The organism is Priestia endophytica (genome assembly GCF_026790145.1).
Taxonomy (GTDB): domain Bacteria; phylum Bacillota; class Bacilli; order Bacillales; family Bacillaceae_H; genus Bacillus_I; species Bacillus_I endophytica_A.
In genome coordinates, this window is sequence record NZ_JALAMS010000039.1 from 35,916 (window position 1) to 85,920 (window position 50,005).

Consider the following 50,005-nt stretch of genomic DNA (forward strand, 5'->3'; position numbering starts at 1 on the left):
CAAGCTCAGCAACAAGCTCAGCAACAAGCCCAAGCTCAACAAGAGGCTCAAGCTCAGCAACAAGCTCAGCAACAAGCCCAAGCTCAACAACAAGCTCAACAACAAGCTCAACAACAAGCTCAGCAACAAGCTCAAGCTCAACAAGAAGCCCAAGCTCAACAGCAACAACAGCAACAACAGCAACAACAGCAACAACAGCAACAACAACAACAACAACAACAGCAACAACAGCAACAACAGCAACAACAGCAACAACAGCAACAACAGCAAGCAACTGCATCTAAAACAATTACAGCTACAGCTACAGCATATACAGCTGACTGTTCTGGATGTTCAGGTGTAACAGCTACGGGAATTGATCTAAAAAGCAATCCTAATCAAAAAGTAATTGCTGTTGACCCAAGCGTTATTCCATTAGGTTCTAGAGTATGGGTTCAAGGCTATGGTGAAGCAATCGCTGGAGATACAGGTGGCGCTATTAAAGGTAACCGTATTGATATCTTTATGGCTGATCACCATCAAGCTAAAAACTGGGGTTCAAGAACTGTTCAAGTTAAAGTTTTAAACTAATAGAATAATAGAAAAAGAGAATATGATATTCATATTCTCTTTTTCATGCTTTATTTCCTTTGCATTCCAAAAATTCTCTTGAAAAATCCTTCTTTTCGGTTATCTTCTTGCACGTTTTTTATTACACTCTTTTTTTTGGCTGCTTTTAGCCACAAAGGAAACTCATTTAATAATTGATCATAAAGTTCACGGTCTGAGGTGTTTTCAATATCTTCAATGTGTATGAAATCTGCATTATCTACAATGCGATCCTCTAGCTCATCTAGTTTTTTTAAGAAGTCAAAGTTTCCATTACCAATACCAACAAATTGCCAAAAAATTGGCTTTACTGCGCTTTTTTCAATAAGAGATTTAATATTTTTCTTACACCCTCCATCATTAATAAAGACAAGAAAAGTTGGATAATCACTTTTTTCCTCTTCTATGTATTTTTTAATAACGTCTTCCATAACAGGTAATTCGTTGTTTCGGCCAAATTTATGAATGAGGTCGTCTCCTAAAATCACTCGATTTACGTAATCTTCAAAGTCTAGTTCAGTGACAGATTTGAGCCTTGAGAATTCATTATCATACACCCATACATCTAAAACCCCATCATCATCAAACTCGTGTGCTACAGCTAAGATACGTTCTACAACTTTCTGCACTGTTCCATTTTTATAAAGTGCTCTCATTGATCCTGTAATGTCTAAAACAAGACCTACACGAGCTTTGACGCCTCTTATATTCTTTTTCTCTAAAACCTGTTTTACATTTTCTTTCTGTAAATCAATTGTTATCATTTATACTCCCCTCTCCCTTTCCTTTTTTTTCATTATATCAAAACTCTATTTTTATTCATGTAAAAAAGCTGTCCTCTTAAGAGAACAGCTTTTGATAAATAATTTATTTACTTAAAGCACTTTTTCTTGAGCCTTTTACAAAGATAGACATTAATAATGCTACGAAAGCAAGAACTGCGGTAACCAGGAATGCCATGTTGACTCCATGAATTTGAGCCACCAACTGATCAGCTGTCTCCGCATTTTTAGTTGCACTACTCATCACTGTAATTAAGACCGCTGTTCCAATTGCTCCTGCAACTTGACGCATTGTGTTATTCATAGCTGTACCATGTGTGATAAGCTCTCTTGGCAGTTGATTTAAACCAGCCGTTGTTAAAGGCATCATAACCATTGCCATCCCAAGCATTCTGACTGCATACATAATTGTAATAAGTGTAATTGATGTATGATCATCTAATATTACAAATGGGATTGTACCAATCGTTAGAAGCGCTGTTCCCACAAGAGACAATCCTCTCGCTCCTACTTTATCAAAGATTCGTCCTGTAATTGGTGACATAACACCCATTAGAATGGCACCTGGAAGAAGGATAAGCCCTGATCTTAAAGCGCTATAGTGCAGCATTCCTTGGATGTAAAGCGGTAAAATTGTTGCACCACCAATCATTGCTGTGAAAACAATCATTGCAATAATTGTTGTAAGTGTGAAAATCGGATTCTTGAACACTCTAAATTCTAAAATTGGTTCTTTTAATTTAAACTGACGAACAATAAATAAAACAAGTGTTACGATTCCAACAATAAGCGGGGCTAAAACAGATAAACTTCCCCATCCATTTGATCCTGCATTACTAAAGCCAAACAGCAAGCCTCCGAAACCAAGCGTAGATAAAATAATGGACAGAACATCAAGCGTTGGATTTTTACGCTCTGTCACATTTTTAAGCGCAAAGTACGCGAAAATAATATCTATAACTGCAATTGGGAAAATGAGATAAAATAAATAGCGCCATGAGTAGCTGTCAACAATCCATCCAGATAGTGTTGGTCCGATAGCTGGCGCAAAGGCAATAACAAGTCCAACCATTCCCATTGCACTTCCGCGTTTTTCAATTGGGAACATTAAAAGTAAAATGGTTTGCATGAGTGGTAACATAATACCAGCTCCTGCGGCTTGTAATACACGTCCTACAAGCAATACGGAAAATGTCGGGGAAATAGCAGCAACTCCTGTACCTATAGCAAATAGGCCCATTGCTGTTAAGAATAATCCTCTTGTTGAAAATTTCCCGATTAAAAATGCTGTAACAGGAATCATAATTCCGTTAACTAACATAAAAACCGTTGTTAGCCATTGTGCTTTTGTTGCATCAATTTTCAAATCAGCCATAATATGCGGCAATGCTGTTGCCAATAGCGTTTGATTCAAAATAGCGACAAAGGCGCCCGCAAGCAATACGGTCATAATCACTTTTACACTATACTCGTGATGTTTGTGTGTTGAAGTTTGCTCCATGAATGTCTCCCTTTCTTTTTAAATTGTTAACATATTAGTTTTGCAAAGCTCTTTACCATTTATAAACTTTTCTATTTACTAAAATTTCACAAAGTGAAATTATGTACGTAGGTGTACACTTATCCTCTTCCCGTTCCTTAACTTATTTATGCTAGGGAAAAATTTTCTATTTGTAATAGATAAATGTATGGTGCACTAATATATTCCGTCTTTTATCATAACATATATCGCTATGGATTTTATCATAATACGCTTAGAACTATGTATTTCATTTCTAAAATCTTTCTTATCATATGTGGTTAGAATCTTCCCTATGCAAGGAAGAAAACTTACATAAAAGAAGCCGGGGATTTAATTCCCCAGCTTCTTTTATTCACCCTTCAAATTTTCATAATGTTGTACAATTTCTTTCATAATAGGACCATCTTCATCAAGTTCACTAATCTGTTCTAGTACTGCTACAATCCCTTGTTCCTTAAGCAGATTTTGCAACTTCATTGCTTCTTCATCTTCTTTTGGAGCAAAGAGTAATGCAGCTGCAATAGCCTTAGCAAGATGGGTATAAGAAAGACCCGCTTTCTTCGCTTCAACTGCAGGACGCACTAATCGATCTTGAGGACCTAATTTACGAATTGGAGAACGCCCTACTCTTGTTACACTATCATTAAGATATGGATTTTCAAATCGGCCAATAATCTTCTCGATGTATGCACTATGTTCTTCTTCATCTAATCCATATGCTTTTACTAGATAAGCCCCTGTTTCTTGTAACGTTGCTTTTACTTCTTCATGTATAGTGCTATCTTGTAATGTTTCGTGAATCGTTTCTTTTCCTTTTAGATATCCTAGATAGGCAATGACAGCATGTCCTGTATTAACAGTAAACAGCTTTCTTTCAATGAAAGGAGCAAGCTCTGGGACAATTTTCATTCCTTCTACAGGAGGGATTTCTTCGCTTGTTTCTACAACCCACTCATAGTACGGTTCAACTAAAACATCTAAAGAACCTTGCTCTGTTTGGATAGGTACAATACGATCAACAGCTGAATTAAAGAAACTTACTTTTTGAATAACAGCTTCTTTTTCTTCATTTTCTAGCGCATTTAAAATATGCTCCTTTAGAATATCTGTTGCTGAAATTTGATTTTCACATGCAATAACATACACTTTTTCATCATTAGACTTTACTCGCTCAGCAAGAGCTTTTGCAATAAGTGGAGCAATTCGTGGCAAGATATTTGGCCCTATCGCTGTTGTAATATATGTTGCTTCTTTAATTTCTTCTATAACTTCCTGTTCTTGCTGAAGATTATTTAAACCTGAAACATTCTCTACTGTGATAACTTCCTGCGGTTGTGCAGCCGTTTTTACTTGATAACTTTTATCCCTGTTAAGTTGTTCAATAATTTGCTCAGCAATATCAACAAACGTAACATGGTATCCTGATTGAGCAAATAAAGCACCTATAAACCCTCTTCCAATATTTCCTGCACCAAAGTGAACTGCCTTTTTCATCTTTATCATTCCTTTATTAAATTATTTTGGAGATATTCATAAAATGTTTCTTCTAACTTTTGACGAATAATGGTTTCATTCGATGAAGAAAAAATCATCATTGCCTCTTTATCCTCAATAAGTGTTGTGCTAATAAGACTTAAGATTTCTTGCTGACGCGTACTTAAATTCTCTGGAGCTAACATGAATAACATGTTCCATACCTCCATGTATTTACCATCCATCCCTTTAACAGTACATGCCTCTTCAAGATGAGCAATTTGAAAACTTAGAGTAGCAATAGAAGAATGTTTAGTATGGAAAAGAGCCATTCCTGTTTCAGGAATACCAAGCCCACCTTTTTTTTCTCTCTCTTCTAGCTTTTTTACAACTTCATTTTTCTGAGATAGCAGACCTTTATCTTCTTGCTGTTGAACAACCTTTTTTATGATTTCCTTATGATTAGAGAGGGGTGATTTAAAATGGAGTACTGTAAAATGATTAAGAATAGCTTCCATACTCCTATAAACATCTTCTAACTCTTTTAATACGTTACGAAAAGGTTTTTTCAAACGAGATGAAAAGGTTGCTTCATCATAATGAATAGTGGCATAGCTTTTATTTTTCGTTAAGTCCCCGATATGATTTTGCAGAAATTGATGAATGGATGAAACATCATCATCATTTAGAAGAGGGGTCACTAAAATATAATCAAGATGTGTGAACGGAAGTCGTACAGTTGAAATAATCACATCATATTGAGATAAATCTCGATTCTGAATCTCCATTAAAGATGAGATTTCAACAGACTGAATTTCAATGACTTCTTTCTTCACTCGACTTGCAAGCATTTTAGATGTGCCTATCCCTGTTGGGCAAACAATTAAAGCTTTCAACGCTATTGCTTCTTCACGCAGAACAAGTGCTGATCCAAAATGGAGTACTAAGTACGCTACTTCATCATCAGGAAATAATACTTCTTTAAAATGTTTCTCAAGGCTATTCCTTACAGCCATAAATAAAACAGGATATTTCCTGCGAATATCTTCTGTAAGAGGATTAAACAAAGCCATTTTTTGTTGAATTCTGAAGAGTGATGGTTCCATATGAGCAAGCAAACCTTGAAAAAGTGAAAAATCATCTTCAAGATTTACATGAAGTTGAGCCGAAACCTCTTCAATCATTTTTTTAATTAAGCTACTAAGGATAATACTGTCATTATAAATATAATAGCCTTCTTGAAGTTTGGAGCCTTTAAAAATAATCGTTAAAAAGCAAAGATCCTTTTCAGTTAATGCTTCTTGATCATTATGAATGAAATCTGAGCAAATCTCCTCAATCAGTTTATATTCATGTGAAAATCGGATTGAATTGTCATATTCCTCTTCTAATAAAAAACCGTCACTTGTCCTTTGTATCGCAATACAAATATGAACGATTAATCCAATATAATCACTATCTGCAAGTTTTGAAATGCTAAGCTGCATTGTTCTATTAACAGCTTCTTTTATTTTTATCAGATGTGGAACCTTAAGGTAGTTCAATACTTCTTTTTTATCATTTCCAAGGTTCTCAGTATGAAATAAATCTTGAATCAATTCTTCAGCAAAGTGTATAAGCAAATAAGCAGCTAACATTTTACGCTTACTTTCTTCACTTCCATGGAGACTAACTCCTACACCTCGTTTTCTTAATAATGTAACTTTAAAATCTTTAAGCCACTCTGCTAATTCATCTAGATAGGAAGATAACGTTGTCGTACTTACCCCTAGCTCTCGCGAAAGCACTTGAAGCTTAAAAGATTCTTCACCTCTTATTAAGGATAAAAGCAAAATTAACTTGCGCTGTTGTGGTGATTGATCAACAGGTTCAGTGTTCATTAACGCTTGAACTAATTTAAAAACACGTTCATTCTTCCCAATAATCATTAGTCCATTATCGCTTGTTCGTTCAAGTGTTAAGTCAAAGTTTTTCAGAACTCTCTCAATAGCTCTCAAATCTCTATGAACTGTTCTTACACTAACATTTAGAAACGTTGCAATTGAAAATGGCGTATGTTTACCTGATGTTTTAATAATCAGCTCAATAATTTCCTTTTCTCTTGAGGTTATAAACAAAATATCAGCTCATTTCTTATAACGTGAAATGGAGTACAGAAATGCATAAATAGAAAGGCACCTAGATGCCTTTCTATTTTATACATTAGCTTGAAGTCCCTTCACCGTTTAAAAGCTCCATTAGTTCTTCAGCTGTTTCAGCTTTTACCATTTTTTCGATGTTTGCCATATCAGAGCAAGTAACTGCTATCCCTGATAAAATTTCAAGATGAGTTCCATCTTTCCCAGCAATACCAAAGATTAAGCGAACCTTTTCACCATCAAAGTCCACTCCTTGTGGAACTTGAAGAACAGTGAAACCAGATTTTAATACTGCTTTCTTTGCTTCTTCTGTACCGTGTGGAATAGCAACATCATTACCCATAAAAGTAGATGTCATATTGTCACGCTCAATCATAGCTTCAATGTAACTTTCTTCAACATATCCGCTATCAACTAAAACACGTCCTGCAAATCGAATAGCCTCTTCCTTATTAGCAAATTCCTGATTCAAGAACACATTTTCTTTTCTTAATAAGCTATCATCCTGCTCAACTGGAGCAGCTTCTTCTTCCACTTCTTCAACTAACTCTTCAGTTGGTGTATCATGATCATTTTTCAACTTATCAATGAGCTTATCATATTCTGGACTTGATAAGAAATTATCAACAGAGATGTGATAAGCATCTGGTAGTTTATTTTGAGCACGCGGTGTTAGCTCCTCTTGTGTAATAACAATTTGAGCATCACTCGGCAGATTGCTAATAGCTGTGTTTGTAACTGAAATAGACAATCCTGCTTCTTTTACTTTCTTGCGAAGTAGTGAAGCACCCATCGCACTAGAACCCATACCAGCATCACATGCGAAAACAATTTTCTGAACGTTGTTTGGCATAGCTCCTTGGTTGGTTGTAAGTGTACTTGCTACAGAGCTCTTTTTCCCTTTCATCTCCTGCATTTTTTTAGATGCTTCTTCAATGTTTTCTGCTTTTTCTTTTCCAGTCTTTAAAATGAGTGATGCAACTGCAAATGAAACAATAGTAGCAACAAGGACACCCGCAATGTTTGCCATATAGGCGCCACCTGGTGTTGCTGCAAGAATTGCTAAAATGCTTCCTGGAGATGCAATAGCTTGTAACCCTCCACCAAGTAATACAAAGGTGAATACTCCACTCATACCTCCTAAAATAGCTGCAACGATTAATAATGGACGCATTAAGATGTAAGGAAAATAGATTTCATGAATCCCACCAAAGAAATGAATAATAGCTGCCCCTGGTGCAGATTGTTTTGCTGATCCTCTGCTAAAGAAGGCATAAGCAAGGAGAATTCCTAAACCAGGTCCTGGATTTGCTTCGAGAAGCAGTAGAATAGACTGGCCATCTGTACGAATTTGCTCAGCTCCAATTGGAGAGAGAATTCCGTGGTTAATTGCATTATTTAAGAACAATACTTTTGCAGGTTCAATAAGAATACTTGTTAATGGTAAAAGACCATGAGCAACCATCCAGTCTACACCAGCCATTAACCAGCCTGTAAAAGCATCAACAGCAGGTCCAACTCCTAGAAATGCTAAGATAGCTAAGATACCACCAAGAATCCCCGCCGAAAAGTTATTAACAAGCATTTCAAAACCAGTTTTAACTTTCCCTTCAATTGCACGGTCAAACTTTTTAATAACATAACCGCCAAGCGGCCCCATAATCATAGCACCGAGAAACATCGGGATATCAGAACCAACAATAACCCCCATTGTTGCAATAGCTCCCACAACTCCTCCACGCTGCTCGTGAACGAGCTTACCTCCTGTGTATCCAATTAACAAAGGAAGTAAATACGTGACCATCGGATCAACTAACTTGGCAAGGCTTTCATTCGGAAAGAAACCCTTTTCAATAAATAGTGCTGTAATAAGCCCCCAAGCAATAAATGCCCCAATATTCGGCATTACCATTGAGCTTAGAAAGTTACCGAACTTCTGTACAGCAACTTTTATATTTGATTGAGCCATGTGCTCTCTTCCTTTCTATGTGTATTAAGACTTATAATAACTACAGCTATAATGTTAGGATATGAATTGCTTTCATTCAACAAAGAAGAAAACTAACTTTGTCGCAGAGAAGAAGACAAAGCTTTTGTAATGGCTCTCAACTACATAATCTTCTTCACAGTCTTCCAATTCTATCTTTAGGAGGAAAAGTATGTTGAACTTATCAAAGTCAGATTTTGTAAAAATAATTCCCCTTTTGAATAATAATCCTCTCCCACCAACATTTGCTTATGCTGTTGCACACGGTGTCATAGAAGGAGATATTTTTGTTAGTAGTTGTTCCACAATTGATACGTTCTTACTCAAAACTCGTTCAGGGCTTTATTTTGCAGATGGGGATTTAAATAATCCATGTTTTTGTTCGTGGTTTAAAGATTATCTCTCTCAAAAAGCCAAGAATAAAGCAAATCGGCTTACTTTATTTTCCCCCAACAAAATTTTAGATCAAAAAATACGCGATACAATCGGAGGTCATTGTAAAGAAATGCAGCGATGCTCTTTTGACTTTGACCCTTGTGTATATAGTTCAGATTTTCCTTCTTGCCCTTCCTCTTCTTCCATCAAAGAAATGAATTACTACTACATCAAAAAGCACAAGGAGTTCCATGAAGCCTACTATAAGGAGTATTGGGGATCTGTTCATAATTTCTTGCATAACGGTTTTGGATATTGTATCGTTGATCATCATCAAAATATTTTAAGCACTTGTACGACTATCTTTCGTGGAGGGAAGTTTGCTGAAATAGATATTTCAACATCTCCGCAACATCAAGGAAAAGGGCTAGCAACTAAAGTGGCTCATGTCTTCATTAAGCACTGTTTAAAGCAGAAACTCACGCCTCGTTGGGATTGTGATTTTAACAATGAAAGCTCTAAACACCTCGCTAAAAAGCTTGGTTTTCACACACCGAAAACTTATACTGTTTTTGTGAGAAAATAAAAACATGCTCAAATGTTTGAGCATGTTTCTATTTCTATGCTTGAACTTCAAACGGTAGTTTCTCCCCTTTTATTCCAGCAACTAAATTTTCTGCAGCCATCATAGCCATTTTCTTGCGAGTTGCAATACTTGCACTGCCAATGTGAGGCACTGCTGTTACGTTAGGAAGAGAAAGAAGTGGATGAGAAGCAGAAATAGGTTCTTCCTCAAATACGTCGAGGCCAGCTGCCCAGATCTCCCCTTCTTTTAATGCCTTGTACAATGCTTGTTCATCTACGTTTGTTCCACGCGAAACATTAATAAACACAGCACTTTCTTTCATTAACTGAAACTGTTCTGTTCCTATCATATGTCTTGTTTCTTCAGAACCTGGAGCTAGCAATACAATGAAGGCGGACGTTTGAAGAAGCTCTGTAAGCTCACAATATGTAACGCCTATTTCCTCTTCAATATGAGGCTTTTGATTTCGATTATAATATACAACATCCATATTAAATCCAAGAGCTCGCCGGGCAACTCCTTCACCAATTCTTCCCATACCAATGATGCCAAGTCTCGCTCCGTAAATGTCTTGTCCTGTTAACAACATAGGCCCCCAGCTTTTCCACTTTTCTTCTTTTATATAATATGCTCCCTCAACAATGCGCCGACCTGCTGCCATAAGTAATGTAAAGGCTAAGTCTGCGGTTGTTTCATTCAAAACAGAAGGCGTATGACCAACAGCAATCCCTCGTTCTCTAGCATACTCCATCTCAATGTTATCAAAACCAACAGCCATTGTGCTTATCACTTTCAAATGCGGCGCACTTTCTATAAGTTCACGATCAATCTTATCTCCTACATTTGTATAAAGAGCATGAGCATTATGGACTTCTTCTTTTAATCGTTCATAAGGCATTGCTATTTCTTCTTCAGGCCATATATATAATTCTCCATACTTTTTCATAATGTCTAACGATTCATCAGGAATTTTTCGTGTAACAACAATTTTATACTCCCCCATACTTTTTCCTCCTCTATTCCCATTATTGTTTCTTCTTTTACTATACAGTGCCCTTTAAAAGGGATTCAACAAAATAGTATCTTGAACCTCCCCTTACGTCACCCTTTACACTCAATAATAAAAGAGAAGAAAGGATGAAAAACAATGCACGTAAGAAGAAAAGAAAAAGTCATGGTACAATTAATGCTTGGAACCTCCCTTATTTTGGGGTTTATTCCACCGCTTATTATGTTTCTTGCTTCTAGAAAAAAGAAGATTTTTTATAGAGAAACAAGTCGTAAAGCTTTAAACTTCCACCTAACCATTTTTCCATTATTTTTAGTTAGCTATATTCTCCCCTCTTCATTTAAGTCATTTTCATATATCATTCTCATAATTGAATCATTTTTTATTTTAAATGCCATGATTTCCATATTAATTCATAAACCTTACAAGTATTGGGCTCTTCCATATTTAAAGTAACGAAGGTGATAAAGATGGAACGAAATATGTTAACAATTGGGGAACTTGCAACTAAAACAGAGGTAACTATTCGAACGTTACGCTACTATGATAAGATTGGCCTTCTTAGTCCACGTCATTATAAGGAAGGCGGACATCGGCTCTATCAAGAAGAAGACGTCATGCGTTTACAGCAGATTCAATCTTTAAAGTTAATAGGCTTTTCCTTAAAAGAAATAAAAAACCTATTAGATAAGAGCTCTGTTGAACAAGAAACCTTGCATATAGCAATTGATTCTAAACTAGCTCACCTTAAAGAGGAACGAGATTCAATTGAGAAAACAATTTCTGCCTTATATCATATTAAAACAGTAACATCCAATCATCAGAATATTGACCTTCGCTTATTTTGTTTTGTTCTGTATTCTTTACTTTGGGATGAGAGAGAGAAACATAGTAAGAGTGAGCTTTCCATCCAAAACTTTACAGAAGAAGAAAGAACAAAGCTTGATCAGCAGTACTTTACTCTTTATACAGAACTAAAATATCTAGCAGAAGAAGATATTTCTCCTTCTTCCTCACAAGCCAGACATCTGTATTCTAATATGCAAGACCTTGTAAAGAGAACAATTATAGGAGATAAATTCTCTTCAACTTCTCTTGTCATTTCTAATGAAATTTTCAACCCTTTTACTGAAAAGGAGCTGAGGTTTTTAAAGTCTTTGACAAAACATCAAAAAGACCAGTCTTAAAAGACTGGTCTTTTAAGCTTTCTTTATTAATAAATAAAGAAAGTATGGTGCCCCAATTACCGCTACAACGAGGCCAACAGGGATTTCCGAAGGTGCTAAAATATTTCTTGCTAATGTATCTGAAACAAGAAGAAGTAATGCTCCTATTAAGGCTGTAACTGGCAAAAAACGCTCATGACGTGGACCTACTAATCTTCTTCCTAAATGAGGAGCTACAAGCCCAAGAAAAGCAATTCCTCCCCCAACCGAAACGGAACTTCCTGCTAGGGCAACCACAACAATAAGCAAAGTTCTACGCTCTTTTTCAACTTTTGTACCAAGTCCTGTAGCTACTTGATCCCCTAAATTCAACACATCTTTCTATTTTTAACACTAAAGTATCTCACCCTCTCTTTTACACCTAATATCCTAGCCAATGTGAAAACCTATCAACAAATACAGAAAATAAAAAAAGATGATATAATAGTGAAAACCTAGCGAAAAGGTCGTGATATCACACATCTATGATTTTCTACTCACCAAGATTTAGCTTTTTTTGCATTTAATTTTCAAATGATATTGAAAGGTGCTAATTTTATGAACAATTTAAATCGCAATATGGGTACTTTTTCGCTTATCATGGTTGGGCTTGGCTCAATCATTGGTTCAGGCTGGCTTTTCGGAGCTTGGAGAGCTGCTCAAATAGCTGGTCCAGCCGCTATTTTCTCATGGATTATTGGTATGATTGTTATTGGTATGATTGCTCTTTCTTATAGTGAACTTGGTGCAATGTTTCCAGAAGCTGGCGGGATGGTCAAATATACGCAATACTCACATGGCTCTTTCCTAGGATTTATCGCTGCTTGGGCAAACTGGATTGCTATTGTTTCTGTTATTCCTGTTGAAGCAGTTGCTTCAGTTCAATATATGAGTTCATGGCCTTGGGAATGGGCGCAGTGGACAAGCACTCTAGTAAAAGAGGGAACACTTACAGGTAAAGGATTACTTGTTGCCACAGCCCTTTTACTTGTTTACTTCTTCCTAAACTATTGGACAGTGAGTTTGTTCTCGAAAGCAAACTCGCTTATTACCGTTTTCAAAATTATAATCCCGGGATTAACAATTGGCGCTCTGTTGTTTGTTGGCTTTAATAGTGGAAATTTCACAGCAGGAGACAGCATTGCACCTAGTGGATGGGCTAGTGTTCTAACGGCTGTTGCAACATCTGGAATTGTATTTGCTTTTAATGGTTTCCAAAGCCCTATTAATATGGCTGGCGAAGCTAAAAATCCAGGTAGATCTATTCCGATTGCTGTTATTAGCTCTATCTTAATTGCTACTGTAATTTATGTACTTCTTCAAGTAGCCTTTATCGGCGCTGTTGATCCTGCAGCAATTGTAAACGGCTGGAGTCACTTGAACTTCAATTCACCGTTTGCCGATTTAGCAATTGCGTTGGGAATTAACTGGCTTGTTATTGTACTGTATGCCGATGCTTTTGTGTCTCCTTCAGGTACAGGAATTACGTATACAGCAACAACAGCTCGTATGCTTTATGGAATGGAAAAGAACAAATACTTACCAAGCTTCATCGGTAGGCTACATCCCCTTTATGGGATTCCTCGTCAAGCAATGTTTGTAAACTTAGGCGTATCTTTAATTTTCTTATTCTTATTCAGAGGATGGGGAGTGTTAGCTGAAATTATCTCAGTTGCAACCCTTATTTCATATTTGACAGGTCCAATTACTGTTATGACGTTGCGAAAAATCGGTAAAGATTTATACCGTCCACTTCGTTTAAAAGGATTAAGCATTATTGCACCACTTGGTTTCATTTTTGCTTCCTTAACTCTTTATTGGGCGCGTTGGCCGTTAACAGGACAAGTTTTGTTTATTATCTTAATCGGATTTCCAATTTATTTTTATTATCAAGCCAAAAATAACTGGAAAGATTTTAAGAAGAATTTCAAAGCTGGAGCTTGGATGGTTGTTTATCTTCTCTCAATGGTAGTCATCTCTTGGCTGGGAAGCGAGAAGTTTGGAGGACTAAATATTATTAAGTACGGATGGGACATGCTTCTAATTACTGTACTTTCTCTTTTCTTCTATGTTTGGGCACTTAAGAGCGGAATTGAAAGTGAATCTTTAGATGAAGGGCGCAAAGTGAATGACGCCTTACGTGCAGCTCAAAAAGAGCGGGTAAATGAAAAATAAACAGATAGTTCATCTTATTGATTATTATACTATTGAACTTTCAGGAGATTCATTTTCTTCTTACCTTCTTTTCTCTCTTAGAGAAAAGAAGGTTTTTTATTAGGTTAAGACTATTCTTCTCCTCTATATTTGTTATCACCAGGAAGACTTTTAATATGCTTCCAAGCTAAGATAGCGTCTTCTCTGCCCTTACCCTTATTTTTTGGATCGGCAAAATAATCTCGAATAAACTGATTGTACTGAAACTGAGATTCAATCTTTGATCGATAAGTTGGATCTTTTTTACGCTTTTCCTCTTTCACCCAAGCTTCTATTACATCTTGATATGTCTTTCCTACATTATTTTTAAAGTAATTTTGTATGTAAGTAGAAAAGTGAAAATTCGGAATGTGAAGCTTAAAAAAGGCCCTCACTTTCTGACTACACCTGTGACGTTCAGTAATAACCGTTTCAAGACATAACTCTTCATCTAATGAATGTACTGTTCTTCTCTTTGCTGGCTTTACGATTCTCCCTTCCCTCAGAAATATGCCTATACGCTCTGCTATCTCGTCTTTCGATCCTGATGTACTTAATCCATTATTATGGTAAAATGACTGCAGTTCTTTTTTAAGCCAGTAAAAATCTCTAAATTTATGCTCTGATAAATCTTTTGTTAAGGGCGGCCTTTCCATGCTATCTCTCCTCTCTATCTACCATTATAGAACAAACGTTCCCTCTCGTCAGTTTAAATATGGAAAATTCATCTTTTCAAATCTATAATTTGTCTTATACGCTACACTTTTTTAAAAGGAGGGAAAACATGAAAATCACAAAAGAGAAACAAAAGCTTTGGGAGCTTCTTGGTGACCTGCCCGAGAGAAGTAAAATCTCTGTTACAACCCTTTTTGAGCGAGAGATGGAAACCTACATTGTAGAGGAACTTTTACTATACCTAAATGGCAAAGAAAACGTTCCTGCTTATTTCGTTAAACCAAAAAACAAAGCTAAGAAAAGACCCACTGTGCTTTTTAATCATTCACATGGCGGCCTGTACGACATGGGAAAGAAAGAACTCCTGAAAAGTAGTCCATATTTATATGAAGAAGCATTTGCCAAAACATTAACAAACCTAGGCTACAATGTGCTTTGCCTTGATATGTGGGGATTTGGAGAAAGAGCAGGAAAAGCTCAAACAGAGATTTTTAAGGAGATGCTTTGGAATGGTGAAGTCTTATGGGGAATGATGATCTACGACAGCATAAGAGGAATTGACTACTTATTCGAACGAGAGGATGTTGATTCTACGCGCATTGCAACAATGGGGATGTCAATGGGTGGATTAATGGCATGGTGGATTGCTGCCTTAGATAAGCGTATTTCAGTTTGTATAGATATTACAGCACAAGTTGAAGCTAGAGCACTGATAAAACAGAGACGGCTTGATTCCCATGGCTTCTACTCCTATGTCCCTAGCCTTCTTAAACATTTTGAAACAGCTGAGATTCAATCTTTCATTGCACCTCGACCACACTTAAGTCTTGTAGGAGAACATGATCTGTTAACTCCTTATGATGGACTTTCTATTATTGACGAAGAATTAAAAAGAATTTATGAAGAGATGGGGCTAGCTCATCATTGGAAAATGAGTCGTTATCCCTGTGGTCACATTGAGACAGCTGGAATGCGTGCTGAAGCTTGCGACTTTTTAAAGAAGTATTTGTAACAAAACAAAAGCAGCCTTATATAAGGCTGCTTTTGTTAAGCAAAGTCTTTATAAAGAGCAATAAAGGCCTCTCTCGAACGTTCAATCTGATCAAGAGACACACTAAAAGATAGTCGAAAATACCCTTTTACTCCAAATCCGCTGCTTGGGACAACTAAGATTTTGTATTTTTCAGCTGCGTGTTGACAAAATGCTACTTCATCTTCAATTGGTGATTTTGGAAAAACGAAGAAACCACCTTTTGGCATCATAAAGTCAAATCCTGCTTCTTGCAGAATATCTACAATTAAATCACGACGTTTCTTATATTCGCTTGCATCTACTTTTAAGTTATCCATGCTTGCAATTGCCCGCTGCATTAAGACCGGCGCATTTACAAACCCAAGTGTACGATTGCAGTATACAAATGCAGCAGTAAGAAGGTCCACATCAGGTGTATCGTTATCTAGAACAAGATAACCTAAACGTTCACCAGCAATTCCTAAATCTTTACTGAAAGAGCTGGCTAAAATGATATTATGATATGCTTTAAATGGATCTGCAAGCTCTTCGTCATAAATAAGCTGGCTATAAGGTTCGTCAAATAAAACGTAAATACTTTGACTGTTTTCTTTTTCACACGACTTTAAAAGCTCGCCTAGCTCATTAACATTTTCTTGTGTAAGAGCCGTTCCTGTTGGGTTATGCGGAGTATTTAAAATAAGCCCTTTTGTTTTTGGAGTAATGGCTTTTTTAACAGCTTCAATATCAATCTCAAATTTCTCTGTTAATGGACAGCTAACTACCTTTCCACCGTTGTTTTCAATGTATGCTTTGTACTCAGCAAAATAAGGAGCAAGAACAATGACTTCTTCACCTTCATTTAAAATACTTCGTAAGGCCACATTTAAAGCTCCCCCTGCCCCCACGGTCATCACAACGTGCTTCGAGGAGAAGTTACCAGAGAAACGTGAACTGATAAACTCAGCTACTTTTTCCCTTGCTTCTACAAGTCCTTGGTTTGGTATGTATCCGTGCCCTCCTTTTTTCACTTCTTCACGTAGCGCTTCTGTGAATGATTTTGGTGGTTCAACAACTGGATTACCTAATGAGAAATCAAAAACTTGATCTTCTCCAAACTCTTTCTTTAAACGGTTTCCTTCATCAAAAAGCTTACGAATCCATGAGGAGTTTTCTAGATTTGCCACAATTCGTTTTGATAAATCTGCCACTCTAATCTTTCCCTTCTGCTTAAAATCGTTCTTACTTAAAAATATCTTAAATTTCCTTTTTCCACAACAGACCCTGTATCTTTTTTGTAAAACTAAACTCCCTTTATATTTCATTACATTGAAAGTAAATAAACCTACTTTATCGATTAATAGCAAGACAGAGTGGGTACGTTAATAAATATTAGATAGGAAAGGAGCTGTCTACTTTGTTTACTCTTATTTTAAAGTTAACCATTTCCTTTTTTGCAGTTATGAATCCATTAGGAAACATGCCTATCTTTATCTCACTTACAAATGGCTATTCTCTTGAAGAAAAGCATCGCAATGCACGAAAAGCTGCTATTATTTCTTTCATCATTCTCACTGTATTTTTACTTCTTGGAAACTTCATTTTTTCAATGTTCGGCATCACAATCCATGCATTCCGTATTGCTGGAGGCATTTTGATTTTTGGAATTGCTTACAACCTTCTTCATGCTAAAACTTCTAATGCTCAAAGCCCTCACCAAACAGAGCAAAGGGAAGCTGAAGCTAAAAATGATATCTCAGTAACCCCTCTCGCTCTGCCAATCATGGCTGGTCCAGGGACAATCGCAACTGTCATGTCACAGAATTCACATTCACTCAAACAAGTAGTGAGCGTCTTTATTAGCTACACATTAATTCTAGCTGTTACATTCTTTTTATTTTATTATTCTTCATCCATCATTAAGAAACTTGGACAAAATGGCGTCAATGTGATTTCAAGACTTATGGGGCTTATTCTAGCTGTAATGGCTATTCAAATGATTGCAGAAGGAATCAAAGGACTTTTTCCTTCTCTTTAAAAATAGAACATTTATGATCTACTTCTTAAATTTCAAGTAAAATAAAGTTTTCTTCAACACAACTTTTTAAAACAAAGCAAGCATATTTTCTATTGTCAAAGTAATATATTATCTATTCCCCCATAGCAATAAAAAAGGAGAAACAGCCGGGAACTGCTTCTCCTTTTTTATTATTTCACTTGAACTTGAAGCTCAGCTATCATATCTTCCAACCGTTCTTTCTGAGCCTGAAGCTCTTCTACTGATGGCTCAGAAGAGAGCTTTTGAGTGCCACCAAGTGAATTCTTCGGCTAGACAAAACGCTGTAATTACCCGCCATTTTGCTCATAAAGACGGTATCCTACAGTTCCAATAACAGTTCCTGATACAAAGCTCATTAGAAAATCAAAGGTAATCATATGTTTATTCCCCATTAATTTATATATAGGAATGGCCATCCAAATTATACCTTATATTATCTGTTTTTTCTTTTAATATTTTCTCATGTTTTACATTACTTCCAGCATACTATGAATAAGGAATTTTTTTACGGGAATAATTGAGAATGTATTGAGAAAGTGGACAAATTAGCACAATTTCATAGAAAACGCTTTTATAAGCTATATAAGCGCTTTTTTTGCCCTTTTTTTCAACTCCTTTTCTTGACAATACTTGAATATAACATTAATATACCCGAGTAGTCTATAAAATTTTTTCAGCAAAAAACAGGGATGTTTTTTTAGCTATTAGAACAATACAAGCACTATTTTTAGGTTACTTACTATTATAAAAAGGAGCGAGGAAATATGATAGCAAGGGAAGAAAATCTCGTTACAACAGAACAACGAACTTCTTGGACGATCCTAAAGCAGACAGTGAAAACTGGAATTATTAAATCAAATTTAATTACAATGCTTGCTGGACTTACATTAGCTCTCTCTACGTATAATCTCACGCTAATTGATAAGTTACCAGAGCTTTTGTTTGCTTTGGTAGGATCCATCTTTGTTATGGGTGCGGCAGGAGCTTTAAACAACCTCTATGACCGCGATATTGACTCTTTAATGAAACGTACTCAAGATAGACCAACTGTAACGGGTGAAATTAAGACAGGCACAGTATTATGGCTCGGCATTTCTTTAGCTGTACTTGGCTTAATAGCTTTAGCTTTAGCAACACCAATGGCCGCTCTTTTTGGCTTTCTTGGACTGTTTTTCTATCTTGTGCCTTATACAATGTGGAGCAAGCGCAGAACAATTTACAACACAGAGATCGGTAGTATTTCAGGTGCAACTCCTCCATTAATTGGTTGGGCTGCAATTAGTCAGGACGTAACAAATCCAGCTATTATTGGACTTTTTGTGATTACACTGATTTGGCAAATGCCTCACTTCTATGCAATTGCGATACGTAAACATGATGACTATAAAGCAGCAAATGTTCCAATGCTTCCAGTTGTAAAAGGATTTAAAAGAACATATGTGCAAACAAACGTATATCTTGTTGTTCTTATAGCTACAAGCTTTCTCTTCCTTCCATTAAGCTTAGGGCTTACAATTGTCTCTCTCATTTTAGGTCTTTTATGGCTAGGACTAAGCTTGTTTGGTTATAAGAAAATGAACGGAGAAAAATGGGCAACATCAATGTTTATTTTCTCTCTTGTTCACATGACATTGTTGTTCTCAACAGTTATTGTTTACTCACTAATTGGGATGTTTGTCTAATACATCTTCCTACATGTATATATTATTTTCTAACAAGTAAGCATTTCTTGATCTTCCTAGGAATAGGTTACATAAGTGACTATTCAATTTCTAGGGGATAAGGAGGATCTTACTTGTTTTTTTATACATATGTGGGCAAACCAAAACTTAAATCGGCTCCTTCTTATATTCATAACACTCCTCCTAAAGATTTACGGCCACATACTATATAAATATAAAAAGCGTGGAAAACTTTCTTGTTCTCCACGCTTTTTTACTTTCCTATTATGTCTAATGAAACTTCTTTACTAACATTAATAACCGAGTAATGGGTTTGAAACTTGTTAATTGTAACTGGATATAATGAATTTCCTTTTTGAACGAGAAGTGATTTGCCTTTAATGATAGAATAGCCATGCTCTTCTAAGAGAGTAAAGAAAGGAGTAGGATCATCTCCTTCTACAAGAAATTCTGTATCGTTATTAATATTTTTCATAGCACTAATTTCATCCCCCTTTAATTCTAGTTCATACAGGGAATGCAGAGCTTCAAGTGGCCTTTTATTGCCAAAAAGCTCATTCCAGTTGAACCAAACTAGAAGAGTAAACACAGGGGTAAGGATGATAAGTAATGTCGTTGCTAAAATGCTTAGCTTAGCTATTCTTTTCACTTATATTCTCCTTTAACATTTCTTTGAATTCAATAATATTGTCTACTTTAATAGCTACTCTTTTATAGTTTTTCTTTATTCCTAAAAATAATGTTGCTTAAACTGGCACATCTAACCCTAGCACAAGGTTCGAATAAACTTTTTCAAAATCATGAGCAATAAATTCAATGGTTTCTTTCGTCACTTTCTTCTCTAACTGTTCTTTTTCTTCTATTACACGAACAATAGTGTGAAGAGGAACCTTCATTCTTCTTATAAGACCAAGTGAAAGGTAGATGTTATCTTTTCCAATATGTGCAGGGTTAAATCTTACGGCTTGCAAATCACCTATAAAAAAGAATAGAGAGTAAATATTTAAAAGCAGAAGAATAACAGATAGCATAACGGACTTTTCATGAAGCCACCAATGAATACCAAGTGTCTCAATTACAATTGCATGAATCATCATAATTCGAAAAGGAACCAAACTGGACTTTCTATAGATCGTAAATTGATTTTCTATATATGTGGGTGTTTTTCTCCAAAAGAAAAATGCATAATAAAACATAAGTAATTCAGAGAAAAGAATGTGCAGAATTGGGTTTCTTCCTCCATTTCTCTTTATTTCATAATCAAAGGAAGCAAGAAGTGGAAGTTCACTTTTAGACGCTGATGAGAAAATTCTAGGAGTGTTTTTTAAAAATTTGGCAATCAAAAAGAGTTCAAAAAGAATCAAAAGAATTTCTATCCCTAAACCTATTTCAGTTACTCACTCGAAAGAACCTAAGTACTGAACTGGAATCAGGAGACGAGCTACAATTAATCCTAGTGGAATAACAATTAAAAGATGTTTAATATGCCTTTTCTCAATTAGGAAGAAAACTAACAATGGAGAATTAATATTGTCCTGTAATACGGACAAACCGAATTGGGACTGATATAACAAAAGATTTGATGTGATAACAAGCAGTAATAAACTAAGTAAAGCTTTATGCTTCAATTGCGATTGAATAACCATAAAGCATGCCTCTTTTCTACAGGTGAAGTAGGAAGTTAACGGTTTCTTACTACTATGCCATACGTCATTTGAACAGCAATAAGTAAAATGGTCATTAAGACGATAGAAAAAATTTGCGAATGACCTGAGACAGCTGTATAAAACACAGAAGCCATAATGCACATATACAGAAAAGGAATAAGCAGTTGATATGCCTTATGTAACCCTTCCAACACAACAAATTTTTCTCCATCATCCATCACATCCAACATATCTTCAGAATTGCTTGGAAACTCTCGTTCGGGATATACTTTCTTTCCGCTCGAAAAGGCCAAGCCAGCTGCAGTGACACTACCAATAATTAAGAAAAAAGCGTTCAAGGCTAACCAAGGATTTGAATCTCTAAACCATATAAATCCTAATCCAAGAGCAAGAATAGATAAAGTAATTGAAACATTTGAGCATACCGTCATATCAGCAAAAAGGCGATATTTCTTCACTTCTATTTCATCCTCTTGTTCCTCATCTAATGAGACTACAAGCAAGTTCTTCATCTTTATAAATTGAAAAATAACTACAACAATAAAAATGACATTTAATGCTAGAAGAGCATACATTACATTTTCCTCAGAGCTCCAAATCCTTTCTACAATATGTTCATTATCTGTAAAGTATAGAACAAAAAAAGCAACAAGCCCAATAGGAAAAAGACTAGATGCAATCATACTGATTCCTTTCACAACTCATCCTCCTCAAATATAAAAATATTTTCAATTGGCTCTCTAAAAAGACGAGATAATCGAACGGCAATAAGCAAAGACGGCATATATTCTTCACGTTCAATAAGACTTACAGTTTGGCGTGAAATTTTAGCTCTCTTTGCAAGCTCCGTTTGATTCCACCCTTCTCGTGCCCGAAGTTCCTTTAAACGACTTTTCACTTGTATCTTCCTCCTCAAACCCAATATATAACATATTTTTCCTTTTGACAACTATAATAGTCAAAATTATAAATATCATAGTCAAAATTCACAATAAAAAATCCTGTATAAAACTTTATACAGGATTGACTATGGTATTAATTTTTCCAATATCCCTGAACTCTTCTTTATTTTCAATCACATGTGTTAGCTCATGACACTTTATAATCTTTCCATTAATTAGTGTGAAAATAGCAATAACTTCTACCTTTCCTTTTTCACCCGTTTTCTTCTCTACATTAACGTCGTATCTTAATGTTGCAGCTCCTTCTTTCTCATCATATAAAAAGTGATAAAAAGGTGATTGAGAAAGAGATTTTACAATGCTTTTTAACGTAAGTAAGTGGTTTAAAAACCCATTTAAGTTGGACTGTACTCCGTCTGTTACTTGGATATAATCTGGTGAGAAATACTGAGAAACTTTATTAACATTTAAATCTAATAAGACGTCTTTATACATGTTCGACAAAAACGTATATACTTCATTTTTATTCATTTTCTATTCTCCTCACTAATTGTTTCTGTCCACCTTTTTAAGAACTTTGTAATCACAGTAAGCTCTTCTTTATTGAATTCCTCAAACAAATCATAATATCTTTGTTCTGCTTTCATATGTAGCTCTTCATGTAAAAGAGCTAGCTTTTTTCCTTCATCTGTTAAACAATAATAAATAGATTTCCGATCGCCTTCTTTATACTTTCGAACAATCATCTCTTTCTCTAATAAAAGTTTTACCGCTTTTGTAACTGCAGGCTTTGTAATATGTAGATTTCTAGAGAGAAAGGTGTTGTTTGCTTCTGTTGGATAATCTGAAATAAGCGCTAAAATATGCAGCTGAGTGAGCGTCCATTTCCCTTTTAATTCATCTATTACAGTTGAAGACTTCGCTACTTTCTCTTTCTGGATAATAAACTGTTCAATGGCTTTTAATGCTTCTTGTTTTTGTGTAGAATTCATTTCTCTCCCCCTAAAATTATTAACTGGTTAATAATTTTAGTTTACTGGTTAACTTTAATGAAGTCAATTTTAATATAAAAAACCAACTCCTTATTGGAGGTTTTATTAACTGGGATTATATTATTGGTATTCCTTCTAATAAAAAAGGACGTCCACTTTAAAAGTAGACGTCTTTTCTTTCTAGTTATGAAGCAAATGCAGGCAAAAATCTAAGTCTTTTTGCAAGTGACTCCTCATCAGTTCTGCTGCTTTATCCATTTCTCGATCCCTAATTGCTTGATAAATCTCTTCATGTTCCTCAATAAGGAACGGTCTGTTATAAGAAACAACCGTTCGGCGGAAAAGATAGATGATAGACTGCATCCGATCAATTGTATCAATTAGTACCTCATTTCCACTTTTTTGAACGATAATTTGATGAAAACGTTCATTTGCTTCCATAATTTCTTCATATGAACCATTCTTTCCTGTTTCTACGCATTGAAGCAAAGCATCTAGGTCCTCTTGTGAGGCATATGTTGCTGCACTTTTAGCTGCATGACCCTCTAGGAGCATGCGTACCTGGAAAATATCGCGTAAGTTCTTTTCCGTTGGTTTTAGAACTTTCTTCTTCACAATAAGCCCTTCATATTCTAATCTTCTAATGGATTCTCGAATAGGGGTGCGGCTAAATCCTAAATCATTAGCCAATTTTTCTTCGGTGATCTTTGTACCGCTCGCTAATTCACCACTCAATATCTTATCTCGAATAAGTTCATATGATTGATGATTTGCTTTCTTCTTTTCATTCATCAATGTTAATCCACCTTTTGTTTATAAAAAATTCCCTTCACTCATGGAATGGCTAGTTTCCTTAATCATACCAAAAATAAAGTAAAAGACAATCATATCCCTCCCTTTAGCACCAACAAAAAGAATACAAAACGAAAATAAATGTATACATTTTTAATAAAATTGTATACAAAAATGAAGATTTATGTTTAAATAATTATTGAAAACGGATACAACAAAATGAACTAAGTTCGGAGGTTGTTAAAATGAAAAAGCAAATTGGATTTATCGGTTTAGGGATTATGGGAAAACCGATGGCACTTAACTTATTAAAAGCAGGGCAAACAGTTATTGCCTACGATATAAATAAAGAAGCAGTACAAGAGGTTGTTAGCTTAGGCGGAGTAGACGCTACATCTCTTGAGGAAGTAGCAAAGCAAAGTGATGTCATTATTACAATGCTTCCAAGTGCCAAACATGTTAAAGAAGTTGTGCTTAGGGAAGATGGACTTATTCATTACGCAAAAGCAGGAACAATTATAATTGATATGAGCTCTCTATCTCCCGTAGACAGTCTTGAAATTGCGACAGCTCTTGAGCAGAAAGAGATGGCTATGCTTGATGCCCCTGTTAGTGGTGGAGAACCAAAAGCAATTGATGGAACACTTTCTATTATGGTCGGTGGAAAGCCAGAGCATTTTGAAAGCGTTAAACCTATTTTTGATACGCTAGGTGAAAATACGATCCTGGTTGGAGACAATGGAAGCGGTGCTACAGCAAAGCTTGCAAATCAGGTTATCGTAAACTTGAACATTGCTGCTATGTCTGAAGCACTTGTGCTAGCTACAAAAGCAGGAATTGACGTAAAAAAAATGTATGAAGCCATCCGTGGAGGGCTTGCAGGAAGCGCTGTTCTGGACGCTAAAGTTCCGCTCATTTTAGAACGAAATTTCGTACCAGGTGGACGAATTGATATTAACATGAAAGACATTACAAATGTAATGGATACTGCTCATAGTATTGGTGTCCCCCTCCCGCTTACAAGTCAGCTTCTTGAGATTTTCCACGCCTTAACAGTAGATGGAAAATCAAGGGATGATCATGGAGGCATTGTTCAATATTATGAAAAGCTAGCAAATGTAGAAGTTGGAGGGAAGAACGTTGAAAGTACAAAACTCTAAACAATTAAGAGAAGTAAAATCTACTTTAAACAACATCCCATCTCTCGAAACATCCAAAGTGCAAAAACAGCTTCAAGGCGAGCTTTCAACATTAAACAAGAAAATCATTGTCCTTGATGATGATCCAACAGGTGTTCAAACAGTAAACAATATTTCTGTTTACACAGATTGGTCAGTAGAAAGCATTAAAAAAGGGTTTTTAGAAAAAAACAGCATGTTTTTTATCCTTACAAATTCACGAGCTTTTTCCGCTTCTAAAACAGAAGAAGAACACCAAAAGATTGCTGAACATATCGCAATAGTTGCGAAGGAGTTAAATAAGGAGTTCATCATTATAAGCCGTGGTGATTCAACCCTTCGAGGTCATTACCCACTTGAAACTGAAGTATTAAAAGAAACAGTGGAAAACAAAACAAACCTGACGTTTGATGGTGAAGTTATTTTCCCTTTCTTTAAAGAAGGCGGCCGCTACACTATCGATAATATTCACTATGTTCAAGATGGAGAAACTCTTGTACCTGCTGGTGAAACTGAATTTGCTAAAGACCGCACATTCGGTTATAAAAGCTCTCATCTAGGAGAGTGGATTGAAGAAAAAACGGAGGGCAGGTTTACAGCAGAAAACGCAACATATTTAACATTAGAACATATTCGAGCATTGGACATTGACTATCTTACAGAACAGCTCCTCAAAGTAAAAGACTTCAATAAAGTTATTGTAAATGCTGTAGAGTATGTTGATGTAATGGTCGTAACAATTGCCCTTATTAGAGCTATGAAAAACGGCAAAAATTATATGTTCCGCACTGCTGCTGCCATTACAAAAATTATTGGTGGAGTAGCTGACCGTGGTTTACTAACGAAAAGTGAACTTGTTGAATCATCTGAACATGGTGGCCTTATTTTAATCGGTTCTCATGTACAAAAAACAACTCAGCAACTTGAGCAGTTAAAACAATGTGAGTTCATCAACTTCATCCAATTTGATACACATCTTGTCTTACATGCTGAAGAATTTGAAAAAGAACGAGACCGTGTTTTACATCAATGTGAACAGCTCATTGCTGATGGAAAGACAGTAGCTGTTTATACACGAAGAGAACGACTTGATCTTGGAGAAAACAAAAAAGAAGAGGAGCTTGAGCTTTCTGTTAAGATTTCAGAAGCTGTTACAAGCATTGTCAAACTCTTAAAAGTGAAGCCTCGATTTATCATTGCTAAAGGTGGAATAACATCTAGTGACATTGGAGTTAATGGTCTTTCTGTACAGCGTGCTACTGTTGCAGGTCAAATTAAACCAGGTATCCCCGTTTGGTTAACAGGTGAAGAAAGTAAATTCCCGCACATGGCTTATATTATCTTCCCTGGAAATGTTGGAGAAGTTTCTACATTAAGAGAAGTTGTCGAAATGCTTTCATAATGATAAAAGGCATCTATTAGGCTGCTAGTTTAATAGATGCTATATCTTACAACTTAGGAGGTACAACATGCCTATTGTTATCATCTGTATTGGAGTAGCCTTACTTCTACTTCTTATCACAGTTTTCAGATTGAATGCGTTTATCTCTCTTATCATTGTTTCCATTCTAGTTGGAATTATGGAGGGAATGGCTCCTCTTGAAGCACTAGAATCTGTAAAAGATGGATTAGGGGCAACGCTTGGGGATTTAGCTCTTGTTCTTGGCTTTGGAACAATGCTTGGGAAGTTAATGGCTGATTCTGGTGGAGCTCAGCGTATTGCAGATACGTTAATCGCTAAGTTTGGAGAAAATAGAGTTCAGCTTGCGACCGTTATTACTGCTTTTGTTGTTGGGATTGCTTTGTTTTATGAAACCGGATTCATCGTACTCATTCCACTTGTTTTTACAGTTGCTATTAGCGCTGGATTACCTGTTTTATATATTGGAATGCCCGTTGTAGCCGCTCTCATTACGGTGCATGGATTCGTTCCTCCGCACCCAGGACCGACAGCTATTGCAGTCATTTTCCATGCAAACATTGGCAAAATGTTGCTCGTTGGCATCCTGACAGCTATTCCTGCTGTGTTAATCGGTGGCGTTTTATATACAAAAATGTTCAAAAAGGAAAATCTACACTGTAATATTCCAAAAGAGCTTTTCAATCCAAAAAAGCTTACTGATAAAGAAATGCCTGGATTTGGAGTTAGCGTTTTCACTTCTCTAATTCCTGTTATTTTAATGTTTATCCATGCATTTGTTGAGATCTTTTTCCCAAAATCTCCTTTATTACACTATGTCGGTTTTATCGGCGACCCAGCAATTGCTTTATTAATTGCCGTTCTTCTTGGAATCTTTACCTTTGGACTTCATAAAGGGAAAACAATGGACTCTGTCATGAAAACGATAACAGAATCTATCACATCCATTGCGATGATTCTGCTTATTATCGGTGGAGGCGGAGCATTTAAACAAATTTTAATTGATAGTAAAGTTGATCAATACATTGCTCATCTTATGGAAGGAACGAATCTTTCTCCCCTCCTGCTCACATGGTTAATTGCAGCCATTCTTCGTGTTTCTCTTGGTTCTGCGACAGTAGCAGGCCTAACTGCAGCAGGAATTGCGGCCCCGCTTGTAAATGTTTCAGGAGTTAGCCCTGAGCTTATGGCATTAGCTGCTGGGGCTGGTAGTATTACGTTTTCACATGTAAATGATGCAGGATTTTGGATTTATAAAGAGTACTTTAATTTATCCATTGGACAAACGATTAAAACATGGTCTGTTATGGTTACGATCATTTCACTCGTTGGATTAGGGTGTGTGCTCCTGCTAAATATATTTATGTAATTTCCTCATAAAAAGGCAGCTATCAAGCTGCCTTTTTATTTTATCCAATAAACTATACTCCCCCTGCTCCTGATACAAGGAGCAGGCCAAATAGAAAGGCCACTGACCTAAAAACCATTTGGTAGCTTCTTGGTTTAACGATTTTTTTACAACACCAGAGGAGAGCAACGGATGGTAAAGTTACAAGAGTTAATGTGCCACTCTCCCATAATAGAGTATTGAAAAACTTATCATCAAATTGTTTTGAAAGAGCATCTGAAAAAGCTGGGTAACTTAAAGCAAGCAGTAAAAGGCACATGATTAATTTTACAAACATCAACAAATCTTTCCGTTCTAAATTAACGTTCTATTTGTGAATCAAAAGGCACTTCCGCTGCTTCTTTTGGAGTACGAAAAGCAATGAAAAACCACATAAAGTTAACCATAAAAGATAAGATACATGTTGCAATAATTTCAATTAAATATGGAAAAGGAGAAGTTCCTAAACTCATCAAGAGTACAGATGCAATAACGACAATATGAGTAAGAATTCCCATGCTACAGAGAATAGCCATAACAATGGTCATTCCTTTAACATTTATAATATATAACAAAAGGGGAACAAGATAGAAAGCAAGAATCATCCCAATAGCTGACCATATTCCTGCTGTTCCAAATTCATTAGCATGCTCTCCTCCAGTATCAGATAAAGGTGAGAGTGAAGTAAAAACGATGAGGAGACAATACAAAACAGCAGAAAGGATTGTTGTAATAATAACTCCATTTTTTGAGGACTTTTCGATCATTAAAAGCTACTCCTTTTCTATTATTAATTTTAAATATCGACTTATTTTTCTTCTTACTATTACTTACGAATGAAAGGTAAAGTTGTTTCAATAAATATCCTTTTTATCCAAACAACTGTAAATAAGTTGAATTTTTAAAAGAAGATAGAAAAAGAGCTGTCTTTTTACAAAAAGACAGCTTAACTTACGACAGCACTACAATGACCTGCAACAACTTGAAGTGTCCCATTTTGTTCTTTCCATACTCTTGAATAACTCATCTCGTGATTGATTTCTTGCTCTCCGACTGTTCCTTGAAGGAATGCTTTGGTAGAGGTAACAGCGACATCTCCTAAAAGCTTTATCACTTGCTCTCCAATCTCAATATTTGAGAATTTTAGGATTTCAGAACGGTGAGCAGCAAGATCATCTTGTTTTGTTAAAAATTGTCCAAAATGATTTACAAATACTAATTCGTCAGCAAGAAGAGCCTCAAGACTTTCTACATCCCCTTCAACCATAGCTACTCGTAGTTTTTCTTCATACTGCTCAACTCTAGCCTTATTCATTATTTCTTTCGTCATAAACATACTATAGGGATCTTCTGTATACTGTGCAAAAGGGGCACAGTAACGAAATCCAAAGTTTTCATAAAGCTTTCTTGCTGGGATAAAAGCCTCCATTGCTCCTGTTTCCAAACTGACTCTACTATAGCCTCTTTTGCTTGCTTCCTCTAGAATATGTTGAAGCATTCTCTTTCCTGCACCTTTTCTTCGATGAACAGCTGCCGTTCGCATTGATTTAATCTCTCCGTGATTTTCATCAAGCTCTTTTAATGCTCCACACCCAAGCAACTCTCCATTTTCCCAGATGCTCCAGAATGTAATATCGTTTGTTTTTAACTTCGCGACATCTAAAGCATGGATACTTTCTGGTGGAGAATGCTCTGTCATATTGTTCAGATGTTCTGAAATAAGCTCTTTGACCCTAACATCTTCTAAATCATCTTTCTTGATATTCAATTCCTCACTCCTTACCGCACAGAAGTACTCGTTAAAAGTAGATCATATAACTCATCAAGTTTTGCGATTTCGTATGTTGGAACAATTCCTTTATTGCTTTTTCCTTCCTGATTAAACCAACATGTATCAATCCCGGCAGCAAGCCCGCCTTTAATATCTGCACTCAGTGAATCACCAATAATTAACATCTGCGCTAAATTATGTCCTTGTATTCTTTTAAATACATAATTAAAGTATTCTTTCATTGGCTTCTGAAATCCTGTATCTTCAGAAACAAAAATATCTTTAAAAAATGGATAAAGCTTCGAGTCCTTGAGGCGTTTGTATTGGGTTGAAGAAATGCCATTCGTAACAACGTATAAGTCGTAGTACTTGGAGAGTTTTTCAATTAAAGAAAAGGCTCCATCAATCAGGTCATGTCCCTGTTCTAAATAACTTTTGTAACTCTCTTGTAGACGTGTTCCATCTGCTTCTTTTCCGTACTCCTTTAACAAAAGTGAGAACCTTGTATTAACAACTTCATCACGCGCTAATTCTCCGTTCTCATACGCTTGCCAAAGACGGTCATTAATCTCCTTATAGCGAACTTTTACGTCTTCTGTTAAAGGAAAGCCTTGTTCTTTGAAAAGAAGCGATAATGCCTGTTTCTCAGCTGCTTTAAAGTCTAATAATGTTTCATCTACATCAAATAAAAGTGTTTTATATACCTTCATGTTCCCATCTCCAGTTTGTTTATTATTTACTCTTTTATTAGAACAGAAGATGAAAGTTTTGAAAACTATAATAACCCTCCCTTTAGAAAAAGAAGGGTTATTATAGTTTCTTATAATCAGGCAAATAAGCTGGAATAGGTGTATTTAACATGGAAACTAGATTTTAATGTGGATTATTTTGAGAGAAAACTTGCAAAAAAACAGACTAGACGCTTTTGTCTAGTCTGTTTTTCCCCTTATTCAAACCCCTTTGTTAATGTATCTGGATGTGATCCAGCACGGCTATCTTGGTTTAAGCTATCAATCTTCTCGACTTCCTCTTGGGAAAGCTCAAAATCGAAAACATCAGCGTTTTCAATAATTCGGTGCTCTTTTGTGGATTTTGGAATAGTAATCACTCCATGTTGAAGGTCCCAGCGCAAAATAACTTGGGCAACAGACTTGTTGTATTTCTCTGCAATTTTTTTTAATAAAGGCTCATCAAGAAGCTGTCCTTGTTTTAAAGGTGACCATGCTTCAAGGGCAATTCCTTGCTCTTTACAAAAAGCTAGAAGCTCTTTTTGAGTCAAATGTGGATGGAATTCAACTTGATTAACCATCGGTTTCACTTCTGCCTCACTCATTAAATCTTCTAAATGGTGAACTTGAAAGTTACTTACACCAATAGCGCGAATTTTTCCGTCTTTATAAAGTTTCTCAAAAGCTTTCCACGTGTCTTTATATTTATCTTTTCCAGGCCAGTGAATCAAATAAAGATCAAGATAATCAAGACCGAGTTTTTCCATACTTGTCTCAAAAGCTTTTAATGTCTTCTCATACCCTTGCTCACTGTTCCAGAGCTTTGTTGTTATAAAAAGATCTTCACGAGGAATTCCAGATTCCTTAATGGCTTTTCCGACTCCTTCTTCGTTTCCATAGATAGCTGCTGTATCAATGCTAATATATCCATTCCTTAGCGCTGCTTTTACAGATTCTACAACTTCTTCTCCTTCTTCTACTTTGAAAACTCCAAGTCCCATCCACGGCATTTTCACACCGTTATGTAGCGTTGTTGTGTCTTTTAAGCTATTTGGCATCTCTTATTCCTCCTAGATTTTAATATTTTTCTTTACCCCAAATTATTACAAGTTAACATATTCAACACTTCTGAGTCTCCTCACCTCCTATAATAAAATTTACAAAGTTATTTCCATACTTTATCATAAAGGAAAGAATAACTTAAAACATCATAAGACTAGAACTAGCAAGTACTATACCAACTATAAAAGAGGTAGAATACAATGCCAAATGTTCAATCCGTTGAACGAGCTCTGACTATTTTAAATAAACTTTCAGAGTATCCAGAAGGAATTCAAATCACTCGCCTAGCTGAGCAAGTTGGATTAACTAAAAGTACGCTTCATCGCCTTCTAGCAACCTTATCTAACTTGAACTACGTTGTGAAAGATGAAGAAACAGACAAATATAAGCTTGGACTTCAAGTGCTCTTTCTTTCTCGAAATTTACTCAATGATTCAAGCATTGTGAGCATTGCAAGACCTTATCTAAGAAAACTAGGTCAAGAAGTAAATGAGACTATTCATTTATGTATTGAAGATAATGGAGAAGTTCTTTATATTGATAAAATTGAAAGCAACCAGGCTGTACAAATGTATTCTCGTATTGGCAGTAGAGCGCCTGTTTACTGCACAGGTGTTGGAAAAGTACTTTTATCTGATATGAATGAAAAGCGGGTAAATGAGATTCTTGCTCATACCGAATTCATCTCCAAAACACCTACAACTATCACTTCAAAAGAAGCTTTGCTAGCTGAAATTAAACAAGTGAACAAGCAAGGTTATGCGTTAGACAATGCTGAAAATGAAGCTGTTATAAGGTGTATTGCAGCTCCTATTTATGATCATACAGGACATATTGTTGCAAGTTTCAGCATCTCAGGTCCAAGCAATAGAGTGACGGAGGAAGCTATCCAAACCAACCTTATTGATAAAGTGAAACAATATACAAAGGAAATCTCAAAAAATTTAGGTTATCAAGGCACTTATAAATAAAAAGGCATCCTCAAAAGGCGAGAATGCCTTTTTATCCAGGAAACTATGACTGAGCTAGCGAATCTTTCATAATTTTATCAAGCTCTTGCCTATGAGGAAGCCCTTCATTATCTCCCGGTGACATAACAGCAAGCGCTCCTGTTACGGTTCCTCGCTTTACAGCTTCATCTAAAGGTTGCCCTTCTAACAAAGCACTTACAACTCCTACAGCAAAAGCATCTCCTGCTCCTACTGTATCTACAACTTCTTTAACAGAAAAACCATCTGTATAAAAAGATTTACCTTGAGAACTTGTAAAAGCTCCCTTCGGTCCAAGCTTAATAACAACTGTTTGTACTCCTTCCTCGTGATAGAAGTTAGCAATATCTTGTTCATTTTCTTTTCCTGTTAAAAGTCTTCCTTCCTCAATTCCCGGGAAGATGATATCAGCCTGAAAAGCAAGCTCGTTAATAATTTTAATCATTTCATCCTTACTGTCCCAAAGACCATAACGCAAATTTGTGTCATACGAAATTTGAACTCCTTTTGCTTTAGCTAATTTAATAAGCTCAAAAATCATCTCTCGACATCCTAAAGATAAAGCAGGAGGAATCCCTGTTAAATGAAGGTGATCAAAACTTGCTAAGTCTAAATTTTTAAGAGTATCAGTATCCATATGAGAAGCAGCAGAATTTTTTCGAGCTGAGAAAACATCAGGATCGCCACTTTTTACTTTCTGTTTCCACTGCATGCCTGTTGAATACTGTTGTTCATATTGAATAAGTGATGTATTAATTCCATTATGTTTAAGAAACTTCTCGATATATGTTCCAAATGGATCTTTCCCTAGCTTCGTAATATATGTCACACTATGATCTAAACGAGCCATCCCAATTGAGAAGTTTACTTCAGCACCTGCTACATAGCGACTGAAATACTCAACATCTTCTAGTGGCCCTTCCTGCTCTGCGACAAATAAAGCCATTGGCTCTCCTACTGTTAAGATTCTACTCATCTTCCTTAAACCCTCCCTTTAGCTGAATTGCTTATAGTGCGCTTGTGTTATTTGTTTGCTCTCCAACAGATACTCCTTTTTTCTTATTCATATATTTCGCCCAATATGCGGTGATAATAGGAACCAGAATAGATGTAACAATAACGGAAGCAGCAACAAGAGCTGTAGCAGATTGAGCTACGGACATAAATTCTGGCTTAATACTTGCGATAATCATCGGATTTGCAACAGCTGCTCCTGCTGTACTTGATGCCGCAATTCCTGCTGTACCGTTTCCTCCTCCGATAAACTTGTCTGCTAGCATAAGTGGAACTCCTGTCACAACAATAACAAGCAGTCCCATCACAACCCCAAGAAGTCCTGTTTCTACAATTACGCCAAGATCTATCGTATTTCCTAGGGCAAAACCGAAGAATGGAATCATTGTATGTGTTGCTTTACTAAAAAAGGTTCGAAAATCATTATCTATATTTCCAAGCACAAAACCAATTAAGAAAGGTAAAACAGCTCCAACAAATGTCTGTGGTTCAAATGCAGCCAGCCCTGTTGTACCAAGGATCAGCATTGTAACAAGAGGACCGGACTCAAGCGACATTAGTACAAATGCACCTGCTTCTTCTTTCGTCCCGTATTGTTGCATAATTGATGCATAAAGTCCCCCATTTGTCATATCCATCATTGAAACTAAAGCAAGCACAGAAAGCCCTGTAAAGAAGCCTGATTGAACTCCTCCATCTGGAATAAGCAAAGCGGCAATCACTGCTACAACCCAAGCAACAGCAATTTTTGTGACAACGAGTGTACCAGATTTTCTAAGAACTATCCCTGTAGCCTTTATATTGATTCCTGCTCCCATACAGAAGAACCAAACAGCTAGGATTGGAACAGTACCTGTCATTAATCCATTTGTAAAGGACCCAAAATATTCACCAGATTTCGGGGCAAATGTGTGGATAACAGCTCCAAGAAAAAGCGGCACAAGCATAAGACCACCAGGAATCTTTTCAATCGTCTTCATAATTTTCATCATCATTTACCTCACTCTTCTTTTTAATAGGGGTAAACATTAGGAAATTAAGATTTTAGATGTGATGCTTTTCTAGGGGGCATGTTCGTATAAGATTTCTTTTAGATAAATGACGGTTTCTACAACTTCAGATGAACGAATCTTTAATTTCCTTGTTACAACAACATAGGATTATGATTGCTCGTAACAAATGTAGGGTCATCACTCTTTTCTACTAGCCAAACATCTATTAAGGCTCTATCATTTTTCTTCTCTCCTTGCTTCTAATGGTTTCTTGAATATAGAAATGAATTGCAAAAGACATTTTATAAAGCGCTTTCAAAAAAGTATCCAAACGCACTTTTGTTCCGCATTATGATACGTCGTTCCATAATATAATTATAGCGCTTCCATATCTAAATATCCAGCTTATAGTTTAAATTATTAGAAAATTCAATATAAAAAAAGCCAGCGCAACAAGCACTGACTTTTTTTATATTGAATGTTTACCAAGATGAATTTTCTTCAATCCATGTTTCATAATCATATGCATCATCTTGATTTAGTTTCTTCCCATCAATATAAATATCCTTCCATTCATAGAGTTGTTTATCTAAGTAAACGTTGAATGTAATAAGGACATTTTCTTTTTCAGCATAATCATATCCTGAGAATTCAACAACATAATGACGTCCTCTTTTTTCTACATATGTCCACTTTGAATCATCATTGTAGGCTTCAAGCGTTACCCCTTCGTCACTAGAGCTAACAATTGATTTTACATTAGCTTTTGTTGGTATATAAGACAGACAAGTACCTGCCCCTAGAAACACAGCAAGAGCAAGAGCTGTTAGTCCAAGTGCAACGCCAATATGTGTACCACCTTTTGTTTGAAAATAAGCTTCTCTTCTTATTTCAGGAAGCTCTTCTGCTTTTGATAAAATGTTCATCACTTGTTTGTAATACCAACCATTAGCACACATGCCAATAACAAGTGAGCAAATCAGATAAAACACAACATCTGACCACAGTGGGATTTCAACTAAAAAAGATAAAGAAAACCAAATAAGTTCAAGGCCACAAAAGATGTAGAATTGTTTGTACATTTTTCGATATGCAAACCATAATGTATTTAGAAAAAAAGCCGCCCAGTTCCATGAAAAACCGCTTGCTGGGTCAAACTTTTTGGCCCATTTCAAGTCGTAGAATCTTGTGTTTCTACGAACAACTTGATGCTGCTCTTCAAATGACACAGGCTCTTTTATGATATCTTCGTCCAACATTATTTCCATTTCTCCTCTTCCATCTAATAGAAAATCATAGCCCTATCATTATACATGAATATTACCGTTTTGATAGCATTTCACACTAAAGAAACCTTCCTTATTTCTAGGAGGAATAACAGGGTCAAATGTCTGGACTAAAGAATAACTTATAAAGTTTTTTCCCTATGTCTGGGTTTTTTGTTATCAAAGACGTTTCTCTTTGAAGATGAAAATCCTCAATTGGAAGAGCCTTAATATTTGAACGTCCAATATCTTTCGTAAAAATTTCCGGAAGGATAGAAATGCCTAAGTTTGCAGAAATAAAACCGATAATGCTCTGAGCAAACTCGATTTCACTGCTAACTCTAAGATTGATACCATGATGCTCATATTCTTTCTCCACAAGCGTTCTTACATCACATCCTGAAGGGAGAACAACAATCTTCTCTTGCTGAAACTCTGAAAAAGACACGCTCTTTTTCCCAGCAAGCGGATGTTGTTCATTTACAAAAAGATAAAAGGGCTCCTTTAGTAATCCCTTACTCCAATGCGAATGTTGAACTGCTCGGTCATCAAAAAGAGCAGCATCAATTTCATTATTGTCTAGCTGTGTTAGCAAATCTTTATAGTGATGCCCAATCTTAATATCAATGTGAGACTTTTCATCGTTAGCTAGTGCTAGCTTGTATGGTAAATAAAAAGCCGCCATGCTTTGCCATGTTCCAATAGTAATGTTCCCTTGCTCTTCAGAAGCTCTAATACTCCTTTCAACGGCATGTACTTTAGACAAGATGTCCTCACTTTCTCGAAACAATATTTCTCCTGCTTTCGTGAGCTCAACTCCTGAAGCTGAGCGAATAAATAAGGTTGCACCTAAATCCTTTTCTAGTTTTTTCATTTGCTTACTAAGTGCAGGCTGTGTCATATGCAAAGCCTCACTTGCTTTGCTTAAGCTTCTTTTTTTAGCTGTTTCTATAAAAGATTGAAGCCATTCTGTTCTCATTTTTATCACCTATAACATTTGGTTATACCCTTAGTATATAAGGGAAGTTCCCCCAAAGCAAAAATAGTGCTAGTGTAGATAATGTAGATAACAACAAGACTTATTCATACTTAGGAGGATGTACAATGTATCCAAATAAATTATATATTGATGGAAAATGGTCAACAGTAGAAAAAACAATAGATGTTATTAACCCTGCCACAAATGAAGTTATTGGAAATATTCCAAATGCAGGAGCGCAAGAGGCAAAAGCTGCTGCTGATGCCGCTCATAAAGCTTTTAAAACATGGTCTAAGAAAACAGCAAAAGAACGTAGTGCAATTTTAATGAAATGGCATGAATTAATTGAGAAAGACACAGACAACCTTGCTAAAATTATGACAACAGAACAAGGGAAACCATTAGCTCAAGCAAAAGGTGAAATTGCCTATGGAAATGATTATATCACTTGGTTTGCTGCTGAAGGTCAGCGTCTTTACGGTGAAACAATTCCAGCAAGTCATCCTAATAAACGTATTACGGTAAAAAGACAACCTGTTGGTGTTGTTGCAGCAATTACTCCTTGGAACTTCCCAGCCGCTATGATCACACGCAAAATTGCTCCAGCTCTTGCAGCAGGATGCACTATTGTTGTAAAACCATCTGAAGAAACACCATTCACAGCGTTCCGTCTTGCAGAGCTTGCAGAAGAAGCTGGTGTTCCAAACGGCGTTATTAACGTTGTAACAGGTGATGCAGCTGCAATCGGTGATACGTGGCAAAAAGATGGCCGTATTCGTAAGTTAACATTTACAGGTTCAACAGCTGTTGGTAAGCATTTAATGCGTGGTGCTGCTGATACAGTGAAAAAACTTTCTCTTGAACTTGGTGGACATGCTCCATTTATCGTAACGGAGAATGCTGATATTGATGCTGCTGTACAAGGATTAGCTGCTGCTAAATTCTCTAATGCCGGGCAAATTTGTATTTGTCCAAACCGTATTTTTGTTCACGAAAATATTGCCGAAGAATTCACAGAGAAATTTGTTGCAAAAGTGAAAGAAATTAAAGTTGGAAACGGCCTTGAAAAAGATACAAATGTTGGACCACTTATTAATCAAAAAGCTGTTGATAAAGTAGTTGCTCAAATTAAAGACGCAACTGAAAAAGGAGCTAAGGTGCTTGTAGGTGGAAATGCTATTACAGACAAAGGCGGCTCCTTTATGGAACCAACTGTTATCACAAACGTAACAGAAGATATGAAATGTATGTTTGAAGAAACATTTGGGCCACTTGCACCAATCGTAACGTTTAAAACAGCAGAAGAAGCTGTTGAACGTGCAAATAACAGTCCATATGGATTAGCAGGCTATGTGTTTACTCAAGATTTAAAAGAAGCAACATATATATCTGAAGAACTTGAATATGGAATTGTTGGTGTAAATGATGGTTCACCATCTACTGCACAAGCTCCATTTGGAGGCTTTAAAGAAAGTGGACTTGGACGTGAAGGAAGTCATTACGGCATTGAAGACTATCTTGAAGTAAAATATATTTCAACAGGGCTTTAATTCATATAAAAGGGTAAGAAGCATCTAGCTTCTTACCCTTTTTCTTATTCTTTGATTATATTATATTTCTTCAATACTTCTTCTGTAATCTGCTTAGCTTCTGCAGATGTACCATCAAGGTTAACGGCAAATGCATAATCATGTCCTTCTCTTTCAACGTACCCAACATACCATCCTTGTTCGTTCCCTTGACCTGTTTTCGCATGGATGGTGTAAGTTCTTCCTTCTTTTTGAACCATCATTCGTTTTACAGTTCTTATTACGTCTAAATCAAATGGAAGCTCTTCTTTGTACAGTTTTTCTATAAAATTCACTTGCTCTAGTGGTGAGATTTTAAGAGAGCTACTTAACCAAAACTGATCAATTCCACCGCTAATATCCTTATTCCCATAAGATATTTTCTCTATCCACTCTTTCATTCGGTCGTTTCCAATATCACGAGCCATCTCTTGATAGTACCAAACAACTGAATAACGCAAAGCAGATCCAAGCGTATGGTCTCGATTCCACTCTTCAATCTCACGCTTTTCTCCATCCCAATATTTAATATCATATTCATCCCTTACAGCTCCAACTTGCAGGCCGATAAGTGAATTTGGAATTTTGAATGTAGATTGCGGGGCAAATCTTGTTTGAGCTCTCTCTTTGTTATAAAAGAGTGTTTTTCCAGTCTTCATATCTCGGAGTACAAATGTACCGTTTTTATCATAAAAAAACTCTTCTACATTAAGCTCTTTTACATTTGAATTTTTCGCCGCATACACCCTTTGAGAAGGTTGTCCAAGAAAAACGGTCACAGTACTACAAACAAGCAAGAAAACAGTGACATAACTAATTAGTTTCTTCATCTCCACTCCACCTCACTAAAATTAATTCCACACTTATCTTACCAATTTTTCTCTATTATGAAGATGACAAATTCCTATTAAGTTCATAACATTACCATAATAAGCCTTTAAAATTGTTTCAATTGTCCAAAAGGTGGTAAAGTAAATGTAAAAGGAGTGATTCATAATGAGTAGGTCAATTCCAGAAGTTACGCTTAATGATGGTACAACAATCCCTGCTATCGGTTTTGGTACATACGCTCTTAATGGAAATGTGGGATCTAATGCGATTAAGAGTGCTATTGACATTGGATACCGCCTAATTGATACTGCTTATAACTATGAGAATGAAGGAACTGTTGGGGAAGCAATTCGCCGTAGCTCCATTCCAAGAGAACAGTTAAGAATTACATCCAAACTTCCTGGTCGTTATCATGAATATGATAAAGCTGTTACAACAATTCAAGAGTCTCTATACAGAGCTAACTTAGATTACTATGATTTATATCTTATTCACTGGCCAAACCCAAAACAAGATCACTATGTAGAAGCATGGCAAGCCCTAATTGAAGCTAAAAAATGGGGCCTTATCCGCTCAATCGGTGTTTGCAATTTCTTACCTGAACATATTGAACGACTTGAACGTGAAACAGGTGTGAAGCCAAGTATAAATCAAATTGAACTTCATCCTGCTTTTAATCAGGAATACCAACATAAATGGCATGTAGAACAGAATATAAAAACAGAATCATGGAGTCCTTTATCTCGTGCTAGCGATGTACTTCATAACGATCAACTTGCTCACATTGCCGAAAAACACAACAAAACGATCTCTCAAGTTATTTTGCGCTGGCACTATCAGCTAGGAGCAATTCCTATTCCGAAGTCAGCCTCTCCCGAACGCCAGCTTGAGAATATTTCTATCTTTGACTTTTCTCTTGATGAGAAAGATCTGAAAGAAATTGCTTCCCTTTCTCGTCCAGATGGAAGAATTAATGATCAAGATCCTGCTGTATATGAGGAATTTTAATATAGAAAAACCTTGCTTTATAAGAAGCAAGGTTTTTTAATGATGGATATGAATAGTACCTTCTTTACTCTTGATATCGGCCTTATGAGCAGCTTCACCAATGATTCCTGTTCTTACTGTTTGAGTGTGCTTTTTTTCCTGAAATCCATTCAATGCAATTGTTATACCTAAAGAAAGACTCGTAGCTTTAAGTGCTAATGAAGAGGGAGATCTCTTATAATCAACAGTAATATCACCCGATTTTGTCTGAACGATGAGTGACTTGCTTTTTCTCATTACTATTTTCTAATGTAAAATTGTATTATTTCCACTGTGTAATTTTATCAATAGGGAAACGATATGAAGCATATCCTTCATCAACTGACTTTCCAATTGATAAAAGCATAACAGGTACATAACGCTCTTTTTCTATTCCAAAAACTTCAGCAATACGTTCTTTTTCATATCCTCCAATTGGATTTGTATCATATCCATGAGCACGAGCTGTTAGCATTAACTGCATTGAAACAAGTCCTGCATCAATTAGAATCGTTTCACGGTTGTCTTGTGCTGGCAGCTTCGCAAAATGCGCAGTTAAAGCTTGTACTTGTCTTTCTTTAACTTCTTGTGGCATATATCCAAGCTCAACGGCTTTTGAGTAAATCTCTTCGATATAGTCGTCATTTTGCATGTCTGCAAATACTGCGATAACTGCAGAGGAAGTCGTAACTTGTGATTGATTAAATTTGGCTAACTTCGCAAGTTTTTCTTTTCCTTCTTCACTTTCAATAACAAGAAAACGCCATGGCTGCGCATTGACTGAAGATGGTGCTGTAGTTGCTTCTTCTAATATTTCAGTCATTTCTTCTTTGCTGATTTTAACTGTTGGATCATAGTTACGTATAGATCGACGTTCTTTCATGATTTTCATAAAATCATTTGTTTTTACTGTAGTTGCCATCTGTAAAACTCCTCTATGCTTTAATATTTTCTATATTTTTTTTCATTTGTGATAGTAAATGAAGAAGCACATTACGTTCTTCTGTGCTAATATTAACAAGCATTTCCTCCATGAAACGCTCTTTCTCTTTCTTGTAAGACTCGATTCGTTCTCGTCCTTGGTTAGATAACTTAACAAGCGTTATTCGGTTATCTTCAGGTTTCCTTCTTCTTGATACCATTCCTTTGGTCTCAAGCTGTTTGACGTGTCTTGTAATAGCAGCCCCATCAATATTCACCTTTTTTTGAAGGTCACTTTGACTGATTTCATCCACTTGATAAAGCAATGTGAGCAATTCTAATCGAGATTGGCTAACACCAGTACATTCTTCAAATTTCAAGCCAATCACTTTGCTCAAGTAGTGTAGTTGATACAAAATTTCCCCTTCTTGTGAACACCTTGTTGTCAAAAATTATCCCTTCTTTCTTCCAAGTAAATCAATTGATGTATCAATAATTGATGTATCAATAATATACACCTTACTTTTCTTTTTGGCAAGTGTTTTGTTTATGGTAGTTTTTATTTTGTTCTATCTCCTTTATCTCAATTCGTAAAAAACTGTATTATGAGGTCAGAGACCGCAGATATAGTGGGCTTAGTTGATAATAGTATAATTTTAAATATCTTCGGCAATAAAAAAAGCCAAGACTGAATTCAGCCTCGGCTTTTATGTTTTTATTTATAAAACTGTCTTACTCAACTGTAACAGATTTTGCTAAGTTACGTGGCTTATCAACATCACAATCGCGGTGTAATGCTGCATAGTACGCAATAAGCTGAAGAGGAATAACTGCTACAAGCGGTGCAAGTGTTTCATGTACAGCAGGAAGAACATAACGGTCTTCTTCTGTTTGTAAGCCTTCCATAGAAATGATACAAGGATTAGCACCACGAGCTGCTACTTCTTGCACGTTACCACGGATACTTAAATTTACATGTGCTTGCGTTGCTAGAGCAATAACAGGGGTACCGTTCTCAATAAGAGCGATTGTACCGTGTTTAAGTTCTCCACCAGCAAAACCTTCTGCTTGAATATAAGAAATTTCTTTAAGTTTTAGTGATCCTTCAAGACCTACATAGTAGTCAACTGCACGGCCGATAAAGAAAGCATTACGAGTTGTTGATAGGAATTCACGTGCGATTTTTTCCATTTCTTCTTTATCATCGCAAAGTGTTTCGATTGCGTTTGCTGCAATAGCAAGTTCTTGTAAGAAATCAAAACCAAGCTCAATTCCTTTTGATTTAGCTGTAACAGCTGAAAGAATAGATAGAACAGCTAGTTGTGCTGTGTATGCTTTTGTAGAAGCTACAGCAATCTCAGGCCCTGCATGAAGAAGAAGTGTGTAATCTGCCTCACGAGAAAGTGTTGAACCTTGTACGTTTGTAATTGTAAGAGCTTTATGACCCATTTCTTTTACTTGAACAAGTACTGAACGGCTATCTGCTGTTTCTCCACTTTGAGAGATAAAGACAAATAGCGGCTTTTCAGAAAGAAGCGGCATGTTGTATGAGAATTCACTTGCCACGTGAACTTCTACAGGAACTTTTGCCCATTGCTCAATGAACTGCTTACCAACAAGACCTGCATGGTAGCTTGTTCCGCATGCAACGATGTAAAGACGATCAGCATCGTTCATTGCTTTTAAGATATCTTCATCAATTTTAAGCTCGTTGTTAGCATCTTGGTATTCGCTAATAATTTTACGAATAACACCAGGCTGCTCATCAACTTCTTTTAGCATATAGTGAGGATATGTTCCTTTTTCAATGTCACTTGCGTCAATTAGAGCTGTGTAAGGCTCACGTGCCATGATTTCGCCTTCTAACGTTTCAATTGTTACATTATCACGACGAACAATAACAACTTCCTTATCCATAAGCTCTAAATATTGATCTGTTACTTGTAACATTGCCATTGCATCACTTGCTACAACGTTAAATCCATCACCAAGACCAACAAGAAGTGGGCTTTTGTTTTTTGCTACAAAAATAGTATCAGGATCTTTTTCATCGATAAGAGCTAAACCGTATGAACCATGTAAAAGACCTACTGTCTTACGGAAAGCTGCATCAACATCCAATCCTTCGTTTGCAAATTTTTCAACAAGTTGCACAATAACTTCTGTATCTGTATCACTTACAAATGTTACATCTTGTAAGTATTCATTTTTTAATAGTGAATAGTTCTCGATAACGCCGTTATGCACTAATGTAAAACGACCTGAAGTACTTTTATGAGGATGAGCATTTAATTTACTTGGCTCTCCGTGTGTTGCCCAACGTGTATGACCAATTCCAGCTGGTGCTACTACGTCATAATCAACTGCGTCACGTAATTTCGCAATACGTCCTTTTTCTTTAAAAAGTTGAACACCGTTGTCTCCGATTACAGCAATACCTGCTGAATCATAGCCACGATATTCAAGTTTTTCTAATCCACGTAATAAAATTTCTTTTGAATCTTGAGTTCCAATATAGCCGACAATTCCACACATAAACTTTTTCCTCCTTAAGTTAAACCGAACAAGTTTAAATACAAAAGAAACCACTTTTCTGTCGTTGTCCAACGAGTCACCTCGCTGATTTAGACAAGAAAATTACGGCTGTGGTCACATTCAGCCGGGAGGCATCCGCCGAAATATCGATAAACCTCCTCCTCGTCAACTAAGCAACAGTTCCGTCTCTTTGCTTAGTTCAGGCGCTTTTATAAATACGTTAAATGTAGCGTTGCCTCTTTTTCCATATTTAAGAGACGAACAGCTTTATATTACAATAGTCCAAAAAAACCGTCAATTAAAATTTTGTGAACTCTTTTACAAAATTGTTTTTTTACAGCTTAAAATCCTTTATCCATCCCTCCTGTTAAGCATTTTATGACGATATTTACAACTGTATAACAGGCTTGTCATCTACCATAAAGTATCAGACATTAATAAAAATATGCATAAGAAGTGAAAATGTTCCACTTCCTATGCATAAAGGATTAAGCGTCTAGACCCATTTCGTCTACAACGACTTTTACAATGCGATCTACGTATTCTTTACATTCTTTATCTGTAGGAGCTTCTACCATCACGCGCACTAATGGTTCTGTACCAGAAGGTCTTACAAGTACACGGCCATTGTCTCCCATTTCTTTCTCTACTTCTTCAATAATATTTTTTACTTTCTCATTAGATGTTACATTATGCTTATCTGTTACACGAACATTTTGTAGAATTTGTGGAAATTTCTTCATTTCGCTAGCAAGCTCTGAAAGCGACTTTTTCGTTACCTTCATAATATTCACAAGCTGGATAGCAGAAAGCATTCCATCCCCTGTTGAAATGTAGTCAAGGAAAATAATATGTCCTGACTGCTCTCCTCCTAAGTTGTATCCATTCTTCTTCATCTCTTCGACAACATAGCGATCTCCTACCGCAGTTTTTACACTTTTTACGCTGTGCTCTTCAAGTGCTTTATAGAAGCCTAGGTTACTCATTACTGTTGACACAACAGTACCTTCGTTCAGCATGCCTTGCTCATTTAAGTATTTTGCACAGATATACATGATTTGGTCTCCATCAACAATTTGCCCTTTTTCGTCAACAGCAATCAAACGATCTCCGTCTCCATCAAAAGCAAGTCCAACGTCAGCGCCTTTTTCTTTTACGAATTCAGCAAGCACTTCAGGATGTGTAGATCCAACTCCGTCATTAATGTTCGTACCGTTCGGAGAAGCTCCCATTGTTGAAATCTCTGCTTCTAGGTCTGCGAAAAGATGCGCAGCTAGAGAAGACGTTGCTCCATGTGCACAGTCAAGTGCAACATGAATATCAGAGAAGTCCTCATCAACACTCTGCTTCAAGTATTGAAGATACTTTTGACCACCTTCAAAGTAATCATTTACTTGACCAAGGTCCGCTCCTGTTGGACGTGGTAATGTATCTTCAGTACTATTTAAAAGAGCTTCAATTTCTTCTTCCTGCTCATCTGAGAGTTTAAAACCATCAGAACCAAAGAACTTGATTCCATTATCCTGAACAGGGTTATGTGAAGCAGAAATCATCACTCCTGCTTGTGCACCTGTTGCTTTTGTTAAATATGCTACTCCTGGTGTTGAGATAACGCCTAAACGCATAACCTCAGCTCCAATTGAAAGAAGACCTGCTACAAGGGCCCCTTCTAACATATGGCCAGAAACACGTGTATCACGGCCAATTAGGACTTTCGGTCGCTCCATATCTTTTGTTAGGACATATCCTCCAAAGCGTCCTACCCGAAAGGCTAATTCAGGTGTTAATTCACTGTTCGCTACCCCACGAACTCCATCTGTACCAAAATATTTACCCATTTCATATTCTCTCCTTTATTCACTGTTTGCTGGATTTTGTTCTTGTTGCTGTTCGTAATTTGTTGTTTGTTCACCTTGCTGCTCTTCTTCTTCCTCTTCTGGTGGTGGCTCTTCTTCTTGTTCTTTAGCTGTTATCTCTACTTTGGCAGTGCTCGTGTTCGGGCTGATTTGCACTCCACTTGGCCCGCTTACGCTAATAGGCAATGTATATGTACCTGCTTCGTACCCGCTTGCACTCACACTTGCACTAATATCTCCTGCACTTAGAGATTGAACTGTATTTTTAGGTCCTGTTGCACTTATGCTAATTGTCCCATTTGATGGAGTTAACATTTGATAAAGAAAAGAGTCCGATTGACCTCCAATTGAGAGACTGACACCACTAATAGTTCTCGTTGAATTCGTCTCTTCTTCATCTTCCTTCTCCTGTTCTTTCTCTTCCTCTTCTGTAGTAGTCTCTTCTGGTTCCGTTGTTTCTTTTTCTACTGTTTCTTTTTCGTCTTCTTTAACTTCTTCTTCCTTTGTACTACCTTCAGAAGTGTTGACTTTGACTTTTACACTTTCAGGACTTACTCGCTTGATACCTTCCGGTAAAGGGACGTTCACCTCTACGGTCTTCGTACCTCTAACATCGCTAACATCAACAGGGATTTCTGAAATTTCATTCACACTCTTTAAAGCATCTTCATCTCCATAAATAACAGCTTCTTTTGTCTGTGGTTCGATGCTTGTCACCTTCACTCCCTCACTGGGAGTTCCAGATGCTTCAAACTTCAATGGGACACTTTTGCTTTCCCTTTTGATTGGTATATTAACTTGTACAAACTCTGGATTTATATCAACGTTAAGTTTATTTAAGTTACGATCAAAAGCTACAACTTTTGCTTGTTGCTTTATTGTGCTATCTGCATCATCTTCTTCAACTAATGCTTTCACAGAAGAAATAGATTCAATCTGTGACTTTCCACCTGTTACAACAACGCTTTTAGGTGAAACAGAAGGAGTGCCTGCAACATATCCAGATTTAATCTGGTCTGAGGCTAAGCTAACCTCAAGTGGGAACTTTTTTGACACTTTTTGCTCTATTGTAACTTGTACAGTTTTCGGATCAATTTCAACACTTAAACCATCATCAATATTATCATGAAGTTTAACTTGATGATTACCTGGTTTTAAGTTTTCTAAGTTAGCATATACTTTTACATCTCGCTGAAGTTTAATGTCACTCTTTGATCCTTTCAAGGTAATATCTACTGTTTCAGGCAGTCCTGATACAATATATTTCTCATCATCAAAATAAGCTGTAACAGGAACATCTTGAATGGTTTGGGTTTCTTCATTGCTTGTACTTCCATTGCTACTTGAAGAGTTAAAAGGAGAGCTGCTGCTTCCTGTTTCTTCTAATGTGACGGATAGATACAGCATAAAAGCTAATAGTAAAGCGATGATTTTCATAAACCAATGATTATTCATAAGTTTATCCATCTCTTTTCCCCCTCCACTGCCAGCGAGCTCCAGAGGGTGATCTCGTTTGGCCAATAAGTGTGCTTGTCAGAATTTCACCAAGAGAATCTGGAGTTAATTCACGATGAAGCTCACCGTTTTTAGTCACAGAAATACCGCCTGTTTCCTCAGAAACAATTACCGTAATACTATCTGTCACTTCACTTATTCCAACAGCTGCACGATGTCGTGTTCCTAGTTCTTTAGAAATAAAAGGACTTTCTGAAAGTGGAAGATAACAAGCTGCTGCTGCTACTTCATTGCGCTGTAAAATAACCGCACCATCGTGCAGCGGGGTATTCGGAATGAATAAGTTAATTAATAATTCAGATGATACCTTCGCTTTTAGATCTATTCCTGTTTCAATATAATCTCCCATTCCTGTTTCACGTTCAATAGAAATAAGAGCACCAATACGTCTTTTCGCCATATAACTTGTTGCTTTTACAACTGCTTCAATTACTTTTGTTTGTTCATCTTCTTCAGGAACCGATCCTCGAGAAAAGAGCTTTCCGCGTCCTAATTGTTCTAAAGCACGTCTTAGCTCTGGTTGGAAGATGATAATAATTGCTAAGAATCCCCATGTAAGTGCCTGGTCCATAATCCATTCGAGCGTTCTCAATCCTAAAAATTTACTTAAGAACTGGACGACAATAATTACCGTAATCCCTTTCAAAAGTTGAACGGCTTTTGTACCTCGAATTACCATAATGATTTTATAAATAACGAACCAGACTAGGAGAACATCGATAACATTTCCTACATAATTCAAAACCGGTAGCTCTCCAAAGAGCATGATCTCACTTCCTCTTTATATAATCATCACCCTATTTTTTATACCGTCTAATTATTATTCGTTTATTTCGTTTTGTGAATACTTTAATATGCTTTATCATAGTGATTTCAAAAGCTTCATAACTTTTTTATTATATCATAAAACGTATTAATATGAGCGTTGTTAACAAGTTGAAAAAAAGATGATATAAAAAAGGCAAAGTAGTAAAAGAACTGCCTTTTTATATCATCTTCCCTAATTTCTAAAAAGCATGCACAATATTATCTGTTGTCGACTTCATTTTGTACCATAACCATTCAAACATTTGATCTAACTCTCTAATCTCGCCGGTTACTTCCCCTGCTGATGCAAGATAATTAGAGCCGTTAATGACGGTCACACTTCCATTTACTTTACCTTCTATACGAGTATTACCGTTTCTCACAACAAGATCCCCTTGGACAGTCTTTCCTTCTGGGACAATTGCCGTATGTCCTTTTACTTCAACATTGTCCTGTTTTGACACAGAGAACTCACTGTTATTCGACCAGCTAGAAAGTGCTCCTCCAAGCATTAGAACGAAAAAAACAGCTGCTGCGGTTAGAAGGGGATGGCCTTGTAACCATCTTCTTGCTTTTGCTCGTTTACGCTCTACAGGTAAACGTTTCATGACTCCTTCTGTGAAGTTTGCTGGAGCACTAACATGTGAAGTACTTTGAATAAAAGCAATTGTTCGTTTCAGCTCACGAAAATGCTCACTACACTCCTCACACTCTTGGAGATGTTTTCTTAGCTTCTGTTCATCAGCTGCCTCTATATCTCCATCAAGATATTCATGCATAAATAGTGAAACATTTTTACATTCCATAGCAATCACCCCTTACATATGACGGAGCTTCTTTCTTAAAGCCTCTCGTCCACGATGAATCCTTGTTTTCACTGTCCCAATTGGTAATTCCATAATATCGCTAATCTCTTTTAAAGGAAGTTCATCTACATACTTTAAAATAATAACTGTTCGATATTTTTCAGGCAACTGGGCAATTTGTTGCTGCACATATTCATGAAGCTCAAGTTTTTCTACACTTTCTTCTGGGAGCTCTCCATCTGCAGCAATTTGAGAGTACATGTTCAATCCTTCAGTCCCAGCAACCTCAGCATCAAGAAAGTAATCAGGTTTCTTTTTTCGAATGCGGTCAATGCAAAGGTTTGTAGCAATTCGATAAAGCCATGTTGAGAACTTACGCTTAATATCATAGCTATCAATATTAACATATGCGCGTAAGAAGGCTTCCTGTGCCATATCTTCTGCTTCATGAGCATTTCCTAACATCCTATAACAAAGCTGATAGATTTTATCTTTATAATACTCTACAACCTCAGCAAAAGCGTTCTGATCCCCTTTTTTTACTTTCTTTATCTTGCTTTTTATAAACAAATCCATCTCCTGAGTACCTCCGCCCATTGCGGGATAATTGTAGTACGATTCTTTTTCTAAAAGGTTTCATTTCTCCGCAAATATTTTTCATTCCAATGATACATTTTAACATTTTTTATATTACAAAAGAGACAAAATTTAATTTTTTCCCATTTCTACTTTTATCTGTATAAAAAGAGAAACCTTCTCGAAAAGAAAGCTTTTTGTGTTGCAAATAAAGAACAAAAGAACTTTTACCTTTAAATAAGAGGGAAAATAGAATCAAGAAGATATGATTAGTTAATATAGAAAACCTTTGTTTTTAATATGTAAAAAACCGTGAAGATTTTCACAAAATATGAAAATCTTCACGGTTTTAAGTTCCAATGAATCAAGATGAGCCATGAAGGACTCGAACCTTCGACCCTCTGATTAAAAGTCAGATGCTCTACCAACTGAGCTAATGGCTCATTGGCTGGGCTAGCTGGATTCGAACCAACGCATGACGGAGTCAAAGTCCGTTGCCTTACCGCTTGGCTATAGCCCAATATTATTCTATATGTAGTGTACCCAATTTCTTTTGTTTTAAACAAAAATGGTGGAGGGGGACGGATTCGAACCGCCGAACCCAGAGGGAGCAGATTTACAGTCTGCCGCGTTTAGCCACTTCGCTACCCCTCCAAGAAATAAGGATGCCGGCAAGAGGACTTGAACCCCCAACCTACTGATTACAAGTCAGTTGCTCTACCAATTGAGCTACACCGGCATAGGTTAATATATTATTTAAAATGGTGGAGGATGACGGGCTCGAACCGCCGACCCTCTGCTTGTAAGGCAGATGCTCTCCCAGCTGAGCTAATCCTCCGCTCAAAGTGTTGCTATGTAATAAAAGTGACCCGTACGGGATTCGAACCCGTGTTACCGCCGTGAAAGGGCGGTGTCTTAACCGCTTGACCAACGGGCCATAACTGCTGAATGTGTGCTCGGCAAGCTTCCAACCGGGATTGAACCGATGACCTCTTCCTTACCATGGAAGCGCTCTACCGACTGAGCTATGGAAGCATATGGCTCCACAGGTAGGATTCGAACCTACGACCGATCGGTTAACAGCCGATAGCTCTACCACTGAGCTACTGTGGAATATGTTTAGCCTGGCAACGTCCTACT

The 50,005-nt window shown here is 36.6% G+C and carries 48 protein-coding genes, 8 tRNA genes and 2 pseudogenes; 14 read left to right on the forward strand and 44 right to left on the reverse strand.

What is annotated here, in order from left to right; genetic code table 11:
* The coding region (locus tag MOC86_RS22565; protein ID WP_268586203.1) for a 3D domain-containing protein at positions 1-570 on the forward strand (570 nt) is incomplete at its 5' end.
* A gap of 50 nt (positions 571-620) precedes the next feature.
* On the opposite strand, the gene MOC86_RS22570 is transcribed toward MOC86_RS22565, so the two are convergent.
* The 5 genes from MOC86_RS22570 to MOC86_RS22590 all read right to left on the reverse strand — a co-directional run bounded on the left by MOC86_RS22570 (position 621) and on the right by MOC86_RS22590 (position 8,472).
* Positions 621-1,352, reverse strand: a complete 732-nt coding sequence (locus MOC86_RS22570) for a vWA domain-containing protein (protein ID WP_268586204.1) — start codon at positions 1,350-1,352, stop codon at positions 621-623.
* Positions 1,353-1,455: 103 nt separating this feature from the next.
* Complete coding sequence (locus MOC86_RS22575; RefSeq protein ID WP_268586205.1) at positions 1,456-2,871, reverse strand: MDR family MFS transporter; 1,416 nt, start codon at positions 2,869-2,871, stop codon at positions 1,456-1,458.
* A 369-nt stretch (positions 2,872-3,240) separates the two neighbouring features.
* Entirely contained in the window at positions 3,241-4,386 is a 1,146-nt protein-coding gene (locus tag MOC86_RS22580) for a mannitol-1-phosphate 5-dehydrogenase (protein ID WP_268586206.1), read from the reverse strand.
* A 5-nt stretch (positions 4,387-4,391) separates the two neighbouring features.
* A complete protein-coding gene (locus MOC86_RS22585) occupies positions 4,392-6,482 on the reverse strand; it encodes a BglG family transcription antiterminator (RefSeq protein WP_268586207.1) in 2,091 nt (696 codons plus the stop codon).
* An 85-nt stretch (positions 6,483-6,567) separates the two neighbouring features.
* Positions 6,568-8,472: a PTS mannitol transporter subunit IICBA gene (locus MOC86_RS22590; RefSeq protein WP_268586208.1), complete on the reverse strand. Its 1,905-nt coding sequence runs from the start codon at positions 8,470-8,472 to the stop codon at positions 6,568-6,570.
* Between the two features lie 190 nt (positions 8,473-8,662).
* Between MOC86_RS22590 and MOC86_RS22595 the strand changes: the two genes are divergently transcribed.
* Positions 8,663-9,451 (forward strand): GNAT family N-acetyltransferase, encoded by a 789-nt coding sequence (locus tag MOC86_RS22595; protein ID WP_268586209.1) that lies wholly within the window; start codon positions 8,663-8,665, stop codon positions 9,449-9,451.
* A 34-nt stretch (positions 9,452-9,485) separates the two neighbouring features.
* Here the strand turns inward: MOC86_RS22595 and MOC86_RS22600 are convergent, their stop codons facing one another.
* Complete coding sequence (locus tag MOC86_RS22600; RefSeq protein WP_268586210.1) at positions 9,486-10,454, reverse strand: 2-hydroxyacid dehydrogenase; 969 nt, start codon at positions 10,452-10,454, stop codon at positions 9,486-9,488.
* A gap of 183 nt (positions 10,455-10,637) precedes the next feature.
* Between MOC86_RS22600 and MOC86_RS22605 the strand changes: the two genes are divergently transcribed.
* Positions 10,638-10,916, forward strand: coding sequence for a DUF4870 domain-containing protein (locus MOC86_RS22605; protein WP_268586242.1), 279 nt, complete (start codon positions 10,638-10,640; stop codon positions 10,914-10,916).
* A 14-nt stretch (positions 10,917-10,930) separates the two neighbouring features.
* Entirely contained in the window at positions 10,931-11,647 is a 717-nt protein-coding gene (locus MOC86_RS22610; protein ID WP_268586211.1) for a MerR family transcriptional regulator, read from the forward strand.
* A 12-nt stretch (positions 11,648-11,659) separates the two neighbouring features.
* On the opposite strand, the pseudogene MOC86_RS22615 reads toward MOC86_RS22610, so the two are convergent.
* Positions 11,660-12,004: pseudogene (locus tag MOC86_RS22615) on the reverse strand (FecCD family ABC transporter permease); the annotation flags it as partial.
* A gap of 219 nt (positions 12,005-12,223) precedes the next feature.
* Here MOC86_RS22615 and MOC86_RS22620 point away from each other — a divergent pair.
* Positions 12,224-13,840, forward strand: coding sequence for an APC family permease (locus MOC86_RS22620; protein WP_268586212.1), 1,617 nt, complete (start codon positions 12,224-12,226; stop codon positions 13,838-13,840).
* A 110-nt stretch (positions 13,841-13,950) separates the two neighbouring features.
* On the opposite strand, the gene MOC86_RS22625 is transcribed toward MOC86_RS22620, so the two are convergent.
* Entirely contained in the window at positions 13,951-14,514 is a 564-nt protein-coding gene (locus MOC86_RS22625) for a DUF6434 domain-containing protein (RefSeq protein WP_268586213.1), read from the reverse strand.
* A gap of 128 nt (positions 14,515-14,642) precedes the next feature.
* Between MOC86_RS22625 and MOC86_RS22630 the strand changes: the two genes are divergently transcribed.
* Positions 14,643-15,545, forward strand: a complete 903-nt coding sequence (locus tag MOC86_RS22630; RefSeq protein WP_268586214.1) for a dienelactone hydrolase family protein — start codon at positions 14,643-14,645, stop codon at positions 15,543-15,545.
* 35 nt (positions 15,546-15,580) lie between these two features.
* Here the strand turns inward: MOC86_RS22630 and MOC86_RS22635 are convergent, their stop codons facing one another.
* A complete protein-coding gene (locus tag MOC86_RS22635; protein ID WP_268586243.1) occupies positions 15,581-16,762 on the reverse strand; it encodes a pyridoxal phosphate-dependent aminotransferase in 1,182 nt (393 codons plus the stop codon).
* A gap of 200 nt (positions 16,763-16,962) precedes the next feature.
* Between MOC86_RS22635 and MOC86_RS22640 the strand changes: the two genes are divergently transcribed.
* Positions 16,963-17,583, forward strand: a complete 621-nt coding sequence (locus MOC86_RS22640; protein ID WP_268586215.1) for a MarC family protein — start codon at positions 16,963-16,965, stop codon at positions 17,581-17,583.
* 785 nt (positions 17,584-18,368) lie between these two features.
* Complete coding sequence (cyoE, locus tag MOC86_RS22645; RefSeq protein ID WP_268586216.1) at positions 18,369-19,286, forward strand: heme o synthase; 918 nt, start codon at positions 18,369-18,371, stop codon at positions 19,284-19,286.
* 253 nt (positions 19,287-19,539) lie between these two features.
* On the opposite strand, the gene MOC86_RS22650 is transcribed toward cyoE, so the two are convergent.
* From MOC86_RS22650 to MOC86_RS22685, 8 genes are all read right to left on the reverse strand, one after another.
* The gene (locus tag MOC86_RS22650) at positions 19,540-19,935 is read right to left on the reverse strand and encodes a hypothetical protein (RefSeq protein WP_268586217.1); all 396 of its coding nucleotides are present in this window, start codon (positions 19,933-19,935) and stop codon (positions 19,540-19,542) included.
* Between the two features lie 97 nt (positions 19,936-20,032).
* Complete coding sequence (locus MOC86_RS22655; RefSeq protein WP_268586218.1) at positions 20,033-20,650, reverse strand: hypothetical protein; 618 nt, start codon at positions 20,648-20,650, stop codon at positions 20,033-20,035.
* A 33-nt stretch (positions 20,651-20,683) separates the two neighbouring features.
* The gene (locus MOC86_RS22660; RefSeq protein ID WP_268586219.1) at positions 20,684-20,932 is read right to left on the reverse strand and encodes a hypothetical protein; all 249 of its coding nucleotides are present in this window, start codon (positions 20,930-20,932) and stop codon (positions 20,684-20,686) included.
* 35 nt (positions 20,933-20,967) lie between these two features.
* Positions 20,968-21,651, reverse strand: a complete 684-nt coding sequence (locus MOC86_RS22665; protein ID WP_268586220.1) for a hypothetical protein — start codon at positions 21,649-21,651, stop codon at positions 20,968-20,970.
* On the reverse strand, positions 21,648-21,851 hold the full coding sequence (locus tag MOC86_RS22670) for a helix-turn-helix transcriptional regulator (RefSeq protein WP_061802704.1): 204 nt from the start codon (positions 21,849-21,851) through the stop codon (positions 21,648-21,650). Before MOC86_RS22670 ends, MOC86_RS22665 begins: the two co-directional genes overlap by 4 nt.
* A 115-nt stretch (positions 21,852-21,966) precedes the next feature.
* Positions 21,967-22,386: a nuclear transport factor 2 family protein gene (locus MOC86_RS22675; RefSeq protein ID WP_268586221.1), complete on the reverse strand. Its 420-nt coding sequence runs from the start codon at positions 22,384-22,386 to the stop codon at positions 21,967-21,969.
* Positions 22,383-22,847: a MarR family transcriptional regulator gene (locus MOC86_RS22680; RefSeq protein WP_268586222.1), complete on the reverse strand. Its 465-nt coding sequence runs from the start codon at positions 22,845-22,847 to the stop codon at positions 22,383-22,385. Before MOC86_RS22680 ends, MOC86_RS22675 begins: the two co-directional genes overlap by 4 nt.
* A 180-nt stretch (positions 22,848-23,027) precedes the next feature.
* Positions 23,028-23,639 (reverse strand): GntR family transcriptional regulator, encoded by a 612-nt coding sequence (locus MOC86_RS22685; RefSeq protein WP_268586244.1) that lies wholly within the window; start codon positions 23,637-23,639, stop codon positions 23,028-23,030.
* Positions 23,640-23,884: 245 nt separating this feature from the next.
* On the opposite strand from MOC86_RS22685, the gene garR reads away from it, so the two are divergent.
* The 3 genes from garR (at position 23,885) to MOC86_RS22700 (ending at position 27,606) form a co-directional block, all read left to right on the forward strand.
* Positions 23,885-24,799, forward strand: a complete 915-nt coding sequence (garR, locus tag MOC86_RS22690; RefSeq protein WP_268586223.1) for a 2-hydroxy-3-oxopropionate reductase — start codon at positions 23,885-23,887, stop codon at positions 24,797-24,799.
* Entirely contained in the window at positions 24,780-26,219 is a 1,440-nt protein-coding gene (locus tag MOC86_RS22695; protein WP_268586224.1) for a four-carbon acid sugar kinase family protein, read from the forward strand. Before garR ends, MOC86_RS22695 begins: the two co-directional genes overlap by 20 nt.
* A gap of 67 nt (positions 26,220-26,286) precedes the next feature.
* Positions 26,287-27,606 carry a gluconate:H+ symporter gene (locus MOC86_RS22700; protein WP_268586225.1) on the forward strand — a complete coding sequence of 440 codons (1,320 nt, stop codon included), beginning with the start codon at positions 26,287-26,289 and terminating at the stop codon, positions 27,604-27,606.
* A 338-nt stretch (positions 27,607-27,944) separates the two neighbouring features.
* Here MOC86_RS22700 and MOC86_RS22705 read toward each other — a convergent pair whose 3' ends face one another.
* The 5 genes and pseudogenes from MOC86_RS22705 to MOC86_RS22725 all read right to left on the reverse strand — a co-directional run bounded on the left by MOC86_RS22705 (position 27,945) and on the right by MOC86_RS22725 (position 31,181).
* Positions 27,945-28,391, reverse strand: coding sequence for a DUF5391 domain-containing protein (locus MOC86_RS22705; protein ID WP_268586226.1), 447 nt, complete (start codon positions 28,389-28,391; stop codon positions 27,945-27,947).
* Between the two features lie 179 nt (positions 28,392-28,570).
* Positions 28,571-28,960, reverse strand: a complete 390-nt coding sequence (locus MOC86_RS22710; RefSeq protein ID WP_326847758.1) for a nuclear transport factor 2 family protein — start codon at positions 28,958-28,960, stop codon at positions 28,571-28,573.
* A pseudogene (locus tag MOC86_RS22715) lies at positions 28,940-29,392 on the reverse strand (GNAT family N-acetyltransferase); the annotation flags it as partial. The gene MOC86_RS22710 and the pseudogene MOC86_RS22715, both read right to left, overlap by 21 nt.
* An 11-nt stretch (positions 29,393-29,403) precedes the next feature.
* Complete coding sequence (locus tag MOC86_RS22720) at positions 29,404-30,105, reverse strand: YjjG family noncanonical pyrimidine nucleotidase (protein WP_268586227.1); 702 nt, start codon at positions 30,103-30,105, stop codon at positions 29,404-29,406.
* Between the two features lie 236 nt (positions 30,106-30,341).
* Positions 30,342-31,181, reverse strand: a complete 840-nt coding sequence (locus tag MOC86_RS22725; protein ID WP_268586228.1) for an aldo/keto reductase — start codon at positions 31,179-31,181, stop codon at positions 30,342-30,344.
* 204 nt (positions 31,182-31,385) lie between these two features.
* On the opposite strand from MOC86_RS22725, the gene MOC86_RS22730 reads away from it, so the two are divergent.
* Entirely contained in the window at positions 31,386-32,156 is a 771-nt protein-coding gene (locus MOC86_RS22730) for an IclR family transcriptional regulator (protein WP_268586229.1), read from the forward strand.
* Between the two features lie 43 nt (positions 32,157-32,199).
* On the opposite strand, the gene MOC86_RS22735 is transcribed toward MOC86_RS22730, so the two are convergent.
* The 4 genes from MOC86_RS22735 to MOC86_RS22750 all read right to left on the reverse strand — a co-directional run bounded on the left by MOC86_RS22735 (position 32,200) and on the right by MOC86_RS22750 (position 36,424).
* Positions 32,200-33,150 (reverse strand): sugar kinase, encoded by a 951-nt coding sequence (locus MOC86_RS22735; protein ID WP_268586230.1) that lies wholly within the window; start codon positions 33,148-33,150, stop codon positions 32,200-32,202.
* Positions 33,151-33,181: 31 nt separating this feature from the next.
* Complete coding sequence (gene kdgT / locus MOC86_RS22740) at positions 33,182-34,177, reverse strand: 2-keto-3-deoxygluconate transporter (RefSeq protein WP_268586246.1); 996 nt, start codon at positions 34,175-34,177, stop codon at positions 33,182-33,184.
* A 485-nt stretch (positions 34,178-34,662) separates the two neighbouring features.
* A complete protein-coding gene (locus MOC86_RS22745; protein WP_268586231.1) occupies positions 34,663-35,448 on the reverse strand; it encodes a DUF2628 domain-containing protein in 786 nt (261 codons plus the stop codon).
* A 115-nt stretch (positions 35,449-35,563) separates the two neighbouring features.
* Complete coding sequence (locus MOC86_RS22750) at positions 35,564-36,424, reverse strand: LysR family transcriptional regulator (protein ID WP_268586232.1); 861 nt, start codon at positions 36,422-36,424, stop codon at positions 35,564-35,566.
* Positions 36,425-36,549: 125 nt separating this feature from the next.
* Between MOC86_RS22750 and MOC86_RS22755 the strand changes: the two genes are divergently transcribed.
* Positions 36,550-37,974 (forward strand): NAD-dependent succinate-semialdehyde dehydrogenase, encoded by a 1,425-nt coding sequence (locus tag MOC86_RS22755; protein WP_268586233.1) that lies wholly within the window; start codon positions 36,550-36,552, stop codon positions 37,972-37,974.
* Between the two features lie 44 nt (positions 37,975-38,018).
* Here the strand turns inward: MOC86_RS22755 and blaOXA are convergent, their stop codons facing one another.
* A complete protein-coding gene (blaOXA, locus tag MOC86_RS22760) occupies positions 38,019-38,822 on the reverse strand; it encodes a class D beta-lactamase (protein ID WP_268586234.1) in 804 nt (267 codons plus the stop codon).
* Positions 38,823-38,988: 166 nt separating this feature from the next.
* Between blaOXA and MOC86_RS22765 the strand changes: the two genes are divergently transcribed.
* Positions 38,989-39,831: an aldo/keto reductase gene (locus tag MOC86_RS22765; protein WP_268586235.1), complete on the forward strand. Its 843-nt coding sequence runs from the start codon at positions 38,989-38,991 to the stop codon at positions 39,829-39,831.
* A gap of 36 nt (positions 39,832-39,867) precedes the next feature.
* On the opposite strand, the gene MOC86_RS22770 is transcribed toward MOC86_RS22765, so the two are convergent.
* The 17 genes from MOC86_RS22770 to MOC86_RS22850 form a co-directional block, all read right to left on the reverse strand.
* A complete protein-coding gene (locus tag MOC86_RS22770) occupies positions 39,868-40,107 on the reverse strand; it encodes a DUF4097 family beta strand repeat-containing protein (protein ID WP_268586236.1) in 240 nt (79 codons plus the stop codon).
* A gap of 25 nt (positions 40,108-40,132) precedes the next feature.
* Positions 40,133-40,771 carry a nitroreductase family protein gene (locus MOC86_RS22775; protein ID WP_268586237.1) on the reverse strand — a complete coding sequence of 213 codons (639 nt, stop codon included), beginning with the start codon at positions 40,769-40,771 and terminating at the stop codon, positions 40,133-40,135.
* A gap of 13 nt (positions 40,772-40,784) precedes the next feature.
* Positions 40,785-41,219: a MarR family winged helix-turn-helix transcriptional regulator gene (locus tag MOC86_RS22780; RefSeq protein ID WP_061802686.1), complete on the reverse strand. Its 435-nt coding sequence runs from the start codon at positions 41,217-41,219 to the stop codon at positions 40,785-40,787.
* Between the two features lie 283 nt (positions 41,220-41,502).
* Positions 41,503-43,305, reverse strand: coding sequence for a glutamine--fructose-6-phosphate transaminase (isomerizing) (glmS, locus tag MOC86_RS22785; RefSeq protein WP_019395602.1), 1,803 nt, complete (start codon positions 43,303-43,305; stop codon positions 41,503-41,505).
* 488 nt (positions 43,306-43,793) lie between these two features.
* Positions 43,794-45,143, reverse strand: coding sequence for a phosphoglucosamine mutase (gene glmM, locus MOC86_RS22790; RefSeq protein ID WP_113750441.1), 1,350 nt, complete (start codon positions 45,141-45,143; stop codon positions 43,794-43,796).
* Between the two features lie 15 nt (positions 45,144-45,158).
* Positions 45,159-46,628: a YbbR-like domain-containing protein gene (locus MOC86_RS22795; protein WP_268586238.1), complete on the reverse strand. Its 1,470-nt coding sequence runs from the start codon at positions 46,626-46,628 to the stop codon at positions 45,159-45,161.
* Positions 46,621-47,442: a diadenylate cyclase CdaA gene (gene cdaA / locus MOC86_RS22800; RefSeq protein WP_268586239.1), complete on the reverse strand. Its 822-nt coding sequence runs from the start codon at positions 47,440-47,442 to the stop codon at positions 46,621-46,623. The genes MOC86_RS22795 and cdaA overlap by 8 nt, the downstream gene beginning before the upstream one ends.
* Before the next feature lie 241 nt (positions 47,443-47,683).
* Positions 47,684-48,289: an anti-sigma factor family protein gene (locus tag MOC86_RS22805; protein WP_113765255.1), complete on the reverse strand. Its 606-nt coding sequence runs from the start codon at positions 48,287-48,289 to the stop codon at positions 47,684-47,686.
* Positions 48,290-48,301: 12 nt separating this feature from the next.
* Positions 48,302-48,865 (reverse strand): RNA polymerase sigma factor SigW, encoded by a 564-nt coding sequence (gene sigW / locus MOC86_RS22810; RefSeq protein ID WP_019395607.1) that lies wholly within the window; start codon positions 48,863-48,865, stop codon positions 48,302-48,304.
* Between the two features lie 370 nt (positions 48,866-49,235).
* A tRNA-Lys gene (locus MOC86_RS22815) sits at positions 49,236-49,308 on the reverse strand.
* A 2-nt stretch (positions 49,309-49,310) separates the two neighbouring features.
* Positions 49,311-49,385: transfer RNA gene (locus tag MOC86_RS22820), tRNA-Gln, on the reverse strand.
* Between the two features lie 49 nt (positions 49,386-49,434).
* A tRNA-Tyr gene (locus MOC86_RS22825) sits at positions 49,435-49,519 on the reverse strand.
* A gap of 12 nt (positions 49,520-49,531) precedes the next feature.
* Positions 49,532-49,604, reverse strand: a tRNA-Thr gene (locus MOC86_RS22830).
* A 23-nt stretch (positions 49,605-49,627) separates the two neighbouring features.
* Positions 49,628-49,703: transfer RNA gene (locus tag MOC86_RS22835), tRNA-Val, on the reverse strand.
* A 27-nt stretch (positions 49,704-49,730) separates the two neighbouring features.
* Positions 49,731-49,802 (reverse strand) — tRNA-Glu (locus MOC86_RS22840).
* A 25-nt stretch (positions 49,803-49,827) separates the two neighbouring features.
* Positions 49,828-49,900, reverse strand: a tRNA-Thr gene (locus MOC86_RS22845).
* Between the two features lie 3 nt (positions 49,901-49,903).
* Positions 49,904-49,978 (reverse strand) — tRNA-Asn (locus MOC86_RS22850).
* Between the last annotated feature and the right edge of the window lie 27 nt (positions 49,979-50,005).

Coding starts and splice junctions, on each gene's coding strand:
- MOC86_RS22735 (WP_268586230.1), bottom strand. CDS start 33,150: ATGAGTAGAATCTTAACAGTAGGAGAGCCAATGGCTTTATTTGTCGCA.
- MOC86_RS22725 (WP_268586228.1), bottom strand. CDS start 31,181: ATGCCAAATAGCTTAAAAGACACAACAACGCTACATAACGGTGTGAAA.
- MOC86_RS22580 (WP_268586206.1), bottom strand. CDS start 4,386: ATGAAAAAGGCAGTTCACTTTGGTGCAGGAAATATTGGAAGAGGGTTT.
- garR (WP_268586223.1), top strand. CDS start 23,885: ATGAAAAAGCAAATTGGATTTATCGGTTTAGGGATTATGGGAAAACCG.
- MOC86_RS22795 (WP_268586238.1), bottom strand. CDS start 46,628: ATGGATAAACTTATGAATAATCATTGGTTTATGAAAATCATCGCTTTA.
- sigW (WP_019395607.1), bottom strand. CDS start 48,865: ATGGATTTGTTTATAAAAAGCAAGATAAAGAAAGTAAAAAAAGGGGAT.
- MOC86_RS22595 (WP_268586209.1), top strand. CDS start 8,663: ATGTTGAACTTATCAAAGTCAGATTTTGTAAAAATAATTCCCCTTTTG.
- glmS (WP_019395602.1), bottom strand. CDS start 43,305: ATGTGTGGAATTGTCGGCTATATTGGAACTCAAGATTCAAAAGAAATT.
- MOC86_RS22770 (WP_268586236.1), bottom strand. CDS start 40,107: ATGAGAAAAAGCAAGTCACTCATCGTTCAGACAAAATCGGGTGATATT.
- cyoE (WP_268586216.1), top strand. CDS start 18,369: ATGATAGCAAGGGAAGAAAATCTCGTTACAACAGAACAACGAACTTCT.
- MOC86_RS22750 (WP_268586232.1), bottom strand. CDS start 36,424: ATGAGAACAGAATGGCTTCAATCTTTTATAGAAACAGCTAAAAAAAGA.
- MOC86_RS22630 (WP_268586214.1), top strand. CDS start 14,643: ATGAAAATCACAAAAGAGAAACAAAAGCTTTGGGAGCTTCTTGGTGAC.
- MOC86_RS22710 (WP_326847758.1), bottom strand. CDS start 28,960: ATGTTTATGACGAAAGAAATAATGAATAAGGCTAGAGTTGAGCAGTAT.
- MOC86_RS22720 (WP_268586227.1), bottom strand. CDS start 30,105: ATGAAGGTATATAAAACACTTTTATTTGATGTAGATGAAACATTATTA.
- MOC86_RS22755 (WP_268586233.1), top strand. CDS start 36,550: ATGTATCCAAATAAATTATATATTGATGGAAAATGGTCAACAGTAGAA.
- MOC86_RS22620 (WP_268586212.1), top strand. CDS start 12,224: ATGAACAATTTAAATCGCAATATGGGTACTTTTTCGCTTATCATGGTT.
- MOC86_RS22805 (WP_113765255.1), bottom strand. CDS start 48,289: ATGGAATGTAAAAATGTTTCACTATTTATGCATGAATATCTTGATGGA.
- MOC86_RS22675 (WP_268586221.1), bottom strand. CDS start 22,386: ATGAATAAAAATGAAGTATATACGTTTTTGTCGAACATGTATAAAGAC.
- blaOXA (WP_268586234.1), bottom strand. CDS start 38,822: ATGAAGAAACTAATTAGTTATGTCACTGTTTTCTTGCTTGTTTGTAGT.
- MOC86_RS22745 (WP_268586231.1), bottom strand. CDS start 35,448: ATGGAAATAATGTTGGACGAAGATATCATAAAAGAGCCTGTGTCATTT.
- MOC86_RS22705 (WP_268586226.1), bottom strand. CDS start 28,391: ATGATCGAAAAGTCCTCAAAAAATGGAGTTATTATTACAACAATCCTT.
- MOC86_RS22660 (WP_268586219.1), bottom strand. CDS start 20,932: ATGGTTATTCAATCGCAATTGAAGCATAAAGCTTTACTTAGTTTATTA.
- MOC86_RS22685 (WP_268586244.1), bottom strand. CDS start 23,639: ATGAATGAAAAGAAGAAAGCAAATCATCAATCATATGAACTTATTCGA.
- MOC86_RS22700 (WP_268586225.1), top strand. CDS start 26,287: ATGCCTATTGTTATCATCTGTATTGGAGTAGCCTTACTTCTACTTCTT.
- MOC86_RS22625 (WP_268586213.1), bottom strand. CDS start 14,514: ATGGAAAGGCCGCCCTTAACAAAAGATTTATCAGAGCATAAATTTAGA.
- MOC86_RS22575 (WP_268586205.1), bottom strand. CDS start 2,871: ATGGAGCAAACTTCAACACACAAACATCACGAGTATAGTGTAAAAGTG.
- MOC86_RS22610 (WP_268586211.1), top strand. CDS start 10,931: ATGGAACGAAATATGTTAACAATTGGGGAACTTGCAACTAAAACAGAG.
- MOC86_RS22680 (WP_268586222.1), bottom strand. CDS start 22,847: ATGAATTCTACACAAAAACAAGAAGCATTAAAAGCCATTGAACAGTTT.
- MOC86_RS22570 (WP_268586204.1), bottom strand. CDS start 1,352: ATGATAACAATTGATTTACAGAAAGAAAATGTAAAACAGGTTTTAGAG.
- MOC86_RS22730 (WP_268586229.1), top strand. CDS start 31,386: ATGCCAAATGTTCAATCCGTTGAACGAGCTCTGACTATTTTAAATAAA.
- MOC86_RS22775 (WP_268586237.1), bottom strand. CDS start 40,771: ATGGCAACTACAGTAAAAACAAATGATTTTATGAAAATCATGAAAGAA.
- kdgT (WP_268586246.1), bottom strand. CDS start 34,177: ATGAAAATTATGAAGACGATTGAAAAGATTCCTGGTGGTCTTATGCTT.
- glmM (WP_113750441.1), bottom strand. CDS start 45,143: ATGGGTAAATATTTTGGTACAGATGGAGTTCGTGGGGTAGCGAACAGT.
- MOC86_RS22590 (WP_268586208.1), bottom strand. CDS start 8,472: ATGGCTCAATCAAATATAAAAGTTGCTGTACAGAAGTTCGGTAACTTT.
- MOC86_RS22765 (WP_268586235.1), top strand. CDS start 38,989: ATGAGTAGGTCAATTCCAGAAGTTACGCTTAATGATGGTACAACAATC.
- MOC86_RS22605 (WP_268586242.1), top strand. CDS start 10,638: ATGCTTGGAACCTCCCTTATTTTGGGGTTTATTCCACCGCTTATTATG.
- MOC86_RS22600 (WP_268586210.1), bottom strand. CDS start 10,454: ATGGGGGAGTATAAAATTGTTGTTACACGAAAAATTCCTGATGAATCG.
- cdaA (WP_268586239.1), bottom strand. CDS start 47,442: ATGCTCTTTGGAGAGCTACCGGTTTTGAATTATGTAGGAAATGTTATC.